We start from the raw sequence: 55,027 nt of genomic DNA, 5'->3' as shown, positions 1-55,027 counted from the left end.
AAGGTATTGGAAATCTCGATCTGCGTCTCCGCCAGCACATTGACGGCAAACCCCTCGCCGCCGACCAGCGCGTCGTAGTTGCGCGAACTATTTGCCAGACAGACCAGCAGCAGCGGCGGATCCAGCGAAACGGAGGTAAAGGAATTTGCGGTGAACCCGATGGGTCGACCCCCGGCATCATGGGAGGTGACCACCGTCACCCCGGTCATGAAGCTGCCAAAGGCCTGACGCAGGGCGCGTGAATCAAGGGGTGTCATGACGGATCCTCCTCAAGGGTGGGCGTGGCAAGCCAGTCGCGCAGTTCGGCGGTGACCAGATCCGGCGCGGTCAGGTTCACCATATGGCGGTGCCCGGTGATGGTCACCGCACGCCCCCGGCGCACCCGCAGCGCCATGGCCTGCGACATCTCGGGTGTGGAATTGGGATCGCCATCGCCGGTGACGGCCAGAAATGGACAGGCAATCTCGGCCAGCCGCCCGGCATAGGTCGCATCGCCCCGCGCAAAAGCCGCATAGGCGGTCGCGTAGCCTGCGGGATCAACCGATTTCAGCCAACCCGCAACCAGGTCGCGGGCGTCGATATCGGTCGGGCTGTCGCCGAACCAGCGGGCCAGCGGCGTGTCCAGATCGCAGCGACCCGCAGCGATCTCAGCGGCGCGGGACTGAACGGCCGTCCGCGCCGCCGGATCACGGCAGAAGACGCCGTTCAACAGCGCCACCCGTGTGGTCAGCGCCGGGTGGCTCACTGCGAAACCGGTCGCGATCAGCGCCCCCATCGAATGCCCCGCCAGGCTGACCGGGCCGAGGTCCAGCGCCCGCAGCACATCCCTGAGCCAGACCACGAAATCCGGCAGTTCGCTGTCCTCAGGCAGCGGCGCGCTGCCGCCATGCCCCGGCAGATCCGGCGCAATCACCCTATGGGTCCGGCTCAGATCCTCGATCTGCGGTCCCCAGGCTGCCGATTGCATTCCGACACCGTGCAGGAGCACCAGCGCAGGCCCCTGCCCGCAGTCGCGCAGCGCGACGCTGCGGGTGGGCTCAGACAGCTGCAGGGTTGTCGACATCATTGCCAAGCTCTTTCAGATCCTGATAGCGGTCGCCGATCCGGTGATGCGGCCGCCCGCCGATCGACGCGCCAAGCGCGATCAGCACCTCATCGGCACCGGGCGCATCGGCGACGGAGGTCTGGATGGTGAGGTAATGCGACCGTCTGCCGCCATCGCATTTATCCATCAGCGGGATCATCAGCGGCGCATTGGCAGGCCCGCGCGTATTGCAGAATGACAGGTAGGATTTGGCCCCCACAGCGCTGCGGTAGGGATTGCCGAATTGCAGTGTGTGGATCAGGGCGGAGGCGTGCTCCACCTCGCCGTTCATCCCAACGATCGCGGATTTGCCATAGCCCTCGACCCGGTCACCACCGCCTGCGGCCTCCAGAATCATCCCGGTCAGCAGGGTGCCCAGACCGGGTGCGCAGTCCCGGATCTGCGGCGTCAGATCCTCGACAAACCCCTGCCCTGCCCAAGGATTGCGAATAACGGCGATGGCGGCAATCAGCGTCAGCGGCACCGGCGCCGCCTTGCCGCCTTCGATCAGGGTCTTTTCGACGTGAAGCAGGGTTTTGCGGATGATGGCGGGCATGGGAATCTCCTGATCGGCAGTGCTACGGTATCATGGTATACCATTATACGATATGTCAATCATACTTGCCGCAGCCCAGACGCGCTGCTATGGAAATCCCATGGAACCCAGCCAGACAACGCTCCGCAAAATCGAAAAAGCCCCGCAAACCCTGCGCGATATCGTGCAGGAACGGATGCGGGAGGCGATCATCGACGGCCATTTCGCCCCCGGTGAGCGGCTGGTGGAACGCCCGCTCTGCGATCAGCTGGGTGTGAGTCGCACCGTGATCCGCGAGACGATCCGCTATCTTGAGGCTGAGGGGCTGGTCGAGATCATCCCCAATCGCGGCCCGGTCGTGGCCCGCCTGACCTGGGATCAGGCGCGGCAGATCTACGATGTGCGCCGCCAGCTGGAAGCGGCAGCGGCAGCGGCCAGCGCCGAGGTGCAGCGGCCGGAGTTTGCCGCCGACCTCAGCCGCGCGCTTGCCGAGGTTGAGGCGTCGATGAGTGACACCGAATGGGGCCATCTGCTGCGCGCCACCACCGGCTTTTACCAGCTCATATTCCTTGAGGCCGGCCATACGATTGCCTGGGATATCGTGCAGCGGCTGAACGGTCGGATCAGCCGGTTGCGCGCCCTTACCATCGCGGCAAAGGACCGCGAAACCTCCGGCATGAGCCATATGACCGCCATTCACGATGCCATTCTCAGCCGCAACCCTGAGGCCGCGCGCCGGGCGGTTGAGACCCATATCGCCGATGCTGCCCGCACGGCCGAACGCTTCCTGAAGGAGCCAGCAGATGAGCCGTCCAACGACACCTGACACACCCGGCGCCACAGCCCACCGGACCAGCACCTTTGACGAGGATCTGTTCCTGAAGGGTCTGGAGCAGCGCAAGGCCACCCTTGGCGCGGAATATGTGGAAAAGAACCTCGCCGCCGCGGATGAGTTCACCCGCCCCTTTCAGGAGGCGATGACCGCATGGTGCTGGGGCTTTGGCTGGGGCGATGACACGATAGATGCCAAGACCCGGTCGATGATGAACCTTGCCATGATCGGCGCGCTTGGCAAGATGCACGAATGGGAGCTGCATTGCCGGGGGGCGGTGAACAATGGTGTCAGCCGCGAAGAGATCCGCGCGGTTATCCACGCGGTTGCGATCTATTGCGGCGTTCCGCAGGGGCTGGAGTGTTTCCGCGCCGCCCGGACGGTTCTGGACCAGACAGACGCGGGCTGACACCGCAGCCGCACCGGCCCGCAGAAGCCAGTCCTCCCCCCTCCTCACAGCGCAACGTCAACAGGCCAAGAGCCGACAGCGAGGTACCTTCTCAGATGTTTCAATCCGGTCAAACCGTTCAGTCCAGCCCCCGCACCCCGCTGATGGGCAAGGGCACCGCCCATCGCGCCAGTCTCGGCTTTATCCTGATGTCCACCGATCTGGCCTGCGAAACCGACCTCTTTGCCATGGCCCCCGAAGGGGTCGGCGTGCATATCACCCGGCTCAGGACCGATGATTACACCACCAACGAGACATTGGCGCGGCACATCGACCACATGGCCGAGGCGGCCAGCCGGCTGCAACCGGATATGAACCCCGAGGTCATCGCTTATTGCTGCACCTCCGGCTCGATTGTCTGCCGGGAAGAGAACGTCTTTCGCGAAATCCGCAAGGGCGCGCCGCAGACGCAGCCGATGACCATTGTTACCGGCGTCATGGACGCGCTGCGCGAAGTCGGCGCCAAGCGGATCGTGGTCGGCACGCCCTATCTTGACGATATCAACACCGCGGAGGCGGAATATCTGCTGGCGGCCGGGTTTGATATCCTCGACATTCAGGGGCTGCGGCTGGAAACAGGTCTGGAATTCGGCCGGGTCGAACCCTCCTACTGGAAGGAATTTGCGCTGGAGATTGATCAGCCGGAGGCCGATGCGATCTTTCTCTCCTGTAGCGGCATTCGCGCGCTTGAGGTGGTGGATGAGATCGAACAGGCTGCAGGCAAGCCGGTGATCACGTCCAATCAGGCGCTGATGTGGTCCTGCCTGCGCAGGGCCGGAATCACCGATCAGTTGCAGGGGTTTGGGCAGATTTTCCAACATCCCGGCCACGCGCTGACACCAACCCTCTGACCCCGACACCCTGCCCCCGGCCGGTGCCCTCCCGGTGCCGGTTTCTGAGCCCTTAACGCCCGACGGGCGGTCCACCTGCAAAGAAGATCACCATGACAGCACCTCTCGCGATGCGCGGATTTCCCGAAACAGAATACGCCGCCCGTACCAGGCGGGCACAGGCCCGTATGGCCGAAGCCGGTTTCGACGCGCTGCTCTTGATGACCGAACCCGACGTGCAGTATTTCACCGGTTTTCAGACGCTGTTCTGGCAAAGCCCGACGCGCCCGTGGTTTGTGCTGATCCCCGCCAGCGGCAAACCGATTGCCATCATTCCCGAAATCGGCGCCAGCCTGATGCGGCGCAGCTGGCTTGACGATATTCGCTGCTGGTCGGCGCCCGCGCCCGAAGATGACGGCATCAGCCTGCTGGTCGAGGCGCTGTCGCCGCTGAAGACGCTTGGCGTGATGAAGGGACATGAGACCCATCTGCGGATGCCGCTGGGCGACTGGGAACGGCTGATGGACGCCCTGCCCGACCTTCGCATTGCCGACGCAACCGGGCTGGTGCAGGGGCTGAGGATGGTGAAATCCCCGGCGGAAATCGACAAGCTCGCCCGGATCTGCGCCATTGGCTCTGCGACCTTTGCTGCGGTGCCGGAGTTCGCCCGCGAAGATGTGCCGCTGGACGAGGTGTTCCGCACCTTTCGCCGCGAGGCGCTGGCGCAGGGGGCCGATGGCGCGCCCTATGTGGTCGGGGCCAGCGCGCAGGGCGGCTATGCCGATGTGATCTCGCCGCACGATGCCACACCGCTGGCGGCAGGCGATATCCTGATGCTGGACAGCGGCATGGTGCTGGACGGCTATTACTGCGATTTCGACCGCAACTGGGCAATTGGCCATGCTGATGACACCGCGCGCCGCGCCTATGATGTGCTGTGGCGCGCAACCGAAGCCGGACTGGCCGCCGCCCGCCCCGGCAACAGCTGCCGCGATCTGTTTCAGGCGATGTCTGCGGTGATTGCAGAGATGGACGACAGCGGCGGCGACATTGGCCGTCTGGGTCACGGGCTGGGCTTGCAGCTGACCGAACAGCCCTCACACGCCGCCTTTGACACCACCGAGCTGCAAGAGAACATGGTCCTGACGCTGGAGCCATCGCTGTCCTATGGCGACGGGCTGATGATGGTCCATGAGGAAAACATCGTGGTGACGCCGCAGGGGGGCCGCCTGCTCAGCACCCGTGCGGCGCCAGAGCTGCCGGTGATCTGAGCTGCCGGTGATCTGAGCTGCCGGTGATCTGAGCTGTGACAGACCGGCGCGCGGCACAGACCTAGCGGCGCATGTACTCCACCACCACGCAGGCCGGTGCCTCGCTGCGGATCTGGGTCTGGCTGGCGATCCCCCACTGCCCGGCCCGGAACGGCGGGAAATAGGTATCGGCGTCCTCGACCTCGGTCTCGACCTCGGTGATCAGCATCCGGTCAGCGATCTCCATCAGACCTTCGTAGATCCGCGCGCCGCCAATGCCGTAAATCCGGTGATAGCCCTGCGCGCGCGCCTCCGCCAGGGCGGCCTCGATGCTGGGGCAGACCAGATCGGCGGCATCCGGGTTTGAGGACACCACCAGATTGAGCCGGTTCTTCAACGGCTTCACCGGCAGGCTGTCCCAGGTATTGCGCCCCATGATCAAAGCCCCGCCCAGCGTTTCGCGCTGAAAAGACTTCAAATCCTCCGGCGCCTGCCAGGGGATCGTATTGTCCTTGCCAATGGCGCCATTCTGGTCGCGGGCAACAATAAGCGTGATCATGTCAGTCCTCTCTCAAACCGCAACCGGAGCTTTGATGCCCGGATCGGGGGTGTAATTCAGCACTTCGAAATCGTCATATTTGAAGTCAAAAATGGAGGGCACGTCGCGCGTGATGCGCAGCTCCGGCAGCGGCTGCGGCGTACGCGACAATTGCAGGGTCACCTGATCCATATGGTTGGAATAGATATGGGCATCACCGATGGTATGGATGAAATCCCCCGCCTCATAGCCGGTCACATGCGCCAGCATCTTCAGCAGCAGCGCATAAGAGGCGATGTTGAACGGCACGCCGAGGAACATGTCTGCCGACCGCTGGTAGAGCTGCAGGTGCATCCGCCGCCCCTGCACCCGCACCTGCCACAGGGTATGGCAGGGCGGCAGCGCCATATCGGGCACGTCGCCGGGGTTCCAGGCGGTGACAATCAGGCGGCGGCTGTCGGGGCTTTTGCGGATCATCTCCACCAGCTGCGCAATCTGATCGACCGTGCCCGCCCGATAAAGCGGCTCATCGCCGCTGGTGCCGGGGACCAGCTCAAGCCGTGGAAAATGCCGCCACTGATGGCCATAGATCGGCCCGAGGTCGCCGTTCTCATCCGCCCATTCGTCCCAGATCGACACGCCATTGTCCTTCAGGTAGCCGATATTGGTGTCGCCGGACAGGAACCACAGAAGCTCGTGGATGATGGAACGCAGATGCAGCTTCTTGGTGGTCACCAGCGGGAATCCATCGGCCAGCGGATAGCGGGTCTGCATCCCGAAACAGGAGATGGTCCCGGTGCCGGTGCGGTCACTGCTGGCCTCGCCGTGTTCCAGAATATACTGCAGGGCCTCATGGTACTGGCGCATTGCGATCTCTCCCTCGTGATCTGCCTGCCGTCGGGGCGCAGAGCGCGCCCGCAGGTTTTCTCCTCTGTCTAGCCTGCCGCCGCCCCCGATCTCAAGAGTGTGTAAGCCGCAGCCGCAGGGCGCCCCGCACCCAGACACCTGCCCGACATCCATTCGGACATCTGCCCCCAATGTGGCGCAGCTGATCCACACCCTAGCGGCTTGCCCTGCCCTGCGCACCCCGCAACAAAAAGGTCACCGATGCGCCACGATCGGCTGCGGACAGCCAAGGCGGCGCGGCAATTCAATTGACTTTCCGCAACCATGACAAGACACTGCCGCAAACAAAGAAAATTTGAGGTCAGTTCATATGAAGCGGGCAATGCTTGGACTTGCGGCAGCAACGCTGCTGTCGGCATGTGGCGGGGGTACCAACCCCTTTGACACGGGGGATGATACCGATGGTGGCACCACCGATCCGATTGTCCCCGAAGTGCTGGCATCTGACGTTGATAGCGTCGCCTATGACGCCGCTGCGGGCACATTGGTGATCAGCGGTCTCAGCCTTGACGACACACCGTTTTCCGCCAACTACCGCCGCCGCCCGGCGCTCGACCGCGAGGGCTATCAGGCCTATACCGCGCAGGACAGCTCGCTTGACCGTCATGTCACCGCCTATGTCCGTGAAATCGAAAACGGCGGCTTTGCAGTGGCCGTCGCCACCGGCGGTCAGTTCTCCTATTATTTTGCCGGCACCAGCTTTGGCCGTCGCGGCGGCTATTCCGCCCCGACCGAAGACGTCGCCTCCGGAGGTGTGGTGAGCTATGCTGGCACCTACGTGGGCCTGATGAACATTGCAGGCGATGGCGGCGATCTGCTGCCCGTCGCCCCCGGCACCCCGGCTGACATTCGCCCGGCCCAGTCGGCCGAGGTCACCGGCGATGCCTTCGTCAATGCCGATTTCCGCGACAATGTCGTCAATGGCACCATCTACAACCGCCAGATTGAGCCGACCACAGCGGGCGGCACCCCACAGACGCTGGTGACACTCGACCTAGCGCCCACCGATATTGCCGACAATGGCACCTTTACCGGCACCGCCTCGCAGGTGGTCAACGGCACCCGCACCAATGTCGGCACCTATGGCGGCATCTTCGCCGGGACCGATGCCACATCGGTTGCCGGGTCCGTCTTTGCCCAGAACCACGTCGAGAATATCGACGGCATCGAGGAATACGGGATCTTTGTTCTGGGCCAATGCGGCACCGCAGAAAGTTCGGCCGTCTGCGATCAGCCGGTACCCTGATCTCATGCGGCGCTGTCTGGCCGCAGCCCTGACGCTGGCGCTGCTGCACGCAGCGCCGGCAACGGCGACCGAGCCGACCCCCGAACATCATCTCAGCCTGGAACAGGGCCGCCTGCTGGCGGCGCATTCCCTTGGCACCGGCAAACCGGAGCTGACGCTGGACCTGACCCGCGCCCTCTTGCGGGCCGACCGGCGCGATCACCTGGCCTGGTACCTGCGGGCCGCCGCGCAGGCGCAGCTGAAATCGCCCGGCGCCGGGCGCCGCTCTGCGGCGCGCGCCTATCGCTTTGCCCCCGACAGCGCAGGCAAATTCCGCGCAGCCCAGCTGGCCGCACGGCTGGCGGTGCAGGACGCCCGGCCGACGCTGGCGCAGGTCTGGCTGCGCCGCACCGCCATTCACGCCCCCGATGAGATCAGCGAAACACGCATCGCCGCCGACTATAAGGTCCTGCGGCGGATCAACCCCTGGTCCTTCCAGCTGCGCGGTGAGCTGAAGCCCTCAAACAACGTCAACAACGGCGCCGACAACACGCTGGAAGTGATCGACGGCGTGCCGACACTGGGCCGATTTGGTCCCCGGTCGGTGGCACTGGAGGGGACCGTTGCCGTGCTCGATGCCGCGATCAGCTACCGCCTGCGGGAAAGCCGCAGCAGCCTCACCACGCTGAGCGCGCGCGGCTATGTCCAGCGGGTGGCACTGTCGTCAGCCGCCAAGGCCAAGGCCGCCCCCCTCGCCCAGCAGTCCGGCACCACGGTGCCGCGCAACAGCGAATTCGGATCGACCTACGGCGAGATCACCCTGACCCATGCCTTTGCCGCTGGCCCGCCCGAACGCAAAGGCTCCGCCGCCCTCGGGCTCAGCTTTGGGACCGCCTGGTATGGCGGCGACAAAAGCTATGATCTGGTCAAACAGACCGCCCGGCGCAGCTGGCAGCTGTCGGCGCGCACCGGACTGACACTGGATGGCATGGCAGAACAGCGGCTCGACCCGCGCGGCCCCTCGCAGGATGGCGAGGTGTTCGGCCTGGGCCTCCGTGTCAATCGCGCGCTGCAGAATGGCGATCAGATCGACGTCAGCCTTGCGCTGCGCGACAGCAGATCAGGCCATGTGAACACCTCCAGCCGCAGCGCCACGCTGCGGCTCGGCTATCACTTCGCCAAACCGCTGGGGCCGGCCAAAATCAGCACCGGACTGATCCTTGGCCAATCCGACTTCCCTCAGTTCATCGCAGGCTTTCCCGCCCGCTACCTGGCCGATGGCCGCGAAGACCGGTCCTATTATGCCGATGTAAACCTCTTCTTCGAGGACTACGACTATGCCGGATTTGCCCCGACGCTGCGCCTGCGCGCGGGCAAAAAAGACAGCAATCACAGCCGTTTCCAGTCGCGCGAGCTATCGCTCTCGCTGGGTGTTCAGTCCAAATTCTAAGCGGATCCCGCAATCGCTCTGGTCACCGGCTCCGGACGCATTATGGTCAGGGGCCTGAGATATCTGACACGAGGCCGCGCCCCTGGGCCAGCCATCCTGACATGAGGAACACACCGATGCCGCTGAAATATCTGCACACTATGGTTCGCGTCAAAGACCTGGAGACATCCATGGCCTTCTACCAGCTGCTGGGTCTCAAGGAGACCCGACGCTACGACAGCGAAAAAGGCCGCTTCTCGCTGATCTTCATGGCCGCCGAAGGGCAGGAAGAAACCCCGATCGAGCTGACCTATAACTGGGACGGCGATGATGGCCTGCCCAGCGACAGCCGCCATTTCGGCCATCTGGCCTATGGTGTGGATGATATTTACGCCACCTGCCAGCATCTGATGGACAATGGTGTCACCATCAACCGCCCGCCGCGCGACGGCCACATGGCCTTTGTCCGCTCGCCCGATAATATCTCGATCGAACTGCTGCAGAACGGCGACGCGCTGGACCCGGCAGAACCCTGGGCCAGCATGGAAAACACCGGCAGCTGGTAAGCCGCAACCGCCAGGAGGGCAGCACCATCATCGCGCGCCCTGTCCTCCCGGCGCCTGACGGCGCGGCGCTTGACCTCTGCGGCATATCTGTGCCGCCCTGCGCGCAGGCCGCCAAGCCGCACCGCACGCCCCAGCCGCACCGCACTGTCCCAGCACTGTCCCAGCCGCACCATCAGGGCATGCCAACCCGCAGGGCACGCAAAATTGCACCAGCCGGTTGCCCCGGTGGTGTGTCAGCCATGCTGCTGTCCGAAAAGATGGTCCAAGCCTGATGGGCCTTCTGGTCCCCGGATCCGCTCCGCTCCCGGCCTTCTGCCCGGTCAGCGTCGGTATGGCTTGGTCAGATCAGCTGCCGCGCAGCAAATCAAAAGGGTCAGGCATATCGGTGATAGTCGGCGTTCTGCCGAGAGGGATATGCGTTGCGACCGATGGAACACGCCCCGTTTCAGGCGTGCAAAACCCGGCTCAATAGATGTAGCGGATCTGGTCGGACCAGTAACGCTCCACCCGCTTCAGCGAGGCTGTGATATCCGCGATGCCCTCGCTGCTGATCACACCTTTGCCTTCCAGGCCTTCTGCGTGGCGCGAGAACAGCGCCGCAACAATATCACGAATCTCGCGACCGCGCTCGGTCAGGCGCACCCGGACCGAACGGCGATCAATCTCGCAACGCTGGTGGTGCATATAGCCCATCTCGACCAGTTTCTTCAGGTTGTAGCTGACATTGCTGCCCTGATAGTAGCCGCGTGATTTCAATTCGCCCGCCGTGACCTCATTGTTGCCGATATTGAACAGCAGCAGTGCCTGAACCGCATTGATCTCCAGCACGCCGACACGCTCAAACTCGTCCTTGATGACGTCCAGCAGCAGACGGTGAAGACGCTCAACCATTGCGAGCGCCTCAAGGTAGCCAGTCATGAACCCTTTGGTGTCCTGCTGGCCGATTGGCATTTCCATACTCATCCGCATCTCCGACTCGATGGTGTCTGAGAGCAACAATGCGGAAAATTCCCGAAAAATCCGTTAAGCTGAAATTTTATTCTTTTTGATGGGTTTGCGCTATGTCGTCGATCAGCGCCGAGAACCGATCCGGCGCCGCCACCTGCCCCGTCACCCACTGGTACAGATCCTGATCATTCTCCTGCAAAAGCAGGTCGTAGAGATCAAGATCCGCCGGGCCCATCGTGGCCAGTGTCCGCTCGGCATAGGCGGAAAGAAGAATATCCATCTCCTTGATTCCGCGCCGCATCGAGCGCATCTGCAACCGCTTCAGCCGGTGGGCAGGCAGTTCGCTCATTGTGCGCTGCCTTCCATCACCAGGCGCAGGCGTTTTTCCAGCCGCGCCGCCCGGTCAGCATTGCTGCGCAGATCCTCGCGCAGCTGGCGCAGCTCGGTCATCACCGCCGCCAGGTCCTGCGGCATCTGTTCGCCAGCCGGGGCTTCCATGCCTTCGCCCTCGCCGGTCAGCAGCCAGCGCATCGACACATTCAGCAGCCCCGCCATCATCGACAGCTTGTTGGCGCGCGGTTCCGACAGATCCTGTTCCCAGCCGGTCAGGGTCGATTTCTTGATGCCCAGCCGACGGGCCAGCTGCGCCTGGGTCATGCCTGCTGCATCGCGTGCAGCGGCCACCCGGTCACCAAAGGTTGCCGCGTCGGGGCCATACCAATTCATGTCGTCGTTGCTCATTTGCCCGCTCCTGTTGGCCTATCGGTTTGTCGGTCTCCTGATCCCGCTTGATCGGAAGTTAGCGGCACCCTATGACAGTTCTAGATGACATTCAAACAGAGGTCTTTCCATGCAATTTCTGTCCGATAGCCTCTCCCGCGTCAAACCGTCACCCTCGATCGCCGTCACCACGCTGGCCGCTGAACTGCGTGCGGCCGGCCGTGACGTGATCGGCCTGAGCGCCGGTGAGCCTGACTTTGACACGCCCGACAATATCAAGGACGCCGCGATCCGCGCCATTCAGGCAGGCAAGACCAAATACACCGCCCCCGACGGCATCCCCGAGCTGAAGCAGGCGGTCTGCGATAAATTCGCCCGCGACAACGGGTTGGAGTATACCCCGGCGCAGGTTTCGGTTGGCACCGGCGGCAAGCAGATCCTCTACAATGCGCTGATGGCAACGCTCAATCCCGGCGATGAGGTGGTGATCCCGACCCCCTATTGGGTGTCCTACCCGGATATGGTGCGGCTGGCCGGTGGCACGCCGGTCTGTGTCGACTCCTCGCTGGACACCGGGTTCAAGATCACCCCGGCCCAGCTGGAGGAGGCAATCACGCCGCAGACCAAATGGTTCATCTTCAACTCACCGTCGAACCCGACCGGGGCCGGCTACCACCCGGAGGAGCTGAAGGCGCTGACCGAGGTGCTGCTGCGCCACCCGCATGTCTGGGTGATGACCGATGACATGTATGAGCATCTGGTGTTCGATGATTTCACCTTCTGCACACCGGCGCAGATCGAACCGCGGCTCTATGACCGCACGCTGACCTGCAATGGCGTCTCCAAAGCCTATGCGATGACCGGCTGGCGGATCGGCTATGCCGCCGGTCCCAAGCATCTGATCGACGCGATGCGCAAGATCCAGTCGCAATCCACATCGAACCCCTGCACCATCAGCCAATGGGCTGCAGTTGAGGCGCTGAATGGCACCCAGGATTACATCCTGCCCAATACCGCCGTGTTCCGCCGCCGCCGCGATCTGGTGATTTCGATGCTCAGCCAGATCGAAGGCGTTGCCTGCCCGGTGCCGGATGGGGCCTTCTATGTCTACCCCTCCATCCATGCGCTGATCGGGCGGACCTCTGCCGGGGGCGTCAAGATCACCGACGACGAGGCCTTTGCCAAGGCGCTGCTGGCGGAGGCCAATGTGGCCGTGGTCCATGGCGCCGCCTATGGGTTGTCGCCGAACTTCCGCATCAGCTACGCTGCGGCCGATGACGTCCTGACCGAGGCCTGCCGCCGCATTCAGGCCTTCTGCGCCGCGCTGCGCTGAACGGAGCGTTTCGCATGGCTGCCTCCCTGCCGGACTATTACTTTCGCGTGCGCGACAACGGAGCCTTTGTGTTCCGCGTCGATAGTGAGAACCGGCAGCGGCGGCTGGATATGGATCAGATCGCCGTAGTGAAGCTGCGCAGCGGCGAGATCCGCGCCCATGGCGACCGTGACCTCAGTGCCGAGGATCTGAACGCGATCCGCAGCTGGATGGATCAGCGCCGCGAGACGCTGGCCACGCGCGAGATGGATGACATTCACCGCACCATCGAGCATCTGAACAGCACCGCCCATTGGGCACAAAGCAAGGCCAGCGCCGCGCAGCTGGAGGAGATCACCGACCAGCTGCTGCTCGCCATGCACGACCTGCGCTCGGTGCTGGTGCGCAAGAAGGCCGATCATCTGGCCCGTGGCGCCAAGGACAGCGACCCCTCCTGATCAGCGTGGGCATGACCGGCCATCGGTGGCGCCGGATCTGAACATCACCCGATGCGTACGCGCGGATCTTTGGCGGCTTGCACATCATGCGTGTCGCGCCGCCGCTCCTTACGTCCTCTGTCGCTGGACGCCACCGCCAGCCCTTCGGTGAGGGGTGGGTTGCAATGGCAACCATAAGGCGATTAATATTTTTATCACACAATCATTGTAGGAACCATTGGCGGCAGTTTCGGACTGTAGCGCGATCACCCCGGCCCCCTGTTCTGGTCCTGCGCAGATCCGCCACTGCCGCCACTGTTACCAGTATCATTCAGTCACAACAGGATTCCCGATGACGTCATATATTTCGATCATGCCCGCTTTTGCCGCCCTGACCCTCGCCAGCGGTGTCGCACTGGCCGCAGACAGTGCGCAGACCGTCAAGGACAGCGAAATCGACCGGCAACGTGCGGCACTGGCCATGAGCACCTTCGGGGCCGGATTTGGTCCGCAATCGCCGCGCGACATCGACATGGTCGAGGGGCAGAACCTGCGCGTCTTCAGCGCGGCACCGCCCGCCACCGAGATGAACCTCTGCAATATCCATTTCCATGAAAACGCAGAACATCGCGGCGGTGAATTCACCAGCTACGCGGGCAATGGCGATGGCAAGGGCTATGGCACCGGCTATCAATATGACGGCACGCTGAGCGAGGCAGAACTGGCGCCGCTGGACAGCCCCATCGGCGCCGAGGGCGGCCACGGCGATCTGCAACCGGGCGACACCATCGAGGTGCATTACGTCCACACCACCGCGCAGGTGACCCCGGGGCCAACGCTGGGCGCCTGCCTCAGCGATGCGATCAAGAACCCGCAGCTGCGGGTTGAGGCGCAGGTCTATGTGCTGGTCAATGACGAAAACGCCGCCGATTTCACCGAGCTGACCCGTCTCACCGTCCGAAACAACCTCTATCAGGCGCAGAACATCCCGGCCAATTCCGGCACCCCGATCAGCTATGCCGGCTCCACCACCGGTCCGGGGTACAATACCACAGGCTCCCCGTTTCAGGTCACCTGGAGCGTCCGACCCAAGGTGATCCGCGTCAATATCCACAGCGTCGGCACCTGGCTCGAGCATAATTATTTCAACGAGACCCACGCCCATGGCGTCCGCAATCTCGTGACCAACCCCGATCTGCTGGCACCGATCAGCAACTAGCCCGCGCCGCCACGGCTACCGGTGGTCGCGGTGATGACCCGGCAAGAGGGCCAAAGGGGGCGATAACGCCCCCTTTCCGGTGCGCGGCTGACAGGTGCCTCGCGCCGTTATCCGGTGGTCAGCGTTGCGGAGGGGGCGCCCACCCGCTTGATCGAGCGGCGCCAGAACCGGATCATCAGGAACAGCCCCGCCGCCGACAGGCCGATCACCAGCCCCAGCCAGACGCCAAGCCCGCCCATGCCGAAGGTAAAGCCGAGCAGATAAGAGGCCGGTATCCCCACCGCCCAATAGCTGAGCCCCGCAATCACCATCGGCACGCCGGTGTCCTGCACACCGCGCAACAGGCCCAGCGCGATGACCTGCATACCATCCATCAGCTGAAACAGCGCCGCCGCCGCAAGCAGCACGCCGCCGATCAGCAGGATCTCGGCCTTCTGCGGGTCGGCGCTGTCCAGAAACAGCGACATCAGCGGGCCGGGCACGGTCAGGAACAGGACAATCGCCACCGACGATACCAGCAGCGACATCAGCGTCACCACCTTGCCGCCGCGTGCCAGATGCGCGCGGTCGCCGCGGCCATAGGCATTGCCCGCCCGGATGGTCGCCGCATTCGACAGCCCCAGATGCACCATGAACGTCAGCCCGCCCAGCGAAATCGCGATGCCATGGGCCGCCAGCGGCACCGTGCCCAGCCAGCCCATCATCATCGCCGAGGCCGCAAACAGGCTGGCCTCGGCCAGCGTGGTCAGCCCGATCGGCAGCCCCATGCGCAGCACCCGGCCCAGCATCTCCCAGTCCGGACGCTGGAAATTCTTCAGCAGCTCATGCTCCGGCAAGGCCTTCAGCGCGTAGACCAGCACCAGCACAAAGGACAGGCCATTGGTCACCAGCGAGGCCAGCGCCGCCCCGGCAATCCCCAGTTCAGGTGCGCCCCAGTTGCCAAAGATCAGCGCATAGTTCACCAGCCCGTTCACCACCGCCCCAAAAACCGACAGCCACAGCACGATCTGGGTCCGTTCCAGCGCCGCCAGATAGGATTTCGCAACCATGTAGAGCAGTGCCGGAAACAGCGCCCAGCCTGCAATCCGCAGGTATTCCGCCGCGTCATGGGCCACCTTCTCCTCCTGGCCCAGCAATAGCAGGATCGCCTCTGACCACCACAACAGCGGCATCGCCAGCACCCCGTAGACCAGCGACAGCCAAAGCCCCATGCGGGTAGAACGCCGGATCTGACGCTCTTCGCCGGCACCGGCTGCGGCGGCCACCATCGGCATCACCGCAAAGGCAAAGCCGGATCCGAACAGGAAGATCGAGAAGAAATAGGACGAGCCCAGCGTCACCGCCGCCAGCTCATCGACCCCATACCAGCCCAGCATCACCGTATCGGTCAACCCGATGGCAAACTGCGCCACATGCCCGCCAATCAACGGCAGGCCAAGCACGGCAATGGCGCGACTATGGGCAAGGAGTGTGTTCGGGGCGGGCGCGGGCAATCTCTGTGTCATATGCAAGCCTTAGGCACGGGTCGACAGGACGGCAAGCCTCATTTCCGCTCCGGTTGCAATCTGCCCGTCGGCTTCTGCCGTGCCGGTTATGCGCCCCGTCTTATGCGTACGATCTGCGGCAAATGTGATATGCTGGCGGTGCCGATCATCGCCAGCAAGGAGCGCCTGCATGTCCGATCTCACACGCCAGCTGATCCCTGATGCGCAGGCCTTTCTGACGGAGCTGTCGCAGAACAACAGCCGCGACTGGTTCCAGACGCATAAGGCCCGCTATGACGACCAGCTGCGCCGCCCGGCAGAGGCGCTGCTGGCCGAGGTTGCCGATTACCTGCGCCCGCATCACCCCGGCATTCAGGGCAAGCTGTTCCGGCCCCAGCGCGATCTGCGGTTTTCCAGGGACAAGACCCCCTATCACACCCATCTGCATATGCTGTGGCAGCTGCCGCTGCTGCCGGGGGCCGGGCTGTTCTTTGGCATCGACCCGGCCCGGCTGCGCGTCGGCGGCGGTGTCATGAGCCTTGACGGTGCTGCGCTCAGCCGCTGGCGCATTGCGGTTGCGGGCCGGCCGCTGGTCCGGGTCTATCCGACGGCAGGCCTCGACCAGATCGACGGGCGCAGACAGCCCCCCGACAGCGGCTTTGCGGATGAGCTGGCGGCGCTGCTGGATATCCTCACCCTCAAGGGGTTTCGACCCAATGCGGCTGAGCTGAAACGGGTGCCGGGGCCACAGGATCAGACCCATCCCCACGCCGATCTCCTGCGCCGCAAGTCGCTGACCCTGTGGTCTGATCTCGACCTCACGTCGCCGGTGGATCCAAAGGCCGCGATCTGTAGCGCGGCCCTCGTGCTGGCACCCGTCTTCACCCTGTTGCGCCCGATCCTGACCAAGCCGGTCGCTGCCTGATCGCCGGGATCAGCTGTGGCCCCAGTCCTCCGGGTTGTCGCTGTTGTTGGGGCTCAGCCCCAGCACATCCCCCCGGATCGAACAGCCCAGCCCCAGCACGGTGCGGTTGGCATAGGAGAAATAGGCGCAGACCTGATTGATCTCCAGAATCTGCCCGTCATCCAGACCGGCGGCCCGCAGCGCATGGATATCCGCCTCGATCAGCGCGGCCGGGGCTTCGGTCAGCTTGCGCGCATAGACCAGCCCGGCCCGCTGCGCCGGATCCAACGGCGCCAGCTGCGGGTTGCGCGCCTCGATCGCGGCGCGGATCTCCTGCCCCCGCGCTTCATCCGCCAGCAGCCGCTGGAGGCCGGCAAAATGGTGCTCCACGCAATAGGCGCAGTCGTTCAGGGACGAGACCCAGACTCCCAGCACCTCCAGATACCATTTCGGCAGGCTGTTGCCGCTGTGGTGCAGCACATTCTTGTAAAGCGCCATATGCCCTTCCATCGAATGCGGCCGCAGACTGTGCACCATCATGATGTTGTCGACATTGTTGCCCGGCCCGGTCACCCGCTCGTAGAGCTTTTTCAGCTTGCCGGTTGCCTCTTCAAACGGAACGGTCCTGATCCAGGCCATGTCACTCTCCCTAATTGTCTGACCCGAGAGTAGCGGGATCTGACGTGGCGGAAAGACGGAACCGAACGTCACAGATGTTACGCAAGGCGGCACCGCCGCCCCGCGCCTGCCTGCCCCCCGGCAGGCGCGTTCACCGGCGCAACAAGACGCAACGGCAATCATCTATCGCGCCGGGCGCCAAGCCGCGCCGTCACGCCTGCGCCCGCCCAGGCAGGCGCGGGGCTCATCGCTTTACGCCGACGCCTCCCGCGCCACCGCGGCAATCGCCCCCCGCACATCCGCCGCGCGGCTGCGGTGGTTGGTGATCGCGGCGCGCAGCATCATGCGGCCATCCGCACGGGTGGTTGAAAACACCGCCTCGCCGCTTTCCTGCAGGGTCTGGGCAATATGCGCGTTGATCACAGACTGCGCCTCCGGCGCCAGATCGCTGCGCGCGGTGAAGACGCAGACATTCGATACCACCGGCGCGCCCAGTGCCATCAGCGGCTGCGCCTCAACCTCAGCCGCCATCAGCGACGCCAGCTCGCAATTGCCGGTGATCGCCTCGCAGAACGCCGCCTCGCCATAGGTCTCAAGCGCCGTCCAGACCTTCAGCGCCCGGTTGCCACGGCTGAGGTCAATGCCATAGTCGCAGAACCACGGCTCACCGCCCGCCAGCCCGCGCTCGGCCCCTTCCAGATAGGCAGGCCGCGCCGCAAAGGCCGCCCGGTGCTCCTCCTCGTTCCTGAGCAGCGCCATGCCGCAGTCATAGCCCACATACATCCATTTGTGGAAATCCAGCGCGATGCTGTCGGCCCGCCCGATCCCGTCACTCAGCGACCTGTAGGGCTCCGCCGCAATCCGCGTCCAGGCGCCAAAGGCCCCGTCCACATGCAGCCACAGCCCCAGATCCGCTGCCGCATCGGCCAAGGCATTCAGATCGTCGAACTGCCCCAGATCCACGGTGCCCGCATTGCCCACCATCAGAAAGGGCAGCGCGCCCTTGGCCCGATCCTCGGCCACCATCCGGGCCAAGGCCGCGCAGTCCAGCCGGCCATCGACCAGCGGCACCTTGCGCAGATTGTCCGAACCGATACCCAACAGCTCCACCGCCTTCAGCGAGGCATTATGCACGCCCTCGCCCGCATAGGCGGTCAGCCGCACCGCGCCCTGGCCGGTCTTGCGGACATCCTTCAGCACCCGCAGCCGCGCCGCCTGAAAGGCAATCACCGTCGCCTGCGAGGTGCCGGTCACCAGAATGCCGCTGGCCCCCTCCGGCATCCCCATTTTGCGGCGCGTCCAGTCGACAACCGCGCGCTCCATGTAGTTCGCGCCATGGTCGCGCCCGCCCATATTGGCATTGACCGCCGCCGCCGCAACCGAGGCGATCAGATCCGTCGCCAGACCCGATCCCTGCACCCAGCCCCAGAACCGCGGATGGGTGTTGCCACCGTGATAGGGCAGCACGTCCCGGATGATCCGGTCGACCGTCTCTTGCGGCCCCAGCGCCTCCGCCGTCACCGCATAGCGCGCGTCAATATCCTCCGGCACCGGCTGCCAGGGACGCTCCGCTGCCTCTTGCATCTGGTCCAGCGCCGCCTCCAGCATCCGCTGCGCCTCAGCGCGGAACACCGCCCAATCCTGCGTCTTGATCCCAGTCTCAGCCACCCGCGCGCCCTCCTCCTGCCTGCCGCTGCCCACAGGTGTAGCCCGCAAGCCCAGGCACCGCACGAAGAATATCGCCGCACCCAGTTGCCCGGCCTTACTGCCGATGAACTGATCGCCGCGCACCCTGCCCTGCCTTATCCACAGCCCCTTGCGTGCCTCTTCCACCCGGCCCCAACACCTGCCATAATGGCGGCCAATCAAAACCAACCAAGAGCAGCCCCGCATATGGCCGACGACCTCCTCAGCACGCCCGCTTCTGAGACCTATGACGCTTCCTCGATCGAGGTTCTGGAAGGCCTCGAACCGGTCCGCCAGCGCCCCGGCATGTATATTGGCGGCACCGACGAGCGCGCGCTGCACCATATGGTCGCCGAGATCCTCGACAACTCCATGGACGAGGCCGTCGCGGGCCACGCCAACCGGATCGAGGTGACGCTGCACGCGGATTTTTCCGTCACCATCTCCGACAATGGCCGTGGCATCCCGATCGACCCGCACCCGAAGTTCCCGGACAAATCGGCACTTGAGGTGATCCTCTGCACCCTGCACGCAGGCGGCAAATTCTCCGGCAAGGCCTATCAGACCTCGGGCGGTCTGCACGGCGTCGGCTCCTCCGTGGTGAACGCGCTGTCGGATTCCATGGTCGTGCAAGTGGCCAAGAACAAGGAACTCTTCGAACAGCGCTTCTCCCGCGGCCTCCCCCAGGGTCCGGTGGAAAAAATCGGCGCCGCCCCCAACAAGCGCGGCACCTTCGTCACCTTCCACGCCGATGAACAGATCTTCGGCTCCCACCGGTTCAAGCCCAAGCGCCTGTTTACCCTCGTGCGCTCCAAGGCCTATCTGTTCTCCGGCGTCGAAATCCGCTGGAAATCGGAAATTGACGACAATGAGACCCCGACCGAGGCCACCTTCCACTTCCCTGGCGGCCTCAAGGACTACCTGACAGAGGTGCTCGGCAAATCCTCCGTCTACGCCGACCAGCCCTTTGCCGGTAAGGTTGAGTTTCGCGAGAAATTCAACGCGCCGGGATACGTGGAATGGGCGATCAACTGGACGCCGTCCCGCGACGGCTTCACCCAGTCCTACTGTAACACCGTCCCCACACCCGAGGGCGGCACCCATGTGGCGGGCTTCTGGGCCGCAATCCTAAAAGGCATCAAGGCCTACGGCGAGCTGGTCAGCAACAAGAAGGCCGGCAATATCACCCGCGACGACCTGATGGCGGGCGGCTGCGCGCTGGTCTCCTGTTTCATCGCCGATCCCGCCTTTGTCGGCCAGACCAAGGACCGCCTCTCGACCGAGGCTGCCGCCAAGATGGTGGAAAACTCGGTCCGCGATCATTTCGACAACTGGCTGGCGGCTGACACCAAATCGGCCGGCGCCATCCTCGACTTTCTTGTGCTGCGGGCTGAGGAACGCCTGCGCCGCAAGCAGGAGAAAGAGACCCAGCGCAAATCCGCCACCAAGAAACTGCGCCTGCCCGGCAAGCTGACCGACTGCACCTCCAAGGACCGCGCCGGCACCGAACTGTTCATTGTCGAGGGCGACTCCGCGGGCGGCTCCGGCAAGGGCGCGCGCAACCGGGTCAATCAGGCGCTCTTGCCCCTGAAGGGCAAGATCCTGAACGTGCTGGGCGCGGCCTCCAACAAACTCGGCTCCAATCAGGAGATCAACGACCTCTGCGAGGCGCTTGGCGTCGGCCTTGGCACCAAATTCAACCTCGACGATCTGCGCTATGACAAGATCATCATCATGACCGACGCGGACGTCGACGGCGCCCATATCGCCTCGCTGCTGATGACCTTCTTCTTCACCCAGATGCGCCCGCTCATTGACGGCGGCCACCTCTATCTCGCCTGCCCGCCGCTGTTCCGCCTGACCCAGGGTGCGCGCCGCGTCTACTGCCTCGATGAGGCCGAGCGCGACAAATGGCTGGAAAAGGGTCTGGGCGGCAAGGGCAAAATCGACGTCTCCCGCTTCAAGGGTCTTGGCGAAATGGACGCCAAGGATTTGAAAGAGACCACGATGGACCCCAAGACCCGCAAGCTGATCCGTGTGACCATCGACGAAGACGAGCCCGGCGAAACCGGCGACCTGGTCGAGCGCCTGATGGGCAAGAAACCCGAGCTTCGTTTCCAGTATATCCAGGAAAACGCGAAGTTCGTGGAGGAGCTGGATGTTTGAGGGAGCTTAAATGAAAGTATCAATCTTTGGCATGGTTCTTCACGAGTATCGTGGAGTACTAAGATCAAATGTGAAAAATGATGATGATCTCTCCAAAATATACGAAAACATTAACAAGCTGTGCCGCTCCAAATTATCTGAAATATCAAAACAGTCGCTCATCTTCCTAACCATTTCAATTGCAATTCATACATTAAGTGGCTCAGGAACACTCATCATTAAAACAAGCCTCATTCAAATATCTGTTCCTGAAGTGTATGTTTTGTTTGGAGCCTCTTTACTTTGGTCTAGTCTGTCTCTCAATGTACTGACCCTCATTCAGCTTATGGCCCAGGTAGTCGAAACTCAGAATTTCAGAGGTCGCACTCCAAAGTACCATAGCGCGTTACTGAATATACGGGGGCTAGAAGGCGCTGATTTACTGAGTGCTGCCCGGCCAAACCACATTGCCATTCAACCCTTTTGGGTCGTCAAAACCGCAAATCTCCTATTATTTTCAATTTTTGCGACAGTAGTGTTTCCCTTGTTCGGTGCGGGGTACTTTGTGACCTCCCAACTTCTCCACTCTCTATTTGGGGATACGGACGTGTTCCTCGCCAAACCTTTAGCTTTCTCCGGTCTTGCGTCAATATTTTGCTCTACAGTCTATTGGCCGGCCTACTTCCTGAGCTTTAGTGTCAGGAAAGACAAAGGCTTCATTCGTTGGCTTTTCTTACGAGGGCTTTCAAAGTCTATCCATCCGCAAACTAAGCGATGGCTCTCTGAAAAATAGCAATTACTTGGTGTGAGCAGTGCGACCTGTTTGCGGCCTGCAAATCGTTGAAACAAATGTTTGTGCACAGAGGATAGCGGTGCCCAAGCTCTACCTCCTAACCTCTGTCTCCATAATACAAGGCCCGCACCTGACCTTGGGGAGGCGTGAAGCGCCTCTGGCATGACGGGAAGGTCAGGCGCGGGCCGTGCCGCTGCGCGTCACGTCCCAAGGGGCACACCGCCCCCGTCACTTTCCAAGGCACCAGCATCCGCGAAGGGCTCCGCCCGTCCGACCCTCAAACGTTCCCCCTCACCGCCCCGTTGCGCACCCACCGCACGCCGCCCCCACCTTCGCTTAAACCCGATCTGCCAGACTGATCCGGTCGCGACATCCGGGGCGGACTGACACCCCGCCTCACCACCTGGAGATCGGACGCTACGGCCACCAACCGGGGCGGTTCGCAGATATCTCGCGAAGATGGGCAACCCCATCCTACCCTCCGCCTTTGGCCCCAGTGGACACATTGGGCCCTTGGCGGCGCCGCCTGCTCTTTGCTGCCCGCAGCACTGACCCGCTCCCGACAACGCGGGTGACATCACAATCAGGACATCCCCCACCGCGCCTCTGGGCATCACCGGCCGCGCGGTGATAGCGCTTGCCTGCAAGGCGCTGGTCTTTCTACACTTCCCCAGAGCCAGCCCACCCCGGACCCACCCGCAGGAGCCGCCGCCATGATGACCATTGCCGACAATCAGCTGCTGCTGATCCTCCTGTGTTTCGGCGCGGGCAGCCTCGGCACCGCGCTGCTGTTTCGCCACCCTGCAGGACACCGCGTCTGGCGGCTGGCGGATCTGGGCTGGGTGGTGCTGGGCGGTATCGGCGCGCTGGTTGCTGTGCTGGCGGGCATCTACAAGGCCGACACCGGGCGACTGGAACGGCAGATCGACATCGCCTATGCCGCCACAGCCTCTTTTGACCGCGACGCCGCGCGCTTTCGCCTGCGGTTTTGCGATCCGGCCTATGACAGCGATATCGCAACCCTATGTGATAAGATCGAGTTTCTCTCCGCCTCCACCGCGGGCAATGCCGAACTGCCGCTGTTCATCGCTGTGACTGATCAGGTGACCCCGCTGCAGGGGCTGCAGCTGATCTTTGGCCGCGCCGAGAACACCAGCGAGATGATGGAGATGGCCGCCAAAGCGGATGCGTTCGATCCCGCCGCCTTCACCGTTTTTACCGCGCTGGATGCCCCGACCGAAGCCGCCGTCGACAGCCTGCGCCGCAAGGTTCCGACCATTGCAGGCGATTTTCTGATCCTGGCCCGCGCCTATGATGCGCTGATTGAACAGATCACCCAGCTCAAGAGCGAATGGGAATATCTTCAGGACAACGCTCATATTCTGGTGTTGCAGATCCTCGCGCTCTGCATGGTGGCCTTTGCCGCGCCGTTCCGGCTGGGCAAATCTGTGGTGGATCTGCGCTAGGTCCTGGCCTTATCAAAACTCACCGAACTGGCCATTTCGACAAGGTCACATTCCAGGCTAGGCTGACCGCGACAGACCCTTTCAGATTTGCGAGCCCAGCCATGCGCGACAACGCCCCTGCCGATAGCCCGACCACCCAGTTGCCCAGCGTCTGCCCGCTGGATTGCCCCGACACCTGCAGCCTCAGCGTCAGTGTCACGGATGGCGAGATCACGGCGGTGCGCGGATCACACGCCAATCCGCTGACCGACGCGGTGATCTGCAACAAGGTGGCGCGCAGTTTTGCAGGCTTCGTGCATGGTCCCAACCGGCTGACCCAGCCGCTGCGCCGCAGCGGCCCGCGCGGCAGCGGCAGCTATGAGCCGATCAGCTGGGAGCAGGCGCTGGACCTGATCCACGCCGGGTTCATGCGCGCAATCACCGCCCACGGCGCGCAATCGGTGCTGCCCTTCAACTACGCAGGCCCCCACGGCGAGCTGGCCGGCGGGTCGATGGACCGGCGATTTTTCTACCACATGGGCGCAACCCGGCTGAACCGGGGGCCGCTCTGCGGCGGGGTGCGCGGTGGCGCCTATGAGAGCCTGTTCGGCCCCGCTCCCGGCATGCCGCCACAGCAGCTGCTGCATTCGGATCTGGTGCTGGTCTGGGGCAATAACATTACGGTTTCCAACCTGCATATGGCGCCGCTGCTGAAACAGGCCCGCACCAAGGGCGCACGGCTGGTGGTGATCGACCCCAAACGCACCAAGATTGCCGAACACTGCGACCTGCATCTGCAACCGGTGCCGGGCACCGATGTGGTGCTGGCAATGGCGCTGGCGGCTGAGCTGGAGCGGCGCGGCGCGCTGGACCATGAGTTTATCGGCCAATGGACCACCGGATCAGAACCATACCTGAAGGCCGCGCGCAGCTATACCCCCGATCAGGTGGCCGAGGTCTGCGGCATCCCGCTGGCGCAGTTCCACCAGCTGGCGGATTGGATCGCACAGGCCCGCTGCATGTCCACCTCGCTTGGCAACGGGATCGAACGCGGACGCTCCGGCGGCTCCGGCCTGCGTGCGGCCATGGCGCTCCAGGCGCTGACCGGCCATCACGGGCGGCTGGGTGCCGGGGTGCTGGCCAAACCCGGCCTTGCGGCTCCAAAGACTCCAGACCGCTTGCAGGCCAGTCACCTGATTGATCCAGACACCCGTATCTTCAACATCGTCGATGTGGCGCGCAAACTGTTGGACCAGAACATGCGCATCCCGGTGAAGGCGGTGATGATCTACAATCACAACCCGGTCGCCACCCACCCCGATCAGGCCCGCCTGATCCAAGCGCTCAGTCAGGAGGATATCTTTATCGCGGGCTGCGATGTGGCGATGACCGATTCCATGCGGATGTGCGATGTGATCCTGCCCGCCGCCAGCCATTTCGAATATGACGATGTCTATGGTGCTTACGGCCAGAACTTCATCCAGCGTGCCGCCCCGGTCATTCCGCTGGTGGGCGACAGCCTGCCCAATACCGAGATTTTCCGCCGTCTGGCCGCGCGGTTCGGCTATGATGACCCGCTGTTTCAGGCCAGCGATGCCGAGCTGATGGATCAGGCGCTGGACGGCAATCATCCACAGCTTCAGGGCCACCGCCCCAGTGAAATCCCCCTCGACCGGGCGCTGGAAATCACCGCCGCCGAGGGCGCCGCACCGATCCTTTGTGATACAATTGCGCCGGCCACCGCCTCGGGCAAGATTGAGCTGTTCAGCGAGGACTACGAGACCCGCTACGGCTTTGGCGTGCCGCGCTATGATCCGGTGCCGCGCAGCGCCCCCTTTGTGCTGATCACGCCGTCTTCGGCAAAACGCACCAACGCCACCTTTGGCGATCAGCCACCCTCAGATGGGGCCGAACTGGTCGAAATGCACCCAAAGGATGCCGCCAGCCGTGAGCTGACCGATGGCGATCTGCTAGAGGTCTTCAACGATCGGGCCACCGTCACCCTGCGGCTGAAAATCAGCGATGCCACCCGACCCGGCGTGCTCTACAGCCCCAAGGGCACCTGGCGCGCCAGCAGCGCCACGGGTCTGACCGTGAACGCGCTGATCCCCGCCGATATCCGCACCGATACCGAGGATGGCGCCTGCTATAACGAGACCTTCGTGGACCTGCGCCGCGCTGCCAGCTGACCACGCGACAAAGCTCGCAAAACCAGTTCCCACCCAGGCGCAACTTGTCCTAGGGTGGGTCCATGATCGCGCGGTTCTGTCTTGTCCTGGGGTGTCTTGCCCTGCTGTCCTGCGGGCGTCCGCTGTCCGAAGGCGAACAGCAGTTCCTCAGCCGTATTCACGGGCCCGAACTGGATATGAGCCGCCTGCGCATCGTCAAGGGCGCGCCGCTCTCGCAGGTCACATTTCGCCGCAAGCCACGCCCCCGCGTGACCTGCCGCGAACGCATCCTGCCGCCCGTAAAAGATGAGATCGTCACCTCTTCCCCCGCCGCACTGGCGCTGTTCAACCGCATCTTCTTCGTGCGCGACTGGTATATCGACGACTACATGCCCGCCTACCCCGAGCGGCTCTATCTGGTGGAGGCGATGCTGCTGGCCCATGAGGCGACCCATGTCTGGCAATGGCAGCAACGCGCCAAGACCGGCTATCACCCGCTGCGCGCCGCTGCCGAACACCGCGCGACGGATGATCCCTATCTGTTTGATCTGAAAGGCGACGACCGCTTCATCGACTTTGCCTATGAACAGCAGGGCGCGATTGTCGAAGAATACGTCTGCTGCCGTGCGCTGGACCCAACCGGCGCGCGCACCAAGCGGCTGCATGGAATGCTGAAGGCGGCGATGCCCGTCTCAGACCTGCCGCAAAGCCGCGAAAGCGATGTCTACCTGCCGTGGAAAGGCGCCGAGCTGGGCGGTATCTGCGCCTGACCGATGCGGCTCAGAGCCCCGGATGGAGCTGCCCGCCGTCCAACCGCACCACCCGGTCCATGCGCTCTGCCAGCTCCAGATTATGGGTGGCAATCAGCGCCGCCATGCCGGTCTCGGCCACCAGCTCCATCAGCACCGCAAAGACCTGATCGGCGGTAGCGGGATCGAGGTTGCCTGTCGGCTCATCCGCCAGAAGCAGACGCGGCCCGTTGGCCAGCGCCCGACAAAACGCCACCCGCTGCTGCTCGCCGCCCGACATCGCCGCAGGGCGATGCCCGGCGCGGTCGCTCAGCCCGACCCGCGCCAGCAGATCCTGCGCCCGCGCCTCTGCCTTGGCCTGGCTGATGCCATTGGCCAGCTGCGGCAACACGATGTTTTCCAGCGCGGTGAACTCCGCCAGCAGATGATGAAACTGGTAGACAAACCCCACATCCTGCCGCCGCACCGCCGTACGCCGCCGCTCGGATTTGCCGGTCAGATCCTGCCCGCCAATCCGCACCGTGCCGCGATCGGGCGTGTCCAGCAGGCCGGCCGTATGCAGCAGGGTGGATTTGCCGGCACCAGAGGGCGCCACCAGCGCCACGATCTCTCCGGGCTTCACCGTCAGATCAATGCCAGTCAGCACATCCACCTGCGTTGGCAGGCCGTGGTTGTAGGATTTGCCGACCTGGCTCAGCTGCAATACGGCAGATTGCGCGCCTGTCTGCGTTTCGGAATTATTCATAGCGCAGCGCCTCCACCGGGTTCATCCGCGCCGCGCGCCGTGCCGGGAAAATGGTGATGACAAAGGACAAGGTCAGCGACAGCGCCACCGCCGACAGCACATCCGCCAGCCGCAGCTCGGCGGGCAGCGCATAGATGCCCCGGATCGCCGGATCCCAGACCCCGCCCCCCATCACATAGTTCACAAAGGAGAAAATCGGATCAATGTAGATCGCGAATAGACAGCCCAGAATGACCCCAAGCACAGTGCCGATCACGCCGGTGCAGGCCCCACAGAGGAAAAACACCCGCATCACCGATCCTTCGCTGAGGCCAATGGTGCGCAGGATGCCAATGTCGCGGCCCTTGTTCTTGACCAGCATGATCAGCCCGGAGACGATATTCATCGTGGCAATCAGCACCAGGATCGACAGGATGATGAACATCACATTGTCTTCGACCTCCAGCGCACGCAGGAAGCCACCCGAGGCATCGCGCCAGGTCCAGACGCCGATGCCCGGGGCAACCTCATCCCCGGCCTGCAACAGCGGCAGCACCAGACGGTCGACGGTTTCGGGATCCTCCACCATCACCTCGATTTCATCGGCAAAGCCTTCGCGGTTGAAATAGCTCTGCGCCTCGGCAAAAGGCATGTAAAGCCGGGTCCGGTCGATGTCATAGCGCCCGGCGGTGAAGATATAGACCACCTCATAGGCATTGACGCGCGGGCTGGTGCCAAAGGCGGTCTTGACCCCATCGGGGGAAATCAGCTTGATCCGGTCGCCGACGCTCACGCCCAGTTCACGGGCCACGCCAGATCCCAGCGCCACGCCTTCGTCAAACCGCGACAGGTCACCAATCGCCGCCTCGCTCTGGGCAATCCCCGGTAGGCTGGCGATATTGGCCGCAGAGATGCCAAAGACCTCAACCCCGGCGCTGCGCTGGCGTAGGCTTGCCATCACCTGCCCTTTGATCAGCGGCGCGCTGCGGATCACACCCGGCACCGCGGCGGCGGCCTCGGCCAGGGCGTCATACTCTGTCAGCTTGCGGTCCAGCTGGCCCTGTTCGGTCACCGTGCCATGTGAATAGAGCGTCACATGCGCATTGGCCCCCAGAATGGTGACGACAAATTCCGAGCGGAACCCGGTGCGCACTGCCAATGTGGCGATCAGTGCAAACACCGCCAGCGCAATGCCGATGAGGCTGATCCAGGTCATCACACTGACGCCCCCTTCGGCCCGGCGCGCCCGCAGATAACGCCAGGCGATCAGCCATTCAAAACGGGAAAAAGGGAGTGGTGTGGCCATAATGATCCTGCCGGGCAAAGTTCAGCGCAACCTGTGCTGCCCACGGCCCGAGGTCAAGATCTGGTTTCCGCCCCGGCAGCATTCCCCGGCGATGACACCAATCCACCGCCATCGGCCGGGCGCTGGGTTTTTTGGCAAAATTCCTGGCCCAGACGCAAACGGTCCGCACCAATGGGGCGCGGACCGTGCTGATCGTTCCATAAGGGCATGTCGCGGGCTATGCGCCGCTTCAGAAGCCCCGGCCGGTCTGGTGGTTGGCATAGATCTCCACGATCTTCTGCACTGCCGCCTCGGGCGAGAGTTCCTCGCTTTCGCCGCTGCGGCGCGACGTGAGTTCGACCACGCCGTTCTTCAGACCACGCGGGCCGACGGTGATGCGCCAGGGCAGACCGATCAGGTCCATGGTGGCGAATTTACCGCCTGCGCGTTCCTTGCGATCATCATAAAGCGGCTCCAGCCCGACAGCTGTCAGCGCGTCATAAAGGCTCTCACAGGCGGCGTCGGCTTCTTCGTCGCCCTGTTTGAGGTTCACGATCCCGCAGTGGAACGGCGTCACCCCTTCGGGCCAGATGATGCCCTTTTCGTCGTGGCTGGCCTCAATGATGGCGCCAAGGAGACGCGAAACGCCGATCCCGTGCGAGCCCATATGGACCGGCGACTGCTTGCCATCGGGGCCTTGCACATTGGCACCCATCGCTTCGGAATATTTGGTACCAAAGTAGAAGATCTGGCCAACCTCGATCCCGCGCGCCACCCGGCGACGGTCTTCCGGCACCTCGTTAAACAGCGCCTCGTCATGGGTTTCATCGGTGCGGGCATATTTCGAGGTAAACTCCTCCAGCACACCCTGACACTGCTCGACGCTGTCGTAATCAATTTCGCGATCGCCAAAGGTCAGATCGGTGACTGCGCTGTCATAGAACACCTCGCTCTCGCCGGTCTCGGCCAGAACCAGGAATTCATGGGTATAATCGCCGCCAATCGGCCCGCCATCGGCGCGCATCGGGATCGCCTGAAGCCCCATACGCTCGTAGCTGCGCAGATAGCTGACCAGATGACGGTTATAGGCGTGCAGCGCGTCCTCTTTGGTCAGGTCGAAGTTATAGCCGTCCTTCATGTAGAATTCGCGGCCCCGCATGACACCGAACCGCGGGCGGATCTCGTCGCGGAATTTCCACTGGATGTGGTAGAGCGTCAGCGGCAGATCCTTGTAGCTGCCGACATGGCTGCGGAAGATATCGGTGATCAGCTCTTCGTTGGTGGGACCATAGAGCATGTCGCGGCCATGGCGATCGGAGATCCGCAGCATTTCCTGACCATAGTCATCATAGCGCCCCGATTCCTTCCACAGATCCGCCGATTGCAGCGTCGGCATCAGCATCGGGATATGACCCGCGCGCATCTGCTCTTCATGGACGATGGTTTCGATCTTCTTCAGCACCTTGAAGCCCAAGGGCAGCCAGGAATAGATCCCGGCAGAGGACTGCTTGATCATGCCGGCGCGCAGCATGTAGCGGTGGCTGACGATCTGGGCTTCGGAGGGGGTCTCCTTCAGCACGGGAAGAAAATAGCGGGACAGGCGCATGGCGGTCTCATTTATCAATCTGGGTTCGCAAGCGGTCTAAGCCATCGACGCGCCTCAGGCAATCGTGCTTTGCGTTTCGGCACGTGGCTGACCGGGCGGATGACCTGACCGCCCCCCCTGCGGGAACCGGTGGCGGGTCATTGGGGTTGCATCGACGGGGCGCATGGGCGAAGACTTCTGCCCAAACAGGCCCCTAGGATCAGGCTGAGAGCAGGACGCAACACATGGCACTTCCGGCACAGAAGCAATTGAAATACTGGGGCATTGCCGCTGTCGCCTTTGCGGTGACCATGTGGGCACTGGGCGATGTCCTGCTGCCGTTTGTCCTGGGCGCCGCGATTGCCTATCTCCTTGATCCGATTGCTGACCGGCTGGAAGCGGCGGGGCTCAGCCGCACGGCGGCCACCGCAACCATCACCGTTGCGGCGGTGCTGCTGTTCGTGGTGCTGCTGCTGGTGGTGGTGCCGACGCTGATCTACCAGATGATCGACCTCGCGCAGGTGCTGCCGGAGGCCTTCAAGAACCTGCGCGACTTTGCCCAGAAACAGGCCCCGTCCCTGTTTGACGAGGGCAGCCGTGCCCAGCAGACCATCGTGTCCATTGCCCAGACCCTGCAAAGCAAGGCGATCAGCGTGCTGGAGGGCGTTGTCGGCTCCGCGGTTTCGCTGGTCAACGTCATGGTGCTGTTTGTGATTGTTCCGGTGGTCGCGGTCTATTTTCTGGTCGATTGGGATCGCATGGTTGCGCGGATCGACGAGCTGCTGCCGCGCGATCACGCCCCCACCATCCGCGAGCTGGCCGCGCGCATCGACAAGGTGCTGGCCTCCTTTATCCGCGGCATGGGGACGGTCTGCCTGATTCTCGGCACCTATTACGCGGTGGCGCTGATGCTGGTGGGGCTGAACTTCGGTCTTGCGGTGGGGTTCATCGCCGGTCTGGTCACATTCATCCCCTATCTCGGCGCGCTGATCGGCGGCGCGCTGGCCATCGGGCTGGCGCTGTTCCAGTTCTGGGGCGACTGGTGGTCGATCGGCATGGTCGCAGGCATTTTCGTGATCGGTCAGGTGGTTGAGGGCAATCTGCTCACCCCCAAGCTGGTCGGCAATTCGGTTGGGCTTCATCCGGTCTGGCTGCTGCTGGCGCTGTCGGTCTTTGGCGCGCTGTTCGGCTTTGTCGGCATGTTGATCGCGGTGCCGGTTGCCGCCGCACTCGGGGTGATTGCGCGGTTCCTGGTTGAGCGTTATCTGGACAGTCGCCTCTACCAGGGCAAAGCCTTTCACGACGCGGACTGAACCTGACCCATGGCACAACAGCTGAGCTTTGACCTCCCGGCGAAACCGGCGCTTGGACGGGACGATTTCTTTGTCGCGCCCTCCAATGCGATGGCGGTGGCGATGCTGGATCCCGCCTTTGCCTGGCCCGGCGGCAAGCTGGTGCTGAGCGGGCCGAAACGCTCCGGCAAGACCCATCTGGTGCATGTCTGGGCCAGCAACTCCGGCGCGCGCATCCTGCCCGCCTGGCAGCTGACCAAGGCGGATGTGCCGCATCTGGCTGACGGCCCGATCGCCATCGAGGACGTGCCGGATATTGCCGATAACGCCGAGGCGCAGGATGCCCTGTTTCACCTGCACAATCTGGTTCTGGCCAATGGCCATGCGCTGATGCTGACCGGGCGGGCCGCACCGCATCTGTGGGCGATGTCGCTGCCCGATCTGCAAAGCAGGGTCGAAGGCGCGACCCATGCCCAGCTACAACCGCCGGATGACGCGCTGCTGTCGGTGGTGCTGGCAAAACTGTTCAACGACCGGCAGATCACCCCGAAACCCGATGTGATCCCCTATCTGGTGGCGCATATGGACCGCTCCTTTGCCGCGGCCTCGCAGATCGTCGAGGAGCTGGACCGCCTGTCCCTCGCCGAAGGGCGGATGGTGTCGCGGGTGCTGGCGGTCGAGCTGATGTCGGACCGCCCTGCCCGAACCGCGCGCAGCCCGTCGCGGCCTGCGGAGAAACCAGCCGCCACCGCATCAGCCGATGCCGCAGACAGGTCCGGCGCTGCCGCAGCCTGCGATTGACCCGGCTTTGCCGATCCCCCATCCTGACGACACGTAACGGAGCCAACATGCACGTGACACCGGAGCCTGCCACCGCCGATTGGGGGCCTTTTGGCCGACCCTTGTTTGACGATCCGGGCGCCCGCGCCCTGTCACGGGTGGGCGTGGTGGACGTCGGCTCCAACTCGGTGCGGATGGTGATCTTTGACGGGGCCGCCCGTAGCCCCGCCTATTTCTATAACGAAAAAATCATGTGTGCCCTGGGCGCTGGCCTGTCGGAGACCGGTCGGCTGAACCCGGAGGGGCGCATCCGCGCCCTGTCGGCGCTGCGCCGGTTCCAGCATCTGGCCGCAGGCATGGACATGCCGCCGCTGTCGGTGGTGGCCACTGCGGCGGTGCGCGATGCCAGCGACGGGCAGGATTTCTGCGACGAGGTGCTGCGCGAAACCGGGCTGAAGATCTGGGTCATCGACGGTCAGGAAGAGGCGCGCCTGTCTGCGCAGGGCGTGCTGCTGGGCTGGCCCGGATCCTATGGTCTGGTCTGCGATATCGGTGGCTCCTCCATGGAGCTGGCAGAAATCCATGACGGTGAGGTCGGCAAACGGGTGACCTCCTCACTCGGCCCGCTGAAACTGCGCGACGTTGCGGGAGGCAGGCGTGGCCGCAAGGCGCATATCACCGAGGTGATGGAGGGCCTGCGCAGCGAGATGGGCCAGCAGAACGACCGGCTGTTTCTGGTCGGCGGCAGCTGGCGGGCGATTGCCCGGATCGACATGGCGCGGCGCGGCTACCCGCTGCGGGTCCTGCATGAATACCGCATGAGCGCCCAATCCGTGCGCGAGACCCTGCGCTATATCGAGACCCAGGACCTGGAAGAGCTGCGCGCCGAATGCGGTGTTTCCAGCGCCCGGATGTCGCTGGTGCCCTATGCCGCCGATGTGCTGTCGCGGCTGGTCAAGACCTTTCGGCCCAAGGATATCGCCGTCTCCAGCTATGGCATCCGCGAGGGGCTGCTCTATGAGCAGATGCCCCAGCGCCTGCGCGACCGCGATCCGCTGATCGAAGCCAGCCGCTTTGCCGAGCAGAAGGATGCCCGCATCCCCGGTTTTGGCCGCACGCTGTATGAATTCGTCTCGCCGCTGTTCAGATCCTCCGACCATGCCAAGACCCGGCTGGTGAAAGCCGCCTGCCTGCTGCATGACGTCAGCTGGCGCGCCCATCCCGACTATCGCGCCGAGGTCTGTTTCGACAACGCCACCCGGGCCAATCTGGGCGGGCTGAAACACTCCGAACGGATCTTTCTCGGCCTTGCGCTGCTGCACCGCTATCGCAACAAGCGGCAGGGGACGGCGTTTGAATATCTCTATGATCTTCTGGACGAGCGCGGCAAGAAAGAGGCCGAGATCCTGGGCAAGGCGATGCGGTTCGGCGCCATGCTGATGGTCAGCAAGGATGGCAACATCGGCAAGCTGGTCTGGCAACCGCGCAAGAAACACCTGCTGCTGGAACTGCCGGCCGAGGCGGAGCCGCTGTTTGGCGAGGTTGCCGAAGCACGGCTAAGTTCCCTTGCCCGGTCGCTGGAGGCAGAGGTACGGGTGAAGATCCGCAAGTAACCGCTGGCCTGCCCCGCATCGGGTCAGACCCTCCCTTGCCGCTCTGGGCCGATCCTCAGCGCGTCACAGGTCGGTTGTGCCTTCGGGCAGATCGGTGTCCGGGCTGGCCTGCGGGGATCCACCCGGCGGCACGTCTGGAGCGTCCTGCAGCTTGCGGCGAATGATGATATCGCCATTGGGCAGGATTTCGGGACGTTCATAAACGCTCCAGTCCTCGACCTTGCCCGCGATCTCGGCCAGTGCAGGCCCCATCTCCGACAGGAACCCTTGCAGGCTTGGCCCGAATTCATCCGCCAGCGCCTGAAGATCGTCAAGCGCGGGCGCCATTTCCTGACGCAGCCCCTCCCAGAACAGCTCTGCCCCGCGCTGCATCAGGCTGCTGCCTTCGTCCTCTGGCGCGGGTGCGGTTTCGGCAGCCACCGGCGCTGTCAGCGGCAGCACCAGCAGCCCCGCAAGCGCAAGGCCGCGCATCGACTGAGGCGTCATTCGGAACCTAGGCATCATGTCATTGCCCCCTTTAGGGTTGGACGGGATTGCTTGCCGTCAATATAGGCGAAACACGTCAGGATTGAAGTGGCAACCACCACCGGCGGCGTCGCGCAGCCCCCGGTGCCGCCGGTGAACCTTTGAGGGCCTTCACCCAAGATCGAGATCAAGGCTGACCGGAAAGTGATCGGAGGCCGCCAGCAGCGCCTCGCGCAGATCGACATCCTCATAACAGGCGGCATCCTCGAACGGGTGCCAGATCCGCCAGCTCTGCGCCGATTGGCGCAGCCCGGAAGAGACCATGACATAATCCAGCAAGGCACTGAAATAGCGTTTGTTTGCCTTGTCATAAAAGCGTGCCGTGCTGGGCATCACCCGCAGCCGGGGTTGCAGCAGGCTCTGGGCGTTCGGATCATAGAGATCGCTCTCCATCACAATCTCGACCGAGGAGCGATTGAACAGCTGCTCATAGTCGTCAAGCCCCGGCCCGTCGTTGAGATCGCCCATCACGATGACATCCCGCCCCTCGGCCAGAAGCTGCTCAACCCGGCGGCGCAGCCAGATCGCCTGTGCCAGCTGTTTGCGCCGGTTGGCAATCGACAGGCTGACCGCGTGCCCTTCGGAGCGCGCGCCATGGGGCGCTTTCGATTTCAGATGCGCGCCAATCAGCGCCACCTCGCGCCCGCCGTTTGTGGTCAGGGTCAGCTCCAGCGGCGGTTTGGAAAACCGCACCGCATCCTTTTTGGCATCAATATCCAGATCAATGTGAAAAACACCGTCGAAACGCGGTGCCTCGGTGGTTTGCGCCGGTGTATGGGCCACCCGCAGCACCTGCGGATCGTAGAGAAAGGCAATTTCCTGCTGGGTGTCATTGGCAAAACCGATCAGCGCTTCGGTGCTGCGCAGCCCGGCCTCTCGCGCGAAATGTTCCAGCGCACGCACGGTCTGACGGCGACCATTGGTATCCGGGGCCTCGATCACCATGATGCCATCGGCATCGAGGCGTTGAAACACCCGCGCCAGCGCGCGTGTCTGACTGCTGCGATCCACCCCGTAGCGGCCCGAACTGCCAGCGTCCATCAGCAGGCGGTCCCCGGCGTCAAACAGCGAGGAGAACCATTCGACGTTATACGTGACGAGCCGCATGGGCCGCACATCCGTTGATTTCATCCCAGGCGCGGTTGATGTCGATCATCCGCTTTTCCGCCAGCCGCACCGCCTCTTCTGGGACGCCACGGGCCATCATCGCATCCGGGTGGGTCTCTCGCACCAGCTTGCGCCAATGTTTGCGGATCTCCTCGCGCGGCATCTCTGGGGTCACCCCCAGCACCGTGTAGGGATCGCGCGGCGCATCGGCAACAAACCGCGCCCTCAGCGCCATGAACTGCTGCTCGCTCTGACCGAAGATGCGGCTGACCTCGGACAGGAATTCGTTTTCGCCGGGATGATAAAACCCGTCCGCCATGGCGATGTGAAACAGTCCTTCCATCAGATCGCACAGCGTCTGCGGGTCATTGGCAAACATCTTCTGGATCCGCGCGGCATAGTCCTGATAGCCCGCAACATCGGTCCGGGCGAGATCAAACACCCGCGCAGCACCTGCCTCATCCTCCGCCGCGATCTGGAACACCTCGCGAAAGGCGGTGACCTCGTCGCGGGTGACCTGCCCGTCCGCCTTGGCCATTTTGGCACCAAGCGCAATCACCGCGATGGCAAAGGCAACGGTGCGTTCCGGTGGCGCGCGCAGGCTGTCGAAGACATCGCTGAGGCTCTGGCCAGAGGCCAGCGCAGCGAGCGCTTCGGTGATGCGGGTCCAAAGTGACATATGGCCAGCCTAGCCTGCTTTGGCCGGACTGTCAGCGGGGCCAACCCCTTTGGGAGAGAGAATTTTCTGCATCAGCACCAGATCCAGCCACTGGCCCCATTTGTAGCCGACCTCCGGCATCCGTCCGACCTCGACAAATCCCATGGCCGCGTGAAAGCCAAGCCCGCCTGCATTGAGCGCGCTGATGCCTGCGACCAGCACGTGGATGCCGTCGCGGCGCGCGACCTTCTCGATGGCGGCGATCAGCGCCCGGCCGGTGCCCCGGCCACGGGCCGCTTCGGTGAGGTAAATCGCATGTTCAGCGGTGCGGGCATAGCCGGGGCCGCTGCGAAACCCGCCAAGGCTGACATAGCCGAGGATCTGGCCCGCCTCCTCGGCCACCTGCACATAGGCGCCTTTCTCGGCGATCTCATCACTGACCTGTGCGCCGGTCTTTTCCGCCGTGGTGAAGGTGATCAGCGTGTCGCGGATGATCTGATTGGTGATTGCGGCGATTGCCTCTGCATCCGCTGCGGTGGCCGCCCGGACGATCATCGCAGCACCCGGCGCCCGTGGGGCGTGTCGAACTGGGCCTCGAAGGCGGCAGGGCCGCTGTGGATCTCGACCCGCGGATCATCAAACGGCAGCGCCTGCGCCAGTGCTGTGCTGTCCGGGTGCGACAGATGCAGACGGCGCAGGTTGCAGCCCTGCGGGACCAGCGCGGCGGCGGGATGGGGGCTGTGCCATTGCATCAAAGCCGGGAACATATTGTCAAACGGCAGGATGCCATCCTTCGGCACCGCCATCTGCCAGCTGAGATCACCCCGGTGCAGATCGACAATCTCGCCCGCGCCCTCCGGGGCTGCCGCCAGCGCAGCCGTGAGATCGGCGCAGCGGCAGATCCAGTTGGTGATCCGTGCGGGGCCGTGGCGGCGGTCCAGATCGAACCAGCGCGGGCTGCGCTGCGGTGTGGCGGCGGGGTCGATGGCAATGGCCTCGAGATAGAGGCCATCAGCAAGCCCAAGAAGCCGGTTGTGAGTGCCAAAGACCGCATGGCTGCCGCCCGGCTGCATCGGCACGCCGAGGCTCTCCTCCACATGGGCAACCGCCTCTTCCAGTGTCGCGGCCGAAACGGCCAGATGATCGAGTTCCATGACATGCTCCCCGCTGATGGCGGCGAGACTAGCCACCGGCCGCCGGGGTGCAAGGGGGAATGTTGGAACCACGTGCGGGCGCCCCCAACACTGGCGATGTCACGGCAGGTGGCTGCCCAACATCCGGGCACAGATACATCCGGGCACAGATGGGAGGCAGCAGCTCTCCCGCCCGTCGTCGTCGGCGTCACAGACGCCCCCGCTCCCGTTGGACATGGCATCGCGCATCGCGCGATGTCGGCAGCCAGCCGGACAGGCTGGCTGCCGCGCCCAAGGCCGCAAGGGGGGATTTGCCCATCGGGCAAAGGCCCCCGCGGGCGCGGGAGCGCTTATGAGCATGGGCAAGGCGGTCAGGCCGCAGCGCCGCCCTTGCCGGGCCGCAAATGCCGGCGGTCCTGATCAGCCGCGCCGGTTACCCACCCTGGCGGATCAGCTTCAGGATGTCCTGCGCCGCTTCGGGAATATTGGTGCCGGGGCCAAAGATCGCCTTGACGCCATTGTCATAGAGGAACTGGTAATCCTGCTGCGGGATCACCCCGCCACAGATCACGATGATATCCTCGGCGCCCTGCGCCTTCAGCTCCTGCACCAGCTGCGGGGCCAGCGTCTTGTGCCCTGCGGCCTGCGACGAAATCCCGACCACATGGACGTCATTGTCGATGGCGTCCTGCGCGGCCTCTTCCGGGGTCTGGAACAGCGGGCCGACGTCAACGTCAAAGCCGATATCGGCAAAGGCGGTGGCGATCACCTTGGCCCCCCGGTCGTGACCGTCCTGCCCCATCTTGACCACCAGAAGACGCGGGCGACGGCCCTCTGCCTCGGCAAAGTCTTCGATGGATTTCTGAATGGCGGCAAAGCCTTCGTCGCCCTCATAGGCGGCGCCATAGACACCGGCCAGGGTCTTGACCTCGGCGCTGTGACGGCCGAATTCCTTTTCCATTGCCATGGAGATCTCTCCGACTGAGGCCCGCGCGCGGGCGGCTTCGACGGCGGCGGCCAGAAGGTTGCCACCTTCCTTTGCGACGCGGGTCAGATTGTCCAGCGCGGCCTCGCAGGCGGCGCTGTCGCGGCTGGCGCGGATCTGTTCCAGCCGGGCGATCTGGCTGTCGCGCACCTTGACGTTGTCGACATCCAGAATGTCGATCGGATCTTCCTTTTCCTTGCGGTATTTGTTGACCCCGACGATCACCTCTTCGCCCCGGTCGATCATCGCCTGACGACGGGCCGCGCTTTCCTCGATGCGCAGTTTCGGCATGCCGGAGGCCACGGCCTTGGTCATGCCGCCCATCTCCTCGACCTCCTCCATCAGCGCCCAGGCTTTCTCGATCAGCTCATTGGTGAGGCTTTCGACATAGTAGGAGCCAGCCAGCGGATCGACCACATTGGTGACGCCGGTTTCCTCCTGCAGCACCAGCTGGGTGTTGCGGGCGATGCGGGCAGAGAAATCGGTGGGCAGCGCGATGGCCTCGTCCAGCGCGTTGGTGTGCAGCGACTGCGTGCCGCCAAGCACCGCCGACATCGCCTCATAGGCGGTGCGGATCACGTTGTTGTAGGGGTCCTGCTCTTGCAAGGACACGCCCGAGGTCTGGCAATGGGTGCGCAGCATCTTGGAGCGGTCGGATTTGGCGCCAAAGTCCGTCATCACCCGGTGCCAGAGCGTGCGGGCAGCGCGCAATTTGGCGATTTCCATGAAGAAATTCATGCCAATCGCAAAGAAGAAGCTCAGGCGGCCTGCGAATTTGTCAACATCCATGCCTGCCTCAATCGCGGCGCGGACATATTCGCGACCGTCCGCCAGCGTATAGGCCAGCTCCTGCACCAGATTGGCGCCGGCTTCCTGCATGTGATAGCCGGAAATGGAGATGGAATTGAATTTCGGCATCTCGTTCGAGGTATATTCGATGATGTCCGAGATGATCCGCATCGAGGGTTCCGGCGGATAAATATAGGTGTTGCGGACCATGAACTCCTTCAGGATATCGTTCTGAATGGTGCCTGCCAGCAGCGCCTTGTCATGGCCCTGCTCTTCGCCCGCGACGATAAAGCTGGCCAGGATCGGGATCACCGCGCCGTTCATCGTCATCGAGACCGAGACCTGATCCAGCGGGATGCCGTCAAACAGGATTTTCATATCCTCAACGCTGTCGATGGCCACACCGGCCTTGCCGACATCGCCCATCACGCGGGGGTGGTCGCTGTCATAGCCGCGGTGGGTGGCAAGGTCGAAGGCCACCGAAACGCCCTGCTGCCCGGCCGCGAGGTTGCGGCGGTAGAAAGCGTTGGATTCCTCAGCCGTGGAGAAGCCCGCATATTGGCGGATGGTCCAGGGGCGGCCTGCGTACATCGTGGCCTTCACGCCCCGGGTAAAGGGTCCAAAGCCGGGCAGCGTGCCCATATGAGGCAGATCCTTGCTGTCAGCCTCAGTATAAAGCGGTTTTACATCAATGCCTTCCAGCGTATTCCAGGTCAGCGCGTCCAGCGGGCGTCCGCGCAGCTCTTTTTCAGCCAGAGCCCGCCAATCGTCGGTTTTGGTCGTCATCGGAAGTTCCTCTTGTCAGGTCGTATGAGGGCGGGTTCGAGCCCACCGCATGTTTGTCAGGGTCACGCATCAGCTCTGCCAGACCGTCCGCGCCGCCTTGCAGCCACATCAGATCATCGGCGTAGCGCTCGCGCAGCGCTGCGGATTGAATGTCGGAAAACGGGGTCCAGCGGCCCTCGCCGCGCGGCAGGTCGCGGGCGACGGCTGCCGACAGCCGATGCCGCAGAGTCGGCAGCCCGTCGGAGCGGTTGAGCCGATCCGAACAGGTGAACCGCGCCAGCCGCGTCCCGGTCAGCAGCGCCATCTGCACCTCCGGCCGGTCGCCATAGGTTTCATAGGGCAGCACCCGGATGCGGGCATTGGGCATGGCGCAGGCAATATCGGTGATCACATCGCGCCAGCTGCGCGGATGGGCGGCGATCCGCCCCAGCAGCGCGGCCGAGGGCAACGGGTGGCCATTGGTCACCATCCGGGTCAGCAGCGAGGTCCAGAACCGCTCCGGGCTGCGCAGGTTCAGCATCACATCGCGCACCTGCCCGTCAAAGGCGGCATCGAACCGCGCCATACGCACGCCGATGCTGCCATATAGCTGGCTCTGTTGCAGCAGGTCATTGGGACTGCCCATCATATTGGCGTCGCTGATCAGCAGCCGCGTGCTGCCGCTGGCGGCCTCGGTCGCGAGGCGCAGGCGCAGACGACCACGGGCGCGGGTTGCCAGGTCACGGCCTGTTACCGGGGCCGGGCCGGGATGGATGCCGTGGAACAGCCCGTCGCGGGTCTGGGCCGGTCCCCAGACCGCCAGCCCGTCACGGCGCAGCGCCGTTTCATGATGGGCAAGAAAGCCCTGAAAATATCCCGTAGCGCAGCGATGTGCGCCGATGTGCAGCATGATATCCATAGCCGGTCCCGTCCCGTTGGTGGCGCCGCGCGAGGCGGACAGCCCGGTTTGCAGAGGCCGGGAGGATGACATGGGCAGGCTGACAATAGGGTTAACGGCGGCTTTGGCCCCGAAGTGCGGGGTGGATTTTTTTGCCCGGCAAGCCGGATTGCCCATCGCAATTGGCGGGGCGGAGCATATATTCATCGCTACAGGAGAGCCGATGAAACAGTTGTTTGTCTTTGGAAAAACCCGATTTTGGCCCGCAGTCCCAGCTGCGGGCGCCGCCTTGGCGCTGCTGCTGGCGCTGCCCGGCCCGGCCATGGCGCAGGAGCCTGCAACAACCGAGGCCGCAGATGACGCGCGCGGTGAGACCGCAACGATGATGGTCGAAGGCACCGATCCCACCAGCGCCGCGCAGGAGCTGCCGCAGACCGCAGAAAACCTGGCGCAGGATCCGATCACCCAGCTGATCCGCGCCGGTGACAGCGTCGATCTGGACAGTCTCCTGTGGGTATACCGCCCCATCGTGGTCTTTGCCGACAGCCCTGCCGATCCGCGGTTCCACGAGCAGATGGAGCGGCTGACCGACGGCGCCGAGGCGCTGCTGGATCGCGATGTCATCGTGCTGACCGATACCGATCCAAGCGTGACGTCTGCGCTGCGCAAAACACTGCGGCCGCGCGGGTTCATGCTGGTTCTGATCGGCAAGGACGGCGGCGTCAAACTGCGCAAGCCGCAGCCCTGGACCGTGCGCGAGCTGAGCCGGACGATCGACAAATTCCCCGACCGGCTGCGCGAGGTGAAGGAACGGCGCGGCAGCTGAGCCGCCGCCGATGCACCGTGCCCCGCACCCGCGCGATGAAACGCGCCGTGATCCGGGGCCGCGTCCCGCAGCGGCTGGGTGGCAGATCGCAGGCCCATCACACCGCCCCGCCCTGCGCGTAGAACAGACGCCTGTTGGTGCGGTCCACCACCGCCATGAACCGGGCGCGTGGCTCATAGATCAACACCGATGTCGGATCGAGCAGCGCGATCAGATAGGCGCGGCTCACCTCCTCCAACATGCAGTCCTTGCCGACGATCCCGGCGGCAAAGATGCCATTGCCGCGCCCCTGATCCATCGTCATCACCTGAACCGATACCATATTGGGCGACAGTCCGGGCACCTCAAAGGCGACGGGTTTGTCGTCATCGAGATGACGCAGCCCCGCCCGGACCGACCGTGCCTTGGTCAGCAGCGATGAAATCCGGGTGGCCTTGATTTCGAACACGCCTGCGGCGCAGTTGCGGCGGGAGAAGTAATACTGTGTCTCCCCCAGCTGCACCCAGTCGCCGACGGCGGCACGGGCCGCCGCCTCATCTTGCATGGCACAGCCCGCCAGCCCCGAAAGGACCAGCGCCAGACAGGCGACACGCGCCAGTTTGCGATATGGCTGCACCAACATCATCTGGTGTTATTCGAATTCCATGATCACTTCGTCAACGGCGAGGCTGTCACCGGCGGCGGCGTTGATCATGCTAACGACGCCTTTCCGCTCGGCGCGCAGGATGTTCTCCATCTTCATCGCCTCGATGGTGCAGAGCGCCTGACCTTCCTGAACCTCGTCGCCGACTTCGACCTCCAGTTTCACCACCAGACCCGGCATCGGGCAGAGCAGCAGTTTGGAGGTGTCGGGGGCGACTTTCTCGGGCATCAGCTTGGCCAGTTCCGCCTGTCGTGGCGTGCGCACATGAACCTTCAGATCGGCCCCGCGCGAGCGGATGCGGAACCCGCCGGAGATCTTGCCGACCTTCACCACCAGAGCATCACCGCCAACCGTCAGCCGGGCGAGCTGATCGCCCGGGGTCCAGTCCGAGGTGACGCGCAGGGTGCTGCCATCGTCAAACCGCACGGTGGAGCCGTCGCGGTCAGCGTCGATGATGACGTTGAAATCCATACCCTGAAGCGAGACCACCCAGTCGCTGCCGACCTTGCGTTCGTGGTTGTCCATCCGGCCCGACACGCGGGTGCGGCGGATTTCGGCAACCCGGTGCATGGCGGCAGAAGCGGCGGCAATCTTGCGCAGATCCTGCTCCGGCAGCTCCACCCCGACGAACCCTTCGGGATATTGCTCCTCGATAAAGGCGGTGGTCATGGTGCCCGCGATAAAGATCGGGTGATCCATCACCGCGCTGAGGAACGGCAGGTTGTGACCGATGCCTTCAACCTCGAAGCCGTCAAGCGCATCGCGCATGGCGGCAATCGCCGCCTCGCGCGTGGGCCCCCAGGTGCAGAGCTTGGCAATCATCGGGTCATAATACATCGAGATCTCGCCCCCCTCAAAGACGCCGGTGTCATTGCGCACGGCGAGTTCGCCCGCAGGGGCGTCGCCCTGCCATTTGCCGCTGTCATGCAGCGGGCCTGCGGCGACTTCGGCGGGCGGACGATAGCGGGTCAGGCGGCCGATGGAGGGCAGGAAACCCCGATAGGGATCTTCGGCATAGAGGCGGTTCTCGATGGCCCAGCCGTTCAGTTTGACGTCGTTCTGGGTGATCGACAGCGGCTCGCCGCCGGCAATGCGGATCATCTGTTCGACCAGATCGACACCGGTGATCAGCTCGGTGACCGGGTGTTCGACCTGAAGGCGGGTGTTCATTTCCAGGAAGTAGAAATTCTTGTCGCCATCGACGATGAATTCCACCGTGCCAGCAGAGGCGTAGCCCACCGCCTTGGCCAGGGCGACGGCCTGTTCGCCCATGGCGCGGCGGGTGTCCTCATCGAGGAAGGGCGACGGCGCCTCTTCGACGACTTTCTGGTTGCGGCGCTGGATCGAGCATTCGCGCTCCCCCAGATAAATGCCATTGCCATGGCCGTCGCAGAGCACCTGAATTTCGATATGGCGCGGCTGGGTGACGAATTTCTCGATGAAGATCCGGTCGTCGCCAAAGGAGTTCGCCGCCTCGTTCTTGGAGGATTGGAACCCCTCGCGGGCCTCCTCATCGGACCAGGCGATCCGCATCCCCTTGCCACCACCACCGGCAGAGGCCTTGATCATCACCGGATAGCCGATCTCGTTGGAGATTTTCACCGCCTCGTCAGCGTCGGCAATCAGGCCCATGTAGCCGGGCACAGTGGAGACGCCAGCCTCCTGCGCGATCTTCTTCGAGGTGATCTTGTCACCCATGCTTTCGATGGCGCCCACCGGCGGGCCGACAAAGGCGACGCCTTCGGCGGCCAGCGCCTCGGCGAATTTGGCGTTTTCCGACAGGAAGCCATAGCCCGGATGCACCGCCTGCGCACCGGTTGCACGGATCGCCTCCATCACCTTGTCGATGACGATATAGGACTGGTTGGCGGGCGGCGGGCCGATGTGGACAGCTTCATCAGCCATTTCGACATGCAGGGCCTGCTTGTCGGCGTCCGAGTAGATGGCAACGGTCTTGATGCCCATCTTGCGGGCGGTCTTGATGACCCGGCAGGCGATTTCGCCCCGGTTGGCAATCAGGATCTTTTCAAACATTGGCTGTCCCTTGTCTTCGGTGGGTGACGGAGCCCTGCCCCGTCACGGTCTTGGCTTCGTCAGAACACAAAAAAGGCCGCGCCGGAGGGGACTCCGGGTGCGGCCTTTGTGCGGTGATATATATGTGGCGCGCGGCCACCGCCCCTGCGGCGAGGCGGTCAGACGGCGTTGCTGTCAGGGCATGGCTGCGGCGATACAGGCGCGTGCCTGCGGCGCCACTGGCAGGCCTAGCACTTGCGCGGATTTTCCTTGCAGTAGATGACGTTGGCCGCAGCACCAACAGCGGCACCTGTGACCAGGTTGCCGTTGAGCAGCGCCGAGCCGACAGCACCGGCACCGGCCCCGTAAACAACCTGTTCGCCGGTGGTGTCGCCACAGGCCGCAAGCGCGGTGCAGAGGCCAAAAGCCGCAAGAATGAGTTTTGCCTGCATTGGAATGATCCTTCGTTTTGTGATCCAAGCTCTGCGCAACTGTTCGCAGCACGGTCCAGAGCAAACAAGGATTTCTGTTGCGGATCAGGGGAATGCGCAGAAGCCTGCCAAACACTGGGGGGCAATTGGCAAGCTTCCGCCTTTGCATCCAAGGAAAAAATGGGCAGGCCGCGATTGGGGGGGCAAACCTGCCCTTCCAGGCGAAGGGGCTGGATCAGATGCACGACAGGCTGACCTGTCACGACCAGAGTGCACAGCCCGCGCCACAGAAACATCCCCTGAGTTGCAAAACACGCCAATTTGGCGAGAAGTTGCGCAAACCGGGATCTGCCCTGCAGGATTACGCCGAAATCGGCCCGGAATGCCCGGCTCGCGCCGCATATAGTGTCACCGCCCCGCGATCTGACCCTCCCTGCGGCCGGGTTTGCCGCGGGGCTCGCCACATCGCGCAGGGACAAGAGATTCGCCGGGGGCCGATCACAGCCACTGCGCGGCGGTCGCGCGAGGCGACGACAGCTCTGCACAGGGATATGGTCGGGCCCGGCAAACATCTCAGCGCGCGCTCCCGTCGAAGACTTCGGGAAAGGACAGCTGGGCAACATCGACATTGATGACCAGCAGCGCCTCATAGCTTTCGGGATCAAACGGGTCCTCGGCCGGAATCACTTCGCGGCCGAACAGCCAGCTCAGACGACCTGCATCCAGATTACCACGTTCAAAGGGCTGATCGCCAAAGCAGTCCCACAGCGCCTGCATGAAGCCCGCATCGGCGCGCCGGTCTGCCGGGCGACGGTCGCGGAACCGTTCGCGACGGGTGATCGGCGTAACCCCCTTGGGGTTGGGACGGCGGATGACGAATTGAAAATCGGTGCCCGGCAGACGGCCGGGGAAACCGCGGTGTTTTAGCATGATGGTGCCTCCGATCCGGCACCCCGCGGGACGGTAGAGTCCGGCCGCAGGGCCGGACCCCTGTCGTGATTACTTGTATTTGCCGGTGTAAACGGGCTCAGCCGAAATCGGCTCGGGCTCGACAACGACGTATTCTTCTTCCTGCTGTGCGCAGGCTGCGGCGGCTGCAAGCAGGCCCGCCAGGGCAACGAGTTTGATGCTCTTGGACATTTCTGTCTCCCAATTGTGTCTTTGAAACCTGCGCGGGCCACGGCCGGCGCCTGCCTCATCCTCAAATAACAGATCACGCTCATGTGATCTGACGAGAGAGTAGCGGAGATGCGCGGGGTTTCACATCCCAAAGCCGGATCCGACGACACTTCGGCGGGCAAAGCTGCAAAAAAGCGCCAGTTTTCAGACTGCATCGGCGTCTTTGTGACACCGGGGCGCACCAGAACCGGCGGCAGCTGCCGGGCTGTAGTGGCCCGCAGCCCGCGGGGCAGACAACAGATCATCAGAATGCCTCCCAGATGCAGCTGTCACCCTCGGGGCGGTAGCTTTCAAAGAACTGTGTCGCCGCCGCATCCGCCGCCCCAAAGGGCACTTCGCGGTCCGACAGCGAGATCACCACCCGGACCGGCTCCAGCCCATGCTGGTGCAGATAGGCCAGAACCAGGGTCTGGCACAGGTGATCCATATCCGGGGCGGCCTGTTCATAGCTGATCAGCGCCGCGTCGCGGGCAATCTGCGGCGCAAGAAAGCGAAAGCGCACCCAAAGCTCGCCGGTGCTGTCGTCCAGAAGAACCTCATGCAGATCGACTTCCTGCCCCGATGGCAGATCAATTGGCAGCGATCCGGCCTGCGCAGCCGCGCCAAGGGCAAGCAGAACCGAGACCCCGGAGGCCGTCACGGCAGATTTGATGACAGGCCCAATACCGCAGCCCCGACCCCAAAAACGATGGGCTCCTCCTGTCGGGGCTGCAGGCGCTGCACACGCGGTGCGCGCTGTCCGATATGAGCTGGCGCGGATCATGTGTCAGATTCGGTTCCGGTGTCAAACAAAGATACAAATGTGGGCGCAAACATCTGAGATTGTTCAAATTGATCGCATTTTGCGAACAATCCACCCGATATGCCGGCGATTGGTTCCAGCCCGCTGATTTCCAACAGGCTTTTGCCATCGGGGTGGCGGCAGATCGCGGCATAGGCAGGCGCTGACATCTGAGTTGTATCCTCATCACCCCTCGCAACCAAGGCGATATTTACCTTTGGCCGCAAGGGTCTGGGTCAGGAAATCCGGAACGGGTCCGGGTGTTACAGCGGGATATTGTCGTGTTTCTTCCACGGGTTTTTGAGCTGCTTGCCCCGCAGCGACGCAAAGGCACGGCTGACGCGTTTGCGGGTGGATTGCGGCATGATCACCTCGTCGATGAAGCCGCGTTCCGCCGCCACAAAGGGATTGGCAAAGCGTTCTTCGTAATCCTTTGTGTGCTCGGCAATCTTGTCAGCATCCGCCAGATCAGCGCGGTGGATGATTTCGGTCGCACCCTTGGCCCCCATCACGGCGATCTCCGCCGTCGGCCAGGCGTAGTTGAAATCGCCACGCAGATGTTTGGAGGCCATCACGTCATAGGCGCCGCCATAGGCCTTGCGGGTGATCACGGTAACCTTCGGCACCGTCGCCTCGCCATAGGCAAACAGCAGCTTTGCCCCATGCTTGATGACGCCGCCATATTCCTGGCTGGTCCCCGGCAGGAAGCCCGGCACATCAACCAGCGTCAGGATCGGGATCTCGAAACAGTCGCAGAAGCGCACGAACCGCGCCGCCTTGCGGCTGGAATCGATATCGAGACAGCCCGCCAGAACCATCGGCTGGTTGGCAACAACACCCACGGTCTGCCCTTCAAGGCGGATAAAGCCGGTGATGATGTTCTTGGCGAAATCTTCCTGAATTTCGTAGAAATCCCCCTCGTCCGCGACTTTGTGAATCAGCTCCTTCATGTCGTAGGGCGTGTTGGGATTCTCTGGAATCAGCGTATCGAGCGAGGCTTCGACGCGGCCCGGCTCATCAAAGAAGGGGCGAACCGGCGGTTTTTCGCGATTGTTCAGTGGCAGGAAGTCGACCAGCCGGCGGACCTCCGCCAAGGCTTCGACGTCGTTTTCAAAGGCGCCATCAGCCACCGAGGACTTCTTTGTGTGGGTCGAGGCGCCGCCCAGTTCCTCGGCGGTGACGACCTCGTTGGTGACGGTCTTCACCACATCGGGGCCGGTCACGAACATGTAGGAAGTGTCCTTCACCATGAAGATGAAATCGGTCATCGCGGGCGAGTAGACCGCGCCGCCGGCACAGGGGCCCATGATGACGGAAATCTGCGGCACCACGCCCGAAGCCATGATGTTGCGCTGGAACACCTCGGCGTAGCCCGCAAGCGAGGCGACACCTTCCTGAATACGGGCGCCACCGGAATCGTTGATGCCAATGACCGGCGCGCCATTTTGCACCGCCATATCCATGATCTTGCAGATCTTTTGCGCGTGGGTTTCCGACAGAGAGCCGCCGAACACCGTGAAATCCTGACTGAAGACATAGACCATCCGGCCATTGATGGTGCCCCAACCGGTAACCACGCCATCGCCCGCCGGGCGCTGTTTTTCCATGCCGAAATCGGTGCAGCGATGCGCCACGAACATGTCGAATTCTTCGAAACTGCCCTCGTCCAACAGCAGCTCGATCCGCTCGCGCGCGGTCAGTTTACCGCGCCCATGCTGAGCGTCGATCCGCTTTTGTCCGCCCCCCAGTCGCGCTGCGTTGCGACGGTCTTCCAGCTCGGAAAGGATATCTTTCATGGCCATGCCCCCTGTTGAATTTCAGGCGACCATAGACGCTGCACAGGAGAAGCCAAAGTCAATAATGGCAAATTTGCAAAGCATTTGCGTAACAGATGCGCTAATTTGCAAACAGGCACAGAACCGCGCAGAAACCGCCGAAGCTGCGGGTGTTCTTGATGTGCTGACCGATGTGCTCGTATCACCGGGGCCGAGCAACGGAGACGGAACACCCCCCATGTTACACCCTTCCCAGATCATACAGGCCATGCAGTTCGACGGGTTCTACACCCGCAATCCGATCAACACGGATAACGCCCCCCGGCTGACCATCACCTATCAATTCGCGGGCAGCTCCGCGCCCGGCGATCTGCCGACCGGCAGCACATATTCCGGCTGGCAGAGTTTCAGCGCCGCGGAACGGGCTGCCTTTGCCGAGGCGTTCGATCATATCGAAACCTTCCTGAACGTCGATTTTGTCGAGGTGCGGGGCGCGGCTGATCCCGACCTGAACCTCGGCTCCGTCACCATCCCCGGCAGCACGGTCGGGATCGGCGGCTACAGCATGAGCTTTCGCGGCAGTGATATCAGCAGCTGGGACGGCTATGCGGTTTTTGACAACACCCTGGATATGTCACAGGACAACCGTGAAAGCCTGATCCTGCATGAACTGGGACATGCTCTTGGTCTTCAGCACACCCATGATTCAAGCCTGCCCGAAGGCTATGACAGCAACCTCTATTCGGTGATGTCCTACCGCGAAAACCCGCTGAACGGTCAGGACAGCGATGCGATGATGCTGTTCGACGTGCTGGCGCTGCAGGACATCTGGGGTGCCGTCGATTACAACACCGGCAACTCTACCTATCGCGGATCGCGCACCGACACCGTGGATGTGATCTGGGACACCAGTGGCCGCGACACCTTCAACGCCAGCGACCGCAGCACGGCGGTGACACTGGATCTGCGCGAGATGCATTTCTCGAGCTTTGACACCGAAAGCGATGTGACAATTGCCCATGGCGTCACCATCGAGAACGCCATCGGCGGGCGAGGCCGGGATTTGATCATCGGTAATGACGCCAACAACCGGCTGGTCGGTGGCGGCGGACGGGACACCCTGCGCGGCGATGGCGGCAATGATGCCTTGAACGGCAACAGCGGGATTGACCTGCTCATCGGTGGCGGCGGCAATGACCGCCTGAACGGCGCCGGCGGCAATGATCGTCTGGTGGGCAACAGCGGCGCCGATATCTTCATCTTTGCCCGCAATGGCGGCAATGATACCATCCGCGACTTTCAGGACGATATCGACACGCTGCGCATCGTCGGTCACGGCAGCAGAGCCGAGGTGCTCGCCCGCGCCAGCGAGGTGGGCGACGATCTATACTTCGACCTTGATGGCAACAACAGCGTCACGCTGCGCAATATGACCCTGGATCAGATCAGCGACGATCTGCTGGTCTGAGGCTGCGCATTATGGACAATCGCCGCGGTGTGACCTAATTCGTTCACATGCGAACCATTCCGCGGCGATTTCTGGACCGTCGGTCCAACCCCAATATCGGCACGCTGATCCTGCTCTCTGGGCTGTCGGCGCTGGCGATGAATATCTTTCTGCCCTCCCTGCCCGGGATGGCCCGATATTTTGATGCCGATTACAGCCTGATGCAGTTGTCGGTCGCGCTGTACCTTGCCGTCAGCGCGGCGGTGCAGATTTTTGTCGGGCCGATTTCCGACAAGCTGGGGCGCCGCCCGGTCATCCTGTGGGGCGTGGCGCTGTTCTTGCTGGCGACGCTGGGCTGTCTTTATGCGCCGACGGCGGAGATCTTTCTGCTGTTTCGGATGTGTCAGGCGATTGTCGCCTCTGCCATGGTGCTGAGCCGTGCCGCCGTGCGCGACATCTACGACAATGATGCCGCCGCCAGCATGATCGGCTATGTCACCATGGGCATGGCGGTGGTGCCGATGATCGGCCCGGTGATCGGTGGCGCGCTGGAAGAGACCCTCGGCTGGAAAGCCAATTTCTGGCTGCTGATGGTGCTGGGGGCGGCAACATTCGTGATTGCCTATCTCGACCTTGGCGAAACCGCCCGCAAGAGCGGCAAGACCCTGATGGCGCAGTTCCGCGAATATCCCGAGCTGCTGCGGTCGCCGCGGTTCTGGGGCTATTCGCTGGCCTCGGGCCTGTCGTCGGGCGCGTTTTTTGCCTATCTAGGCGGCGCGCCTTTTGTCGGCACACAGGTCTATGGTCTGTCTGCTGCCGAGCTTGGGGTCTATTTTGCCTCGCCGGCCGTGGGGTATTTCATCGGCAATTTCCTGTCCGGTCGCTATTCGACCCGGATCGGGCTCAATCGGATGGTGCTCTGGGGCTGTCTGATCAACGGCATCGGCGTGGCGCTGTCGCTCACACTGGCGCTGGCGGGTGCCGACAGCGTCTATTCCTTCTTTGGCTTCATGACCTTTGTCGGGCTGGGCAACGGCATGGCGATCCCCAATGCCACCGCCGGTGCGATTTCGGTGCGGCCCCATCTTGCGGGCACTGCCTCAGGGCTTGCCGGTGCGATCATGATTGGCGTTGGCGCCGGGCTTAGCGCCTATGCGGGCTACCTGCTGGTTCCGGGATCGACGCCGGTGCCGCTGCTCACCATCATGCTGGCCACCGCCGTTCTGGGCTTTGTGTCGATCCAGGTGGTGATCCGCCGCGAGAAAAACCTCGGGATCTGAGCGGCAGCAGCGCCGCCCTGCCCGGTTCGGGTGTTCGCATAACGCCCTCCCATCATCACCTTGCACTTTCCCCGCCAGCGCGTCCGATGGGCGTGCCGCTCTTGCACCGCATGATTTGCAATTCTACAGTTGCAACATCCAATATTTGCAAAGGGGACACCCATGGCGCAACAGAAACTCTATGCCGGAGCCAAGCTGCGGGAAATGCGGCTGCGCCTGTCGCTGACGCAAAAGGAGTTCGCCGCCAAGCTGGGGGTCTCCCTGCCCTATCTCAACCAGATGGAAAACAACAACCGCCCGGTTTCCACGACCGTGGTTCTGGCGCTGGCGCAGGAATTCGGGCTGGATGTCACCGAGCTGTCCACCGGTGACAGCGAACGACTGGTCAGCGACATGCGTGAGGTGATGGCCGACCCGGTTTTTGCCGATGCGGCAGTACCAATGGCGGATCTGCGGCTGACGGCTTCCAACGCGCCGGCGCTGGCGCGCGCGCTGCTGACGCTGCATCGCGCCTACCGTCAGACCCATGAGCGGCTGGCCTCGCTGGATGAGGCGCTGGGGCGCGAGGATGCGCGCATTCAGGCTTCGCCCTGGGAAGAGGTGCGCGATTTCTTCCATTATTGTGACAACTACATTGATGCGGTGGATCGCGCGGCAGAGAATTTCAGCGGCAGGCTAGATGCCCGCAGCGCCGCCATCGCCGCATTGGATCAGGCCGGGATCAGCGTGGTTTTCGGCGATATCGACGGGCTGCGAAAGTTTGATCCGGCAGGCAAGGTGCTGCGGTTGTCCAACCGTGCCTCACCGCAGACGCAGCTGTTCCAGTTGCTGTTGCAGGTGGCGCTGCTGCATCAGAACGACCTGCTGGAGGCCACGCTGGACTTTGCCAAGTTTCACAGCGAGGCGGCCCGCTCCATCGCCAAGATCGGCCTCGCCAACTATTTCGCCGGGGCCGCGATGATGCCCTACCGGCAGTTTCTGGATGCCGCCGTGGACTGCCGCCACGATCTGGAGCTGCTCGCCACCCGCTTTGGCGCCTCGATCGAACAAGTGGCGCATCGCCTGTCCACATTGCAGCGCCCCGGCGCCAAGGGGGTGCCGTTCTTCTTTGTCCGGGTTGATCAGGCGGGCACCATCACCAAGCGGCACTCGGCCACGCGGCTGCAATTTGCACGGTTTGGCGGCGCCTGCCCGCTGTGGAATGTGCACCGCGCCTTTGAGACGCCGGGCCGGTTCCTGCGGCAGCTGGCGGAGACGCCGGACGGGGTGCGCTATATCTCATTGGCGCGGGATGTGTCGAAACCGGGCGGTTCCTTTGGCTCTCCCGTCCGGCGCTACGCGATTGCCCTGGGCTGCGAGGTGCGCCATGCCGACGCTCTGGTCTATGCCGATACGCTGGATGTGAGTCAGGACAGCGCCTATGAGCCGATTGGCATCTCCTGCCGGATCTGCGAACGGCGCGATTGCCATCAGCGATCGGTGCCACCGCTGGAACGGCGGCTGAGCATCAACACCGACCAGCGCGGCGTGCTGCCTTATGAGGTGAGCTGAAAGGATGCGGAAAACCCAGCCGCGGTGCCCAGCAGGACCTGAGCGCCCCGGCAGAAAAGTTTCTTGCAGAAACAGGGGCAAGCCTCCAAGCTCGGCAGCCAGATACGAGTGTCCCCCGGAAAAGAGAGTAACCACATGAAAATCCCAGCTATTGCCGCCAGTTTCTTGTTGATCGGTGCGGTCCATACCAACGCGGTCGGTGCCCAGACACTGGAGCAATGGGGGGCCTCTGATTACTGGGATGTTCTGATTGATCCCTCACTGGGCGACGGCTGCCTGATCCAGTCGGAATTCACCGATGGATCCGTTGTCCGCATCGGTTTTGACCGCACCGAAGGCACGGGCTATGTCACTGCCTTCAACATGGGCTGGGGCGACATCGAGGAAGGGGCCTCCTATCCGGTTCTCTTCTCGCTTGACGGTCAGGATTATGATGCCGATGCGACGGGCATCTATCTTGAGGACGTGCCCGGGGCGGATATCGCCTTTGACAACCCCGATTTCCTGTTCGACCTCGCGATCAAACAGACGATGACGCTCTACACGACCGAGGGCGAAGTCATGTCGATTGACCTCACCGGGAGTTACAAGGCGCTTGAAGCGGCAATCGAATGTCAGGAAGAAATGGGCTGAGCGATATCTCGGCCCCGATCTTCGGCATGATATCGCAGGAATAATCGCGCGGGTGACAGGAAAAGAGGGGCACCGGCGGCGCCCCTCTTTGCTGTTGTTGGCTGGATATCTTACGCCTTTGACAACATGCCCCAGATCTCATCCTTGAGGGCGGCGCGCTGTTTGCGCAGGTCGGCTTCGGCAGTTTCGGACATCGGCTCGACATTGGTTTCGGCGCGATGCACCGCGCGGTTCACCGCGTGATAGCTGTCCGCAAGCTTGGCAAAATGGGCGTCCGATTGCTTCAGCGCATGGATCTGCGACTGCTTGTCGGGGAATTCTTCGGCCAGTTCGTGGGGGGTATTGGACATCTGCTCGCTCCTTGATTTTTCAGCGTCAGACGGACCTTAGCCAGCCCTGCCCCTGCCCACTTTGACGCGGATCAAACCGGCAGCTTCGGCCGACTAAAAAACGCCCGCGCAACGGGGTGCAGCGGGCGTTTCAGGGATATCCCCCGGCTGTTCAGCGCTGGGAGGTTTGCCAATTCGGGTTGAACCAGGCCTGCGCGTTTGACGACGGCAGGCGGCGGCCGAGGATGTGGTCGGAGGCTTTCTCGCCGGTCATGATCGAGGGGCCGTTGAGATTGCCATTGGTGATGCGCGGGAAGATCGAACTGTCGGCGACGCGCAGCCCCTCGACGCCGATGACGCGGCATTCGGGATCAACCACCGCCATCGGATCCTCCACCGCGCCCATCTTGCAGGTGCCGCAGGGGTGATAGGCGCTTTCGACATGTTCGCGGATAAAGCCGTTCAGCTCGTCATCCGATTGCAGCCCATCGCCGGGCTGGATCTCATATTTCACGAACGGCTTCATCGCATCCTGTGCAAATACCTCACGGGTCAGGCGGATACATTTGCGGAAATCCTCCCAGTCCTTCTCGGTCGACATGTAGTTGAACAGGATGTTCGGCGCATCCTTGGGATTGCTGGAAGCCAGCGTGACCTCACCGCGCGAGTCCGAGCGCATCGGGCCGACATGGGCCTGAAAACCGTGGCCCTCGGCTGCGGCCTGACCATCATAGCGCACCGCGATGGGCAGGAAGTGGTACTGGATATCCGGGTAATCGACGCCCTTGTCGGAGCGGATGAAGGCGGCGCTTTCGAACTGGTTGGAAGCGCCCAGACCGGTTTTGGTGAACAGCCACTGCGCCCCCACCATCGCCTTGCCAAGCAGGTTCCAGTATTTGAACAGGGTAATCGGCTGTTTGGAGGCGAACTGGAAATAGAATTCCAGATGGTCCTGCAGGTTCTGGCCCACGCCGGGACGGTCGACAACAACGTCGATGCCATGCTCGGCCAGATGTTTGGCCGGACCGATGCCCGAGAGCATCAGCAGTTTGGGCGAGTTCAGCGAGGAGGCCGCAAGAATGACCTCGGCGTTGGCGCGGATCACCTCGATCTTGCCGCCGCGCTCGACCTCGACGCCGACGGCGCGCCCTTCTTCAATGACCACCTTGCGCGCAAAGGCGCGGATCAGATCGCAATTGTCACGCTTCAGCGCGGGCTTCAGATAGGCATTGGCGGCGGACCAGCGCTGACCCTTGTAGACGGTCATTTCCATCGGGCCGAAGCCTTCCTGCTGCTCGCCGTTGTAATCCTCGGTCACCGGATAGCCGGCCTGTTCGCCCGCCTTTACAAAAGCCGCGTGCAGCGGGTTGTCGCGGGGGCCGCGGGTCACATGCAGCGGGCCGTCGGTGCCGCGCCAGTCCGCATCGCCGCCATGGCCGCGATCGTCCCAGGTTTCCATACGTTTGAAATAGGGCAGCACGTCGGCATAGGACCAGCCTGTCGCCCCGGTCTCGGCCCAGTGGTTGTAATCGCCTGCGTGGCCGCGCACATAGACCATGCCGTTGATCGAGGAGGAACCGCCGATCACCTTGCCGCGCGGGCAGACCAGTTCGCGACCGCCCAGATGCGGTTCCGGCTGCGATTTGTAGCCCCAGTCGTACATCGACATATTCATCGGGTAGCTCAGCGCCCCCGGCATCTGGATGAACGGTCCGGCATCACTGCCGCC

55 protein-coding genes (2 of these 55 only partly in view) are annotated in these 55,027 nt (G+C 63.2%); 24 read left to right on the top strand and 31 right to left on the bottom strand.

Translation table 11 applies throughout. The features are described 5' to 3' along the window. The 3 genes in view from VWZ81_RS03480 to VWZ81_RS03470 are tightly spaced (each overlapping or abutting the next) and all read right to left on the bottom strand, a layout consistent with a single transcriptional unit that may run on beyond the window. On the bottom strand, window positions 1–257 hold the start of the coding sequence (locus VWZ81_RS03480) for a flavin reductase (RefSeq protein ID WP_416542094.1). 652 nt of this gene lie to the left of the window's left edge; 257 of the gene's 909 nt are visible here — the first part of the coding sequence; it begins with the start codon at window positions 255–257; its stop codon lies off the left edge, out of view. After that, window positions 254–1,066: an alpha/beta fold hydrolase gene (locus VWZ81_RS03475; RefSeq protein WP_416542093.1), complete on the bottom strand. Its 813-nt coding sequence runs from the start codon at window positions 1,064–1,066 to the stop codon at window positions 254–256. Before VWZ81_RS03475 ends, VWZ81_RS03480 begins: the two co-directional genes overlap by 4 nt. Continuing rightward, entirely contained in the window at window positions 1,038–1,640 is a 603-nt protein-coding gene (locus VWZ81_RS03470; protein WP_340545994.1) for an amino acid synthesis family protein, read from the bottom strand. The genes VWZ81_RS03475 and VWZ81_RS03470 overlap by 29 nt, the downstream gene beginning before the upstream one ends. 100 nt (window positions 1,641–1,740) lie before the next feature. On the opposite strand from VWZ81_RS03470, the gene VWZ81_RS03465 reads away from it, so the two are divergent. The 4 genes from VWZ81_RS03465 to VWZ81_RS03450 all read left to right on the top strand — a co-directional run bounded on the left by VWZ81_RS03465 (window position 1,741) and on the right by VWZ81_RS03450 (window position 5,000). After that, window positions 1,741–2,445: a GntR family transcriptional regulator gene (locus tag VWZ81_RS03465; protein WP_416539014.1), complete on the top strand. Its 705-nt coding sequence runs from the start codon at window positions 1,741–1,743 to the stop codon at window positions 2,443–2,445. Next, the gene (locus VWZ81_RS03460; protein ID WP_416542092.1) at window positions 2,423–2,860 is read left to right on the top strand and encodes a carboxymuconolactone decarboxylase family protein; all 438 of its coding nucleotides are present in this window, start codon (window positions 2,423–2,425) and stop codon (window positions 2,858–2,860) included. Before VWZ81_RS03465 ends, VWZ81_RS03460 begins: the two co-directional genes overlap by 23 nt. Window positions 2,861–2,955: 95 nt before the next feature. Then, a complete protein-coding gene (locus VWZ81_RS03455) occupies window positions 2,956–3,750 on the top strand; it encodes an arylmalonate decarboxylase (RefSeq protein WP_416542091.1) in 795 nt (264 codons plus the stop codon). 92 nt (window positions 3,751–3,842) lie between these two features. Continuing rightward, window positions 3,843–5,000 (top strand): M24 family metallopeptidase, encoded by a 1,158-nt coding sequence (locus VWZ81_RS03450; protein WP_416542090.1) that lies wholly within the window; start codon window positions 3,843–3,845, stop codon window positions 4,998–5,000. A gap of 61 nt (window positions 5,001–5,061) precedes the next feature. Here VWZ81_RS03450 and VWZ81_RS03445 read toward each other — a convergent pair whose 3' ends face one another. Next, on the bottom strand, window positions 5,062–5,538 hold the full coding sequence (locus tag VWZ81_RS03445; RefSeq protein WP_340545999.1) for a dihydrofolate reductase: 477 nt from the start codon (window positions 5,536–5,538) through the stop codon (window positions 5,062–5,064). A gap of 12 nt (window positions 5,539–5,550) precedes the next feature. Next, window positions 5,551–6,384: a thymidylate synthase gene (locus VWZ81_RS03440; protein WP_416542089.1), complete on the bottom strand. Its 834-nt coding sequence runs from the start codon at window positions 6,382–6,384 to the stop codon at window positions 5,551–5,553. A gap of 349 nt (window positions 6,385–6,733) precedes the next feature. Here VWZ81_RS03440 and VWZ81_RS03435 point away from each other — a divergent pair, with 349 nt between their 5' ends. From VWZ81_RS03435 to VWZ81_RS03425, 3 genes are all read left to right on the top strand, one after another. Continuing rightward, window positions 6,734–7,669, top strand: a complete 936-nt coding sequence (locus VWZ81_RS03435; protein ID WP_340546001.1) for a thymidylate synthase — start codon at window positions 6,734–6,736, stop codon at window positions 7,667–7,669. Window positions 7,670–7,673: 4 nt separating this feature from the next. Next, on the top strand, window positions 7,674–9,098 hold the full coding sequence (locus VWZ81_RS03430) for a hypothetical protein (RefSeq protein WP_416542088.1): 1,425 nt from the start codon (window positions 7,674–7,676) through the stop codon (window positions 9,096–9,098). Window positions 9,099–9,214: 116 nt separating this feature from the next. Continuing rightward, window positions 9,215–9,643: a VOC family protein gene (locus VWZ81_RS03425; RefSeq protein ID WP_340546003.1), complete on the top strand. Its 429-nt coding sequence runs from the start codon at window positions 9,215–9,217 to the stop codon at window positions 9,641–9,643. A gap of 465 nt (window positions 9,644–10,108) precedes the next feature. On the opposite strand, the gene VWZ81_RS03420 is transcribed toward VWZ81_RS03425, so the two are convergent. The 3 genes from VWZ81_RS03420 to VWZ81_RS03410 all read right to left on the bottom strand — a co-directional run bounded on the left by VWZ81_RS03420 (window position 10,109) and on the right by VWZ81_RS03410 (window position 11,332). After that, on the bottom strand, window positions 10,109–10,606 hold the full coding sequence (locus VWZ81_RS03420; RefSeq protein WP_416535690.1) for a MarR family winged helix-turn-helix transcriptional regulator: 498 nt from the start codon (window positions 10,604–10,606) through the stop codon (window positions 10,109–10,111). 73 nt (window positions 10,607–10,679) lie between these two features. Then, window positions 10,680–10,940, bottom strand: coding sequence for a succinate dehydrogenase assembly factor 2 (locus tag VWZ81_RS03415; RefSeq protein WP_340546005.1), 261 nt, complete (start codon window positions 10,938–10,940; stop codon window positions 10,680–10,682). Further along, window positions 10,937–11,332 (bottom strand): helix-turn-helix domain-containing protein, encoded by a 396-nt coding sequence (locus VWZ81_RS03410; protein ID WP_416535692.1) that lies wholly within the window; start codon window positions 11,330–11,332, stop codon window positions 10,937–10,939. Before VWZ81_RS03410 ends, VWZ81_RS03415 begins: the two co-directional genes overlap by 4 nt. Before the next feature lie 109 nt (window positions 11,333–11,441). On the opposite strand from VWZ81_RS03410, the gene VWZ81_RS03405 reads away from it, so the two are divergent. The 3 genes from VWZ81_RS03405 to VWZ81_RS03395 all read left to right on the top strand — a co-directional run bounded on the left by VWZ81_RS03405 (window position 11,442) and on the right by VWZ81_RS03395 (window position 14,279). Beyond that, complete coding sequence (locus VWZ81_RS03405; RefSeq protein ID WP_416539018.1) at window positions 11,442–12,644, top strand: pyridoxal phosphate-dependent aminotransferase; 1,203 nt, start codon at window positions 11,442–11,444, stop codon at window positions 12,642–12,644. Window positions 12,645–12,658: 14 nt separating this feature from the next. Beyond that, window positions 12,659–13,081: a hypothetical protein gene (locus VWZ81_RS03400; protein ID WP_416539019.1), complete on the top strand. Its 423-nt coding sequence runs from the start codon at window positions 12,659–12,661 to the stop codon at window positions 13,079–13,081. A gap of 331 nt (window positions 13,082–13,412) precedes the next feature. Then, window positions 13,413–14,279: a delta-class carbonic anhydrase gene (locus VWZ81_RS03395; RefSeq protein WP_416539020.1), complete on the top strand. Its 867-nt coding sequence runs from the start codon at window positions 13,413–13,415 to the stop codon at window positions 14,277–14,279. A 107-nt stretch (window positions 14,280–14,386) separates the two neighbouring features. Here VWZ81_RS03395 and VWZ81_RS03390 read toward each other — a convergent pair whose 3' ends face one another. After that, entirely contained in the window at window positions 14,387–15,784 is a 1,398-nt protein-coding gene (locus VWZ81_RS03390; RefSeq protein ID WP_340546010.1) for an MATE family efflux transporter, read from the bottom strand. 9 nt (window positions 15,785–15,793) lie between these two features. After that, window positions 15,794–15,955, bottom strand: coding sequence for a hypothetical protein (locus tag VWZ81_RS03385; protein ID WP_416542087.1), 162 nt, complete (start codon window positions 15,953–15,955; stop codon window positions 15,794–15,796). On the opposite strand from VWZ81_RS03385, the gene VWZ81_RS03380 reads away from it, so the two are divergent. Further along, window positions 15,954–16,688, top strand: a complete 735-nt coding sequence (locus VWZ81_RS03380) for a DUF2461 domain-containing protein (RefSeq protein WP_416542086.1) — start codon at window positions 15,954–15,956, stop codon at window positions 16,686–16,688. The genes VWZ81_RS03385 and VWZ81_RS03380 overlap by 2 nt on opposite strands. Window positions 16,689–16,697: 9 nt before the next feature. On the opposite strand, the gene VWZ81_RS03375 is transcribed toward VWZ81_RS03380, so the two are convergent. Beyond that, on the bottom strand, window positions 16,698–17,306 hold the full coding sequence (locus VWZ81_RS03375) for a carboxymuconolactone decarboxylase family protein (RefSeq protein WP_416539022.1): 609 nt from the start codon (window positions 17,304–17,306) through the stop codon (window positions 16,698–16,700). A gap of 231 nt (window positions 17,307–17,537) precedes the next feature. After that, window positions 17,538–18,953 (bottom strand): pyridoxal phosphate-dependent decarboxylase family protein, encoded by a 1,416-nt coding sequence (locus VWZ81_RS03370; RefSeq protein ID WP_416542085.1) that lies wholly within the window; start codon window positions 18,951–18,953, stop codon window positions 17,538–17,540. A gap of 225 nt (window positions 18,954–19,178) precedes the next feature. On the opposite strand from VWZ81_RS03370, the gene parE reads away from it, so the two are divergent. The 5 genes from parE to VWZ81_RS03345 all read left to right on the top strand — a co-directional run bounded on the left by parE (window position 19,179) and on the right by VWZ81_RS03345 (window position 26,292). Then, window positions 19,179–21,137, top strand: a complete 1,959-nt coding sequence (gene parE, locus VWZ81_RS03365; protein WP_340546015.1) for a DNA topoisomerase IV subunit B — start codon at window positions 19,179–19,181, stop codon at window positions 21,135–21,137. A 10-nt stretch (window positions 21,138–21,147) separates the two neighbouring features. Further along, window positions 21,148–21,909, top strand: coding sequence for a hypothetical protein (locus VWZ81_RS03360; RefSeq protein WP_260098779.1), 762 nt, complete (start codon window positions 21,148–21,150; stop codon window positions 21,907–21,909). Window positions 21,910–22,622: 713 nt separating this feature from the next. Further along, window positions 22,623–23,375, top strand: a complete 753-nt coding sequence (locus VWZ81_RS03355; RefSeq protein WP_102849353.1) for a hypothetical protein — start codon at window positions 22,623–22,625, stop codon at window positions 23,373–23,375. A gap of 101 nt (window positions 23,376–23,476) precedes the next feature. After that, on the top strand, window positions 23,477–25,543 hold the full coding sequence (locus tag VWZ81_RS03350; protein ID WP_416542084.1) for a molybdopterin-dependent oxidoreductase: 2,067 nt from the start codon (window positions 23,477–23,479) through the stop codon (window positions 25,541–25,543). 62 nt (window positions 25,544–25,605) lie between these two features. Continuing rightward, window positions 25,606–26,292, top strand: a complete 687-nt coding sequence (locus tag VWZ81_RS03345; RefSeq protein ID WP_340546019.1) for a hypothetical protein — start codon at window positions 25,606–25,608, stop codon at window positions 26,290–26,292. A 10-nt stretch (window positions 26,293–26,302) separates the two neighbouring features. Here the strand turns inward: VWZ81_RS03345 and VWZ81_RS03340 are convergent, their stop codons facing one another. The 3 genes from VWZ81_RS03340 to proS all read right to left on the bottom strand — a co-directional run bounded on the left by VWZ81_RS03340 (window position 26,303) and on the right by proS (window position 29,886). Next, window positions 26,303–27,016, bottom strand: coding sequence for an ABC transporter ATP-binding protein (locus VWZ81_RS03340; protein ID WP_416541393.1), 714 nt, complete (start codon window positions 27,014–27,016; stop codon window positions 26,303–26,305). Beyond that, on the bottom strand, window positions 27,009–28,301 hold the full coding sequence (locus VWZ81_RS03335; protein WP_416542083.1) for a lipoprotein-releasing ABC transporter permease subunit: 1,293 nt from the start codon (window positions 28,299–28,301) through the stop codon (window positions 27,009–27,011). The genes VWZ81_RS03340 and VWZ81_RS03335 overlap by 8 nt, the downstream gene beginning before the upstream one ends. Window positions 28,302–28,530: 229 nt before the next feature. Next, window positions 28,531–29,886: a proline--tRNA ligase gene (gene proS / locus VWZ81_RS03330; RefSeq protein WP_416539031.1), complete on the bottom strand. Its 1,356-nt coding sequence runs from the start codon at window positions 29,884–29,886 to the stop codon at window positions 28,531–28,533. 224 nt (window positions 29,887–30,110) lie between these two features. Here proS and VWZ81_RS03325 point away from each other — a divergent pair, with 224 nt between their 5' ends. The 3 genes from VWZ81_RS03325 to VWZ81_RS03315 are packed head-to-tail and all read left to right on the top strand — an operon-like array spanning window position 30,111 to window position 33,550. Beyond that, window positions 30,111–31,178: an AI-2E family transporter gene (locus tag VWZ81_RS03325; RefSeq protein ID WP_416542082.1), complete on the top strand. Its 1,068-nt coding sequence runs from the start codon at window positions 30,111–30,113 to the stop codon at window positions 31,176–31,178. 9 nt (window positions 31,179–31,187) lie between these two features. Beyond that, window positions 31,188–31,958 (top strand): DnaA ATPase domain-containing protein, encoded by a 771-nt coding sequence (locus VWZ81_RS03320; protein ID WP_340546024.1) that lies wholly within the window; start codon window positions 31,188–31,190, stop codon window positions 31,956–31,958. 47 nt (window positions 31,959–32,005) lie between these two features. After that, window positions 32,006–33,550, top strand: coding sequence for a Ppx/GppA family phosphatase (locus VWZ81_RS03315; RefSeq protein ID WP_416542081.1), 1,545 nt, complete (start codon window positions 32,006–32,008; stop codon window positions 33,548–33,550). 63 nt (window positions 33,551–33,613) lie between these two features. On the opposite strand, the gene VWZ81_RS03310 is transcribed toward VWZ81_RS03315, so the two are convergent. From VWZ81_RS03310 to VWZ81_RS03280, 7 genes are all read right to left on the bottom strand, one after another. Continuing rightward, window positions 33,614–34,054: a hypothetical protein gene (locus VWZ81_RS03310; RefSeq protein ID WP_416542080.1), complete on the bottom strand. Its 441-nt coding sequence runs from the start codon at window positions 34,052–34,054 to the stop codon at window positions 33,614–33,616. A 132-nt stretch (window positions 34,055–34,186) separates the two neighbouring features. Next, window positions 34,187–35,182 (bottom strand): endonuclease/exonuclease/phosphatase family protein, encoded by a 996-nt coding sequence (locus tag VWZ81_RS03305; protein WP_340546027.1) that lies wholly within the window; start codon window positions 35,180–35,182, stop codon window positions 34,187–34,189. Next, complete coding sequence (locus tag VWZ81_RS03300) at window positions 35,163–35,861, bottom strand: molecular chaperone DjiA (RefSeq protein WP_340546028.1); 699 nt, start codon at window positions 35,859–35,861, stop codon at window positions 35,163–35,165. The genes VWZ81_RS03305 and VWZ81_RS03300 overlap by 20 nt, the downstream gene beginning before the upstream one ends. 9 nt (window positions 35,862–35,870) lie before the next feature. Continuing rightward, window positions 35,871–36,395, bottom strand: coding sequence for a GNAT family N-acetyltransferase (locus VWZ81_RS03295; RefSeq protein WP_416542079.1), 525 nt, complete (start codon window positions 36,393–36,395; stop codon window positions 35,871–35,873). Next, window positions 36,392–36,994 carry a VOC family protein gene (locus tag VWZ81_RS03290; RefSeq protein ID WP_416542078.1) on the bottom strand — a complete coding sequence of 201 codons (603 nt, stop codon included), beginning with the start codon at window positions 36,992–36,994 and terminating at the stop codon, window positions 36,392–36,394. Before VWZ81_RS03290 ends, VWZ81_RS03295 begins: the two co-directional genes overlap by 4 nt. A gap of 412 nt (window positions 36,995–37,406) precedes the next feature. Then, complete coding sequence (gene scpA / locus VWZ81_RS03285) at window positions 37,407–39,533, bottom strand: methylmalonyl-CoA mutase (RefSeq protein ID WP_416535118.1); 2,127 nt, start codon at window positions 39,531–39,533, stop codon at window positions 37,407–37,409. After that, the gene (locus VWZ81_RS03280) at window positions 39,496–40,431 is read right to left on the bottom strand and encodes a hypothetical protein (protein ID WP_416535117.1); all 936 of its coding nucleotides are present in this window, start codon (window positions 40,429–40,431) and stop codon (window positions 39,496–39,498) included. Before VWZ81_RS03280 ends, scpA begins: the two co-directional genes overlap by 38 nt. A 202-nt stretch (window positions 40,432–40,633) precedes the next feature. Here VWZ81_RS03280 and VWZ81_RS03275 point away from each other — a divergent pair, with 202 nt between their 5' ends. Continuing rightward, a complete protein-coding gene (locus VWZ81_RS03275; protein WP_416542077.1) occupies window positions 40,634–41,236 on the top strand; it encodes a DUF4174 domain-containing protein in 603 nt (200 codons plus the stop codon). Between the two features lie 97 nt (window positions 41,237–41,333). On the opposite strand, the gene VWZ81_RS03270 is transcribed toward VWZ81_RS03275, so the two are convergent. From VWZ81_RS03270 to VWZ81_RS03240, 7 genes are all read right to left on the bottom strand, one after another. After that, window positions 41,334–41,861: a hypothetical protein gene (locus VWZ81_RS03270; protein WP_416539038.1), complete on the bottom strand. Its 528-nt coding sequence runs from the start codon at window positions 41,859–41,861 to the stop codon at window positions 41,334–41,336. Between the two features lie 6 nt (window positions 41,862–41,867). After that, entirely contained in the window at window positions 41,868–43,913 is a 2,046-nt protein-coding gene (locus VWZ81_RS03265) for an acetyl/propionyl/methylcrotonyl-CoA carboxylase subunit alpha (protein WP_340546033.1), read from the bottom strand. A 227-nt stretch (window positions 43,914–44,140) separates the two neighbouring features. Then, a complete protein-coding gene (locus VWZ81_RS03260; RefSeq protein ID WP_340546034.1) occupies window positions 44,141–44,344 on the bottom strand; it encodes a hypothetical protein in 204 nt (67 codons plus the stop codon). 552 nt (window positions 44,345–44,896) lie between these two features. Then, entirely contained in the window at window positions 44,897–45,253 is a 357-nt protein-coding gene (locus tag VWZ81_RS03255) for a hypothetical protein (protein WP_416535115.1), read from the bottom strand. 69 nt (window positions 45,254–45,322) lie between these two features. Continuing rightward, on the bottom strand, window positions 45,323–45,463 hold the full coding sequence (locus VWZ81_RS03250) for a hypothetical protein (protein ID WP_014880466.1): 141 nt from the start codon (window positions 45,461–45,463) through the stop codon (window positions 45,323–45,325). A 283-nt stretch (window positions 45,464–45,746) separates the two neighbouring features. Next, the gene (locus tag VWZ81_RS03245) at window positions 45,747–46,142 is read right to left on the bottom strand and encodes a DUF6497 family protein (protein ID WP_260104883.1); all 396 of its coding nucleotides are present in this window, start codon (window positions 46,140–46,142) and stop codon (window positions 45,747–45,749) included. 404 nt (window positions 46,143–46,546) lie between these two features. Next, a complete protein-coding gene (locus VWZ81_RS03240; RefSeq protein ID WP_416535113.1) occupies window positions 46,547–48,079 on the bottom strand; it encodes an acyl-CoA carboxylase subunit beta in 1,533 nt (510 codons plus the stop codon). A 217-nt stretch (window positions 48,080–48,296) separates the two neighbouring features. Between VWZ81_RS03240 and VWZ81_RS03235 the strand changes: the two genes are divergently transcribed. The 4 genes from VWZ81_RS03235 (at window position 48,297) to VWZ81_RS03220 (ending at window position 52,969) form a co-directional block, all read left to right on the top strand. Beyond that, complete coding sequence (locus VWZ81_RS03235) at window positions 48,297–49,526, top strand: M10 family metallopeptidase (RefSeq protein WP_416542076.1); 1,230 nt, start codon at window positions 48,297–48,299, stop codon at window positions 49,524–49,526. 47 nt (window positions 49,527–49,573) lie between these two features. Continuing rightward, the gene (locus tag VWZ81_RS03230; protein ID WP_416541382.1) at window positions 49,574–50,785 is read left to right on the top strand and encodes a multidrug effflux MFS transporter; all 1,212 of its coding nucleotides are present in this window, start codon (window positions 49,574–49,576) and stop codon (window positions 50,783–50,785) included. 162 nt (window positions 50,786–50,947) lie between these two features. After that, the gene (locus VWZ81_RS03225) at window positions 50,948–52,336 is read left to right on the top strand and encodes a helix-turn-helix domain-containing protein (RefSeq protein ID WP_340546039.1); all 1,389 of its coding nucleotides are present in this window, start codon (window positions 50,948–50,950) and stop codon (window positions 52,334–52,336) included. A gap of 135 nt (window positions 52,337–52,471) precedes the next feature. Beyond that, window positions 52,472–52,969 carry a hypothetical protein gene (locus tag VWZ81_RS03220; protein WP_340546040.1) on the top strand — a complete coding sequence of 166 codons (498 nt, stop codon included), beginning with the start codon at window positions 52,472–52,474 and terminating at the stop codon, window positions 52,967–52,969. A gap of 110 nt (window positions 52,970–53,079) precedes the next feature. Here the strand turns inward: VWZ81_RS03220 and VWZ81_RS03215 are convergent, their stop codons facing one another. Both VWZ81_RS03215 and betA read right to left on the bottom strand, forming a co-directional pair. After that, window positions 53,080–53,319, bottom strand: a complete 240-nt coding sequence (locus VWZ81_RS03215; protein ID WP_340546041.1) for a YdcH family protein — start codon at window positions 53,317–53,319, stop codon at window positions 53,080–53,082. Window positions 53,320–53,470: 151 nt separating this feature from the next. After that, window positions 53,471–55,027: the 3' portion of a choline dehydrogenase gene (gene betA / locus VWZ81_RS03210; RefSeq protein ID WP_340546042.1), read on the bottom strand. It continues 99 nt past the right edge of the window; 1,557 of the gene's 1,656 nt are visible here — the last part of the coding sequence; its start codon lies off the right edge, out of view; its stop codon occupies window positions 53,471–53,473.

It is taken from the genome of Phaeobacter sp. JH20_34 (genome assembly GCF_048056095.1).
GTDB lineage: Bacteria > Pseudomonadota > Alphaproteobacteria > Rhodobacterales > Rhodobacteraceae > Phaeobacter > Phaeobacter bryozoorum.
Note: the sequence above shows the minus strand (reverse complement) of the source record. Positions and strands in the feature narration are given on the sequence as shown.

What these genes read in the sequence shown, in the direction of transcription:
- VWZ81_RS03275 (WP_416542077.1), top strand. Translation starts at nt 40,634, where the DNA reads ATGAAACAGTTGTTTGTCTTTGGAAAAACCCGATTTTGGCCCGCAGTC.
- VWZ81_RS03360 (WP_260098779.1), top strand. Translation starts at nt 21,148, where the DNA reads ATGAAAGTATCAATCTTTGGCATGGTTCTTCACGAGTATCGTGGAGTA.
- VWZ81_RS03455 (WP_416542091.1), top strand. Translation starts at nt 2,956, where the DNA reads ATGTTTCAATCCGGTCAAACCGTTCAGTCCAGCCCCCGCACCCCGCTG.
- VWZ81_RS03465 (WP_416539014.1), top strand. Translation starts at nt 1,741, where the DNA reads ATGGAACCCAGCCAGACAACGCTCCGCAAAATCGAAAAAGCCCCGCAA.
- VWZ81_RS03440 (WP_416542089.1), bottom strand. Translation starts at nt 6,384, where the DNA reads ATGCGCCAGTACCATGAGGCCCTGCAGTATATTCTGGAACACGGCGAG.
- VWZ81_RS03320 (WP_340546024.1), top strand. Translation starts at nt 31,188, where the DNA reads ATGGCACAACAGCTGAGCTTTGACCTCCCGGCGAAACCGGCGCTTGGA.
- VWZ81_RS03415 (WP_340546005.1), bottom strand. Translation starts at nt 10,940, where the DNA reads ATGAGCGAACTGCCTGCCCACCGGCTGAAGCGGTTGCAGATGCGCTCG.
- VWZ81_RS03400 (WP_416539019.1), top strand. Translation starts at nt 12,659, where the DNA reads ATGGCTGCCTCCCTGCCGGACTATTACTTTCGCGTGCGCGACAACGGA.
- VWZ81_RS03405 (WP_416539018.1), top strand. Translation starts at nt 11,442, where the DNA reads ATGCAATTTCTGTCCGATAGCCTCTCCCGCGTCAAACCGTCACCCTCG.
- VWZ81_RS03270 (WP_416539038.1), bottom strand. Translation starts at nt 41,861, where the DNA reads ATGATGTTGGTGCAGCCATATCGCAAACTGGCGCGTGTCGCCTGTCTG.
- scpA (WP_416535118.1), bottom strand. Translation starts at nt 39,533, where the DNA reads ATGACGACCAAAACCGACGATTGGCGGGCTCTGGCTGAAAAAGAGCTG.
- VWZ81_RS03375 (WP_416539022.1), bottom strand. Translation starts at nt 17,306, where the DNA reads ATGGCCTGGATCAGGACCGTTCCGTTTGAAGAGGCAACCGGCAAGCTG.
- VWZ81_RS03230 (WP_416541382.1), top strand. Translation starts at nt 49,574, where the DNA reads ATGCGAACCATTCCGCGGCGATTTCTGGACCGTCGGTCCAACCCCAAT.
- VWZ81_RS03250 (WP_014880466.1), bottom strand. Translation starts at nt 45,463, where the DNA reads ATGTCCAAGAGCATCAAACTCGTTGCCCTGGCGGGCCTGCTTGCAGCC.
- VWZ81_RS03255 (WP_416535115.1), bottom strand. Translation starts at nt 45,253, where the DNA reads ATGCTAAAACACCGCGGTTTCCCCGGCCGTCTGCCGGGCACCGATTTT.
- VWZ81_RS03295 (WP_416542079.1), bottom strand. Translation starts at nt 36,395, where the DNA reads ATGATCGTCCGGGCGGCCACCGCAGCGGATGCAGAGGCAATCGCCGCA.
- VWZ81_RS03345 (WP_340546019.1), top strand. Translation starts at nt 25,606, where the DNA reads ATGATCGCGCGGTTCTGTCTTGTCCTGGGGTGTCTTGCCCTGCTGTCC.
- VWZ81_RS03430 (WP_416542088.1), top strand. Translation starts at nt 7,674, where the DNA reads ATGCGGCGCTGTCTGGCCGCAGCCCTGACGCTGGCGCTGCTGCACGCA.
- VWZ81_RS03425 (WP_340546003.1), top strand. Translation starts at nt 9,215, where the DNA reads ATGCCGCTGAAATATCTGCACACTATGGTTCGCGTCAAAGACCTGGAG.
- proS (WP_416539031.1), bottom strand. Translation starts at nt 29,886, where the DNA reads ATGCGCCTGTCCCGCTATTTTCTTCCCGTGCTGAAGGAGACCCCCTCC.
- VWZ81_RS03450 (WP_416542090.1), top strand. Translation starts at nt 3,843, where the DNA reads ATGACAGCACCTCTCGCGATGCGCGGATTTCCCGAAACAGAATACGCC.
- VWZ81_RS03220 (WP_340546040.1), top strand. Translation starts at nt 52,472, where the DNA reads ATGAAAATCCCAGCTATTGCCGCCAGTTTCTTGTTGATCGGTGCGGTC.
- VWZ81_RS03390 (WP_340546010.1), bottom strand. Translation starts at nt 15,784, where the DNA reads ATGACACAGAGATTGCCCGCGCCCGCCCCGAACACACTCCTTGCCCAT.
- VWZ81_RS03280 (WP_416535117.1), bottom strand. Translation starts at nt 40,431, where the DNA reads ATGGATATCATGCTGCACATCGGCGCACATCGCTGCGCTACGGGATAT.
- VWZ81_RS03380 (WP_416542086.1), top strand. Translation starts at nt 15,954, where the DNA reads ATGTCCGATCTCACACGCCAGCTGATCCCTGATGCGCAGGCCTTTCTG.
- VWZ81_RS03305 (WP_340546027.1), bottom strand. Translation starts at nt 35,182, where the DNA reads ATGCGGCTCGTCACGTATAACGTCGAATGGTTCTCCTCGCTGTTTGAC.
- VWZ81_RS03225 (WP_340546039.1), top strand. Translation starts at nt 50,948, where the DNA reads ATGGCGCAACAGAAACTCTATGCCGGAGCCAAGCTGCGGGAAATGCGG.
- VWZ81_RS03325 (WP_416542082.1), top strand. Translation starts at nt 30,111, where the DNA reads ATGGCACTTCCGGCACAGAAGCAATTGAAATACTGGGGCATTGCCGCT.
- VWZ81_RS03395 (WP_416539020.1), top strand. Translation starts at nt 13,413, where the DNA reads ATGACGTCATATATTTCGATCATGCCCGCTTTTGCCGCCCTGACCCTC.
- VWZ81_RS03445 (WP_340545999.1), bottom strand. Translation starts at nt 5,538, where the DNA reads ATGATCACGCTTATTGTTGCCCGCGACCAGAATGGCGCCATTGGCAAG.
- parE (WP_340546015.1), top strand. Translation starts at nt 19,179, where the DNA reads ATGGCCGACGACCTCCTCAGCACGCCCGCTTCTGAGACCTATGACGCT.
- VWZ81_RS03355 (WP_102849353.1), top strand. Translation starts at nt 22,623, where the DNA reads ATGATGACCATTGCCGACAATCAGCTGCTGCTGATCCTCCTGTGTTTC.
- VWZ81_RS03310 (WP_416542080.1), bottom strand. Translation starts at nt 34,054, where the DNA reads ATGATGCCTAGGTTCCGAATGACGCCTCAGTCGATGCGCGGCCTTGCG.
- VWZ81_RS03350 (WP_416542084.1), top strand. Translation starts at nt 23,477, where the DNA reads ATGCGCGACAACGCCCCTGCCGATAGCCCGACCACCCAGTTGCCCAGC.
- VWZ81_RS03475 (WP_416542093.1), bottom strand. Translation starts at nt 1,066, where the DNA reads ATGATGTCGACAACCCTGCAGCTGTCTGAGCCCACCCGCAGCGTCGCG.
- VWZ81_RS03470 (WP_340545994.1), bottom strand. Translation starts at nt 1,640, where the DNA reads ATGCCCGCCATCATCCGCAAAACCCTGCTTCACGTCGAAAAGACCCTG.
- VWZ81_RS03300 (WP_340546028.1), bottom strand. Translation starts at nt 35,861, where the DNA reads ATGTCACTTTGGACCCGCATCACCGAAGCGCTCGCTGCGCTGGCCTCT.
- VWZ81_RS03460 (WP_416542092.1), top strand. Translation starts at nt 2,423, where the DNA reads ATGAGCCGTCCAACGACACCTGACACACCCGGCGCCACAGCCCACCGG.
- VWZ81_RS03340 (WP_416541393.1), bottom strand. Translation starts at nt 27,016, where the DNA reads ATGAATAATTCCGAAACGCAGACAGGCGCGCAATCTGCCGTATTGCAG.
- VWZ81_RS03235 (WP_416542076.1), top strand. Translation starts at nt 48,297, where the DNA reads ATGTTACACCCTTCCCAGATCATACAGGCCATGCAGTTCGACGGGTTC.
- VWZ81_RS03260 (WP_340546034.1), bottom strand. Translation starts at nt 44,344, where the DNA reads ATGCAGGCAAAACTCATTCTTGCGGCTTTTGGCCTCTGCACCGCGCTT.
- VWZ81_RS03385 (WP_416542087.1), bottom strand. Translation starts at nt 15,955, where the DNA reads ATGCAGGCGCTCCTTGCTGGCGATGATCGGCACCGCCAGCATATCACA.
- VWZ81_RS03290 (WP_416542078.1), bottom strand. Translation starts at nt 36,994, where the DNA reads ATGGAACTCGATCATCTGGCCGTTTCGGCCGCGACACTGGAAGAGGCG.
- VWZ81_RS03420 (WP_416535690.1), bottom strand. Translation starts at nt 10,606, where the DNA reads ATGAGTATGGAAATGCCAATCGGCCAGCAGGACACCAAAGGGTTCATG.
- VWZ81_RS03410 (WP_416535692.1), bottom strand. Translation starts at nt 11,332, where the DNA reads ATGAGCAACGACGACATGAATTGGTATGGCCCCGACGCGGCAACCTTT.
- VWZ81_RS03215 (WP_340546041.1), bottom strand. Translation starts at nt 53,319, where the DNA reads ATGTCCAATACCCCCCACGAACTGGCCGAAGAATTCCCCGACAAGCAG.
- VWZ81_RS03335 (WP_416542083.1), bottom strand. Translation starts at nt 28,301, where the DNA reads ATGGCCACACCACTCCCTTTTTCCCGTTTTGAATGGCTGATCGCCTGG.
- VWZ81_RS03240 (WP_416535113.1), bottom strand. Translation starts at nt 48,079, where the DNA reads ATGAAAGATATCCTTTCCGAGCTGGAAGACCGTCGCAACGCAGCGCGA.
- VWZ81_RS03315 (WP_416542081.1), top strand. Translation starts at nt 32,006, where the DNA reads ATGCACGTGACACCGGAGCCTGCCACCGCCGATTGGGGGCCTTTTGGC.
- VWZ81_RS03435 (WP_340546001.1), top strand. Translation starts at nt 6,734, where the DNA reads ATGAAGCGGGCAATGCTTGGACTTGCGGCAGCAACGCTGCTGTCGGCA.
- VWZ81_RS03265 (WP_340546033.1), bottom strand. Translation starts at nt 43,913, where the DNA reads ATGTTTGAAAAGATCCTGATTGCCAACCGGGGCGAAATCGCCTGCCGG.